This is a genomic window from Mobiluncus sp. (assembly GCF_985070215.1).
Map to the genome: position 1 here is coordinate 1 of NZ_CFKZQR010000007.1, position 57671 is coordinate 57671.

The window sequence follows — 57671 nt, forward strand, 5'->3', positions numbered from 1 at the left end:
CCCACGCCTGCGGCCTGTTCCAGTTCCAGAGACGCCAGCCCTCGGCGCAGCCGCCACAGTACGCTCAGCTCTTCCTTCGTGAACAGCACCTCTTCGTGGCGAGTACCCGAAGCATTGACGTCCACCGCCGGGTACAAACGCTTTTCGGCCAGTTCGCGGGACAGTCGCAACTCCATGTTGCCGGTGCCTTTGAATTCCTCAAAGATAACCTCGTCCATCTTGGAGCCGGTTTCGACCAAGGCAGTAGCGATAATCGTCAAGGAACCACCGTTTTCAACATTGCGGGCGGCACCAAAGAACCGCTTGGGCGGGTACAGTGCGGAGGCATCCACACCGCCGGAGAGAATCCGGCCCGAAGCCGGGGCAGCTAGGTTGTAAGCACGCCCCAACCGGGTGATGGAATCCAGCAACACCACGACATCGCCGCCCAGTTCCACCAGGCGCTTGGCCCGCTCAATGGCGAGTTCTGCCACCGTGGTGTGCTCTGAGGCAGGGCGGTCGAACGTCGAGGCAATAACCTCCCCCTTGACCGTACGCTGCATATCGGTGACTTCCTCCGGACGTTCATCCACCAGAACCACCATGATGTGAACTTCGGGGTTGTTTATAGAAATCGCGTTGGCAATTTGCTGCAAGATGATAGTCTTGCCAGCTTTCGGAGGAGACACAATCAGGCCGCGCTGGCCCTTGCCGATAGGAGCCATCAGGTCAATAATCCGCGGAGCTAATACCTTCGAAGATGTTTCCAAGCGTAGCTGTTCATCAGGATACAACGGGGTCAGCTTGGAAAACTCAATTCGTTGCGAGGCCTCCTCAATGCTCTGACCGTTGATGGACTCCAGATGCACCAGAGCATTGTGCTTGACGCGGCGTTCTTCACCTTCACGAGGCTTGCGCACGGCACCCACAATCGCATCGCCGGAACGCAGTCCCCACCGGCGCACCTGACCCAAAGTCACGTAAACATCGTTGGGTCCGGGAAGATAACCGGAGGTCCGGACAAAAGCGTGGTTTTCTTTCACCTCCAAGATGCCGGCAATGGGCAGTAACTCTTCAGGGCTGATTTCCTCGCTACCGTTATTGTCGCTGTCATCGCGATCGCGTCCACGATTACGGTTGCGGTTACGCCCGCGGCGATCATTGCGATTACGACGGTCATAGCGTTCGCCCCGGTCGTCTTGAGTCTGTTCGCGCCGCACGCTGGCTCCCTGGGCCACCGCTTCCAGCTGAGGATTGTTTTCCGTGGCAGACTCGGCATCATCATGGTTGCGTTGACGACGCGAAGGCTTAGCCCCCAGGTCATGCTCCAACGCCGCCTTTACGTCAAGGGGGGCAGCCGCGTTTTCGGAGTTTTCTTCGGCGGCAGGTTCGCCTGCCGGTGCGGAAGCGCGACGGTGACGACGCGCCGCACGCTCCTGACTCGCGGAAGATGCAGAGTCTTGCTCACCATCATGTTCAGACGCCCGAGACTGTTCCGGAGTCGCAGTTTTATGGGGTGCGGAGTCAGCAGATGCACCTCCAGACTTCTGTTTTTCAATAATCGCTTCAATAAGTTGCGGTTTTCGAGCCTGAGAAATGCCTTTAATGCCCAGCGACTTTGCCAGTTCGCGCAGTTCGGAAAGCTTCATAGCAGCCAGTTGATTGTCGTTCACAAGTGTCCTTATCTCAAAGGTTAATGGGTAAAAACTTGCGCAACGTTCCCAAATACGAAGGTTCGCAAGCAGACCGACTCAAGAATACGAATCGGGTTTGGCCCGGAAGATATCTACGGACCCGCGGCTGAGCCGTGTTGATAAAATCATACCTCCGCGCTAAGGTTTCAACAAAACGAGTATCAACTTCGTGAGCGTGACCCCGTCATGACCCGGACCACACAATGGTCTATCAGGAACGGAAGCTACAGCAGCAACGCAACTTCGGGGCACTAGGGAGTGGTTTCCGCCGCTTCATGCGTTATTTTCACATTCAATGCTTTTGCGGAACTGGATTTTTTATCTCCCCATCCGAAAAACTTCATTATTCAAAGAAAGGCACTCTAATGAAACGCATAATTGCAGCTGCTGCAATTTCAGCACTAACCTTGGTCGGCATGACGGCCTGCACTCAGCCCAGCTCAGGACCCGCCGGCGGCGGTAACACTGCCACCGGAGACACAATCAAAATCGGCGTGAACTACGAGCTTTCCGGTGCGGTAGCCACCTACGGTAAACAAAATGTTGACGGCATCCAACTGGCAGTTGATGAAATCAACGCCCAGGGAGGTGTCAACGGTAAAAAGATTGAAATTGTGAAATACGATTCCAAGTCAGAGCCGGCCGAAGCCACTACTCTGGCCACCAAGTTGATGAGCCAGGACAAGGTCCTCGCCATGATTGGTCCGGCGACCTCCGGTTCTTTCAAAGCAGTCATCCCCGCCGGTAACCAGAATAAAGTTCCGGTGATTTCCGGATCTGCCACCGCGGATGACGTCACCGTCACCGGCGGCAAGCTCCAAGAATTTGCTTTCCGCACCTGCTTCTCTGATTCCTACCAGGGCGGCGTGATGGCCCAATACGCCGCTGAAAAGTTAGGTGCCAAGACCGCGGTCATCATGGGAGACACCTCCTCTGACTATGCGAAAGGCCTGGCCAAGAACTTTAAGGAAAACTTCACCAAATCCGGCGGTTCGGTCGTGGCGGAAGAAGGCTACGTGGCTGGTGACACCGATTTCAAGGCGACCTTGACCAACATCAAGGGCAAGGATTTCGATGTGCTCTATATCCCCGGCTACTACCAGGAAGTCGGCCTCATCATCAAGCAAGCCCGCGAGCTGGGCATTGACGCCAAGATTCTGGGAGGCGACGGCTTTGACTCCCCCACCCTTCTGGAACTGGCCGGTGCCTCGGCGTTGAACAACGTGTACTTCACGTCGCACTACTCGGCTTTGGACACTTCCAACACGAAACTGCAAGACTTCATCAAGACCTACAAGGATAAGTTCGGCGAGGATCCGTCCTCGTTCAACGCCCTCGGCTACGACACGGCTTACTTCGTGGCCAAGGCGATTGGTGAAGCGAAAGAGTTGAACGGTCCGGCTATTGCCGAAGCGATGGCTAACGCTAAGGGCTTCGAGGGCGTGACCGGTTCTTTCGATATGGATCCCAAGACTCATGACCCGATTAAGACGGCGGTCGTGGTTTCCCTGAAGGACGGTGTCCAGGACTCCGCTGAGGCCTACGCCCTGAAGTAATCGAGTGTTTCCCAAGGGCGGGGCGGCCCCGTTGACCCGAGTCTTCACCAGGTTCGGGCTCCCCACCCTCGGGACCTCGAGAAAGAACGTTCCTCATGGATTTGATACTGCAACAGCTGATTAACGGCCTGTCGCTGGGTAGTATCTATGCGCTAATCGCGCTGGGATACACCATGGTCTACGGCATCATTCAGCTCATCAATTTCGCCCACGGCGACGTCCTGATGGTCGGGGCTTACGTTGGTTTCGCAGGAATGGTCCTGCTGCACCTCGACCCGTTCACATCTTTGCTGGCAGCAATGATTATCTGTGCGATTTTGGGGATGCTGATTGAGCGTTTGGCTTATAAGCCGCTGCGCCACTCGACCCGAATCGCCGTACTGATTACCGCTATTGGCATGTCCCTGCTGATTGAGTACGTGATGATGTACTTTGTCGGGGCTGAAGCCCGCGCCTATCCCGCCCAGACTGGCTGGCTGGGAGCAACTTACCGCTTCGGTGGGGTGAGCCTGTCCATGATTCAAATCATCATCGTGGTGGTTTCCGTGGTACTGATGATTGTCCTGCAGTTCATCATTAAGAAAACCCGCATTGGTAAAGCCATGCGCGCGGTCAGTCAGGATCAAGACGCCGCCAAACTCATGGGAATCAGCGTGGATAACACGATTTCCTTCACTTTTGCTCTCGGCTCCGCTTTGGCTGGCGCCGCCGGGGTGCTGTGGGGGCTGTATTACACTTCGATTACCCCACTCATGGGCATTATGCCTGGCTTGAAAGCCTTTGTGGCCGCTGTTTTGGGCGGTATCGGTTTGATTCCAGGAGCTTTGGTGGGCGGCTATCTGGTCGGCTTTTTAGAGACCATCGTGAACTCCTTGGGTCTGTCCACATTCCGTGACGCGGCCGTGTTCATGGTGCTGATTATCGTGCTCATCTTTAAGCCTGCCGGCATCCTCGGCAAGAACGTACAGGAGAAGGTCTGAGCCATGAAAACTGGAATAAAAAGTATCATTGCACAAGCCGTCATTCTCGCGGTTCTTTGGGGGCTGGGGTACGCCCTCATCACGGTGGGGGTCATCGACTCTTACATCTTTAACACCATGGTCACCATCTGCGTGAACATTATCCTGGCGGTGTCGTTGAACCTGGTCACCGGGTTTACCGGGCAATTCTCTCTGGGCCACGCCGGATTCATGGCAGTAGGGGCCTATTCCACCGGCCTCATCGTTACCGCGATTCCTACCTACGGTGGTTTCTTCCTGGGACTGGGCATAGGCGGACTTTTCGCCGCCGGTATCGGTTTCCTCATCGGTTTGCCGACCCTGCGTCTGAAAGGAGACTACCTGGCTATCGCCACCCTGGGACTGGCCGAGATTATCCGCGTGCTGCTGTTGAATCTGGAGTTCTCCGGCGGGGCTGCCGGACTGTTCATCCAACTGCAGTTCACGGACTGGAACATCCTGTTCATCCTCACGGCGGGCACCATCCTGCTGATTCGTAACTTCCTGAACTCCCGTCACGGGCACGCCTGCATCGCGGTCCGCGAGGATGAAATCGCCGCTGAATCCATCGGCGTTTACTCCACCCGGATTAAGACCCTGGCTTTCGTAGTCGGTTCTTTCTTCGGAGCCATCGGGGGCGGCCTGTACATCGGCAACTTCTTCTTTGTGAAACCGGACCTGTTCAACTTCATGATGTCCATCAACATCCTGGTGATAGTGGTTTTGGGCGGTTTGGGTTCGCTGACCGGCTCGATTATCGCCGCCATATTGCTGGCGGTAGTTTCGACCCTGCTCCAGCCCTTCCCTGAAATCCGAATGATTCTCTACGCCTTGGTTTTGGTTATCCTCATGGTGTTCCGTCCCCAGGGTCTGTTGGGCACCAAGGAGCTGACCTTTAAGGTCTTTGGTCGGTTGATGCGCAAGCCGACCGGGGAGGGCAAACCGGAAAGTGGCAGTGCGTTGCCAACTCCCCCAACCGCGGAGACACCCCCGGAGGCACTCCGCGCCGAGGCCAGTCCCGAAACTGGGAAAGAATCCGCATCCACCGAACCCCCGACAGAGGAGCAACGCGCCCACGCTATCTTGGACGTGCGCCGCCTGACACGGCACTTCGGCGGGCTCGCCGCCCTCACGGACGTGGATATGTATCTGCAACCCGGTGAACTAATCGGTCTGATTGGACCCAACGGAGCGGGGAAAACCACCGTTTTCAACCTGCTGACAGGGGTTTATCCCCCCTCATCGGGAACCATCGCTTTCCGCCCTGACCCGCAGGGCGGGGACGTCTCCATTGCCGGCAAGAAACCCTTTGTGATTTCTCGCTGCGGCATCGCCCGCACCTTCCAAAACATCCGTTTGTTCAAGGACCTCACGGTGTTGGACAACGTGGTTTTTGCCATGGAACAGCGCGAAAAGTATTCCCTCCTGGCGTCCTTTTTCCATCTGCCGTCCTGGTCCCAGTCGCGTCAACGCGTCCACGAAGAATCTATGCAGTTACTGCAGATGATGAATCTCGCTGAAAAAGCCGGTGAATCCGCTCGGAACCTGTCCTACGGTGAACAGCGTCACCTGGAGATTGCTCGTGCCCTGGCGACTAACCCGCAGCTCCTGCTGCTGGACGAGCCGGCGGCAGGAATGAACCCAGCCGAGACTGCCCAACTCACGGAGTTGATTGCGATGCTGCGTCAGCGTTATCACCTCACTATCCTGCTCATTGAGCACGACATGTCGCTGGTGATGACCATCTGCGAGCGCCTCTACGTGCTCGACCACGGCGTGGTTATCGCTTCCGGTACGCCTCAGGAAGTTCGTAACAATCCGAAGGTTATCGAAGCCTATCTGGGTCAGGAGGTGGAAAATGTTTGAGATTAAAGACCTCAAGGTTTCATTCGGCGGCATCCAGGCTCTCAAGGGCATTTCCCTGCGCGTGGAAGAAGGCGAAATCGTGACCCTGATTGGCGCCAACGGAGCGGGCAAAACCACGACGTTGCGCACCGCCTCCGGCCTGGAACGCCCTTTGGAAGGCTCAATCTGGCTTGATGGCAAGGAAATTACCAAATCCTCACCACGTTCGCGGGTACGCCACGGTTTGGTTCACGTCCCGGAGGGGCGTCGGGTGTTCCCCGGAATGACCGTGATGGAAAACCTCGATTTAGGTGCCTACATGCGCAAAGACCGCAGCGGTTGTGCCGCGGACCTGAAAATGGTGTTTGAAAGGTTTCCGGTCTTGGCTGACCGGAAAAATCAGCTGGCGGGGACCTTGAGCGGCGGCGAACAGCAGATGTTGGCTATGGGCCGCGGGCTGATGGCCAAACCGCGCGTCCTGCTGTTGGACGAACCTTCGATGGGCTTGGCCCCGCTGTTCGTCCAAGAAATCTTTGACATCATCGTCAAAATTCAAGAAATGGGAACTACGATTTTATTGGTAGAGCAAAACGCCAACATGGCTTTGCAGATTGCCTCACGCGCCTACGTGATGGAAACCGGCAAGATTGTGTTGCAAGACGATGCCGCAGAGTTGCTGACTAGCGACGAAGTTAAGCATGCCTACCTGGGAGGATAACCATGTTTGTAAAATGGAGAATGACAGCCAACCCTTTTACTATCGATTCGGGTGCCACCGTACCCGACGCTATCGAAATGATGCAGACTCACGGCATCACGAAGCTGCCAGTCTTGCGTGACGGCAAACTGTGCGGTGTAGTTTCTCAGTCGGACATCAACCGGGCTCTGCCCTCTGACGCAACTTCCCTGTCTTTTGGCGAAGTGGCCTACCTGTTGTCCAAACTGAAGATTTATAAAATTATGAAAAAGAATCCCCCCACCATCTCGGCCGATGCCATGCTGGAGGAAGCCGCCATCGTCATGCGTGACTCGAAAGTCGAGATTCTGCCAGTCATGGATGAGGGCAAGGTTATCGGGGTCATTACCGAATCTGATGTCCTCGATGCGTTTATCGACATTAACGGGGCTCGCGAGCCCGGAACCCGCCTGGTTATTGAGGCTGACGACCAGCCCGGGGTGATGAGCCGCCTGGCGAGGGTCACCGGGGAACTGGAGACCAACATCACCCATATTGCGGTGTACCGCACCGGGATGGAGAGTTCTTTCGTGCTTCTGGGTGTGAATACCGTGAATACCACCGACCTGGAGGAGGCGTTTACGAAAGCCGGATTCCAGGTCCGTTACGTCCTCAGACGCTAAAGCGTCGTTCATCTCCAAAAAATCTCCCTACCCCGTCATTGCCTTTCTTGGCGGGGTAGGGTCTTATTCACAAGTTTCGGGGGTGCCTGTATCCGTGACTGGATTGACGATGTGGTGGTTCCCTGTGGTTACCTGACAATGATTCCCTGTGGCGCCACCGGTAATTCTCGCGGCTTCCAGCCCAGATGTTCGAGATCTTGGCGCGTGGCGGGGTCCAGATGGTCAAAAACTATCACGGTAGGCCCAGCACCACTGATGGCGGCGGGAGCGCCAGCGGCTCGCAGCCGGTCTACTAATTCTAGGGACTGGGGCATGCCCTCACGGCGATACTCCTGATGCAGCCGATCCTCAGTAGCGAAAAACAGTAGTTCGGGGTATTTAGCCAAGGCCAAAGGCAGCAGCGCGGCGCGTCCGGCATTAAAGGCCGCGTCCCGATGCGGAACTGACTCGGGCAGCAACCCGCGTGCCTTGGAGGTGGCGAGTTCAAATTCCGGAATCAGCACGGTCAGTCGTACTTGCGGGGAAACCTCAAAATGTTGCGCATAGGCTCGCGGCGTCCCCCCATTCGCACTCGGTTCCATCCAGCCCACCACGGCACCCCCGTACACGGCAGGGGCGGCATTGTCGGGGTGGCCTTCCATCTGGACCGCGAGCTGAAAAATCGCCTCCGTGTCCAACACTCCCGGCTCCAGCAAAGCCCCAGCAGCGGCCAACCCGGAAACTAGGGCCGCGGAAGACGAACCCAGACCGCGGCCGTGCGGAACCCGGTTCACGCAATGCATTTCAATCCCAATCTGGGAAGCTCCTACAGATTCCAGCCCGGCTCGCAAAGCCTGCACCACCATGTTGGTTTCATCCTCAGGTACTTTGCCGGCGCCTTCGCCTTCCACCGTGACGTGGGTTGCTCCGGTGGTGGCCCGCACACTGACTTCATCGCGCAGTTCCAAGGCGAGGCCCAGAGCGTCAAATCCCGGCCCCAGGTTAGCCGAGGAGGCCGGAACGCTGACCGTTACTTCGTCACGCACAAAATTCATGGCAATTCCTTAGGTTCGGTGGTTTTGCGCTTGGTTCGGGCACAGCATCGGCCCGGTGGAGACACTGTTGTTACAGGCCGAGTTCCCGTACCGCCGCCTGCAGGCTGGGTTCGATTACGGGTGGGGTCACGTTGCCTTTCGCTTCCATTGCGGTGGCGGTGTCTTTCAAGCCGTTGCCGGTCAAGGTGCAGGCAATTCGCACTCCCCCGGGTACTTTGCCTTGCTCGGCCAACGCCAACAGACCCGCTATCGGGGCCGCGCTGGCCGGCTCGCAAAACACTCCGACTTCCGCGGCGATAATGGACTGGGCCTGCATAATGGCTGCATCGCTGACCGCGGTAATTAACCCGCCGGAGTCGTCGCGTGCCGCGGTGGCGTAGTCCCAAGACGCGGGGTTACCAATCCGGATTGCGGTGGCGATGGTTTCCGGGTTCTCGATAGGGTGTCCCGCCACGAAAGGTGCGGCTCCGGTGGCTTGAATCCCCCACATTCGAGGCAGCTTGGTGGTTTGTGGTTTCAGTTTCAGGGCTGAATCCTCGATTGAGGAGGCGACTTTCCGACCGAAGTACTCGTTATATCCCATCCAATAGGCACTGATGTTTCCGGCGTTGCCCACCGGCAGGCAGTGAATATCGGGTGCATCACCCAGGGCGTCACAAATTTCAAAAGCGGCGGTCTTTTGTCCCTGCAGCCGGTAGGGGTTAATTGAATTCACCAAACCCACCGGGTACTTTTCGGTCAGTTCCCGGGTAATTCGCAAGCAGTCGTCAAAGTTTCCGTCCACCGCAATGAGCTTGGCCCCGTGCATCACGGCTTGAGCCAGCTTGCCCAGAGCAATCTTTCCGGCGGGTAAAATGACCGCGCATCCCACCCCTGCCGCGACCGAATAAGCCGCCGCGGAAGCGGAGGTGTTGCCGGTGGAAGCGCAGGCCACCATCTGAGTGCCCGCCGCCTTCACTTTCGTCATGGCCATAGTCATGCCCCGGTCTTTGAACGAACCGGTGGGGTTAGCACCCTCAAACTTCACATAGACCTCTGTACCGGTGGTGTCTACGCCAGCTTTCTCGCTCAGGGTGCCAATGCGCTGTTCCACGCGGCGCGCCCGAATCAAGGGGGTATTGCCCTCAAACAGGGTCACGACGGGGTCGCCTGGTTCCAGGGGAAGTCGATCCCGGTATTCTTCCAGCAGACCGCTCCACATCTGTGCCATGTTTTGGTTGCTCCTTATTCGCGGTTTCGATAACCTCTACAGTTTTCGCTCTCGGCCATGCTTTAGTCGCGAAAAAACTGAGGCTCTCATTGGTCTTCCTCAATGGACATCTCTGAGGCGATTTTATGCACTAATGGTGATTTCGCCAAAGCGGCAGTAATTCCCTCATGCTTGGAATTCTGTGCCAGATGGGTCGAAATGACCAATGTCGCTTCGTCGGGTGCGGTCTCGGTCGGCGGTTGAGTCAAAGACGCAATGGAGACTTCCCCGGCGGCATAGATTTTGGCGATTTCCGCCAGCATCCCAATCCGGTCAGCAACCTGCAAACGTATCTGACGGCAGGTTTCCACTCGTCCCGGTTCGCAAATCGGCAGGTCTGCGTACACGCTTTCGCGGGGGGCATGCCCCCCGGAGACCAAGTGGTTGGCACCCGCCACGACGTCGGAAAGTACCGCGGAGGCGGTGGGAGCCCCACCTGCGCCCGCCCCGTAAAACATGAGCCGACCAGCAAACTCGGTTTCCAAAACTATGGCGTTGTAGGGTCCGCTGATGCCCGCCAGCGGATGACTCTTTGGCACCAGGGTCGGTTCCACACCGAGGGCAATCTGTTCCTGCCCGTCAACGGTGACCCTTTGGGCGCGAGCCAACAGTTTCACCGCGTACCCGGATTCTGTAGCCTGTTGAATATCCTGAGCGCTAACCTCGGTAATGCCCTTCACGGGGACATCCTCCAGGTTCACCCGGGTATGGAAAGCCAGGGAGGCTAGGATGGCGCACTTGGCTGCCGCATCGTGACCGCCTACGTCCGCGCTGGGATCCGCCTCGGCAAAGCCAAGCTCTTGGGCCTGGTGCAAAGCCCGTTCATAGGACCAACCCTGGGTGGTCATCTGATCGAGAATGTAGTTGGTGGTGCCGTTGACGATACCCAGAACTTTGTTGATTCGGTCTCCGGTCAAGGATTCCCGCAGTCCATAAACCACGGGAACCGCCCCGGCCACCGCGGCTTCAAAATACAAATTCGCATCTGTGCGGGCGGCGGCCTCATAGAGCTCCGGGCCGTATTGTGCGAGGACCGCTTTGTTGCCGGTCACCACCGTTTTGCCTGCCTCCAGGGCTTTTAACATGGCACTGCGAGCCGGTTCCAGGCCTCCCATCAGCTCGATGACCAGGTCGGCGGAGTCAATCACCGCATCAATATCGGTGGTCAACAGATTTCGGTCCAGGCCCTCCCGAGCCTTGCTGGTGTCGCGGACCGCAACGCCGCTAAGCACCAGGTTTGCTCCCGCCCGTGCCGCGAGTTCCTGCTGTTGGTCGTGCAAAATGCGCGCGACTTGCAGTCCTACCGTGCCAGCACCGAGCAGTCCAATTTTTACGTCTTGTTTTTGCGCCATCTCTGTTTTCCCTTTCGGTGTCCCTCTATACGTTCACTGTATCAGCAGGGCGGGTATCTAAAAATTCGCGGTACTGCGGGTCAAAATGAGCCAGCATCGCATCCACAGTTTCCGGCTCCAAAAGCCACTTTGTAATGACCGTTCCACTGTTGTCTTGATCTACCCCCAGCACTCCCGGGCGCGTAAACCAGTTATAGTTCGAGCTCATGGCCCACCCATAGGCTCCTGTAGCAGGTACCGCCAGCAGGTCTCCCTCGGTCAAGTCTGCGGGCAGGGCCACGTCTCTAACCACAATGTCACCCGATTCACAGTGAGAACCCACCACACGGCAGGGCGTCAGCGGGGCCGTCGAACGGCGGTTGGCCAAAGCAATCGTATAGTTGGCATCGTACAGCGCGGGACGAATGTTGTCGCTCATTCCACCGTCTATCGACACGTAGCGACGATAGCTGAGGCTGCCGTCTCGATGCTGGCCCACCGGCTGATCCTTGATATTGACCACTCGGTACAAAGTAATGGTGCTGGGACCAGCAATAGCTCGTCCCGGTTCTACGGAAACCCGCGGGAAGGGTTGTTCTAACTCATCACAGGCATTTTGTATCACTTGGTACAGTCCAGCGGCGAAGTCGGCGGCGCCTGGCGCGGGGGCATCGGCAGGGGTATAGGCGATGCCGTAACCGCCCCCCAGGTCGATTTCTGGAATGAGATAACCGGTCGTTTGTTTCACCAGACCCCGAAACTCCAGAATTTTCCGAGCCGCGGCACAAAAACCGTCAAGATTCACTATCTGAGAACCAATGTGAGAATGCAGACCGCTCAGCTCCAAGCGTTCATCGGCCAAAATGGACTGCACCACGCGCCAGGCGGGGGAATCAAAAGCCGGGGCTGCGCCGCGGGGAGAATTGGAGTCATCGATAGATTCAAAACCGTGAGCCCCAGGGGTGAGGGACAACCCAAACTTTTGGTCTTCGTGGGCGGTAGCAATAAATTCGTGACCGCCGGCGTGAACTCCCGTGGTGACACGCACCATCAGCGGCACCCGGCTTTGCGGCTCCAATTCATCTAAGACGCGCTGAATACGCCGGACTTCCGCGGGGGAATCAACGATAATCCTCCCCAGGTGAGCCTCAATTGCTTGTCGCAGCAGTTCGGGGGATTTCCCGTTCCCATGCAAACCAATCAAACTCGGTGGACAGCCCGAAGCTAGCGCCAAAGCCATCTCCCCAGCAGAAGCCGTATCTAACCCGAGTCCTGCCCCAGCCGCCAGCCGGGCTATTTCCACACATAAGAAGGCTTTTCCGGCATAGTGTACCTGCACCTCATGATCGCCAAACGCTGCGGCAAAAGCCTCGCGAAAAGCCTTGAGACGGTCTTGAAAATCCGCCATGTCCAGCACAAAAATCGGGGTTTGTCCGCCCCGACCGTCCACCTGCGGAGCCTGGCTCAAAAGCTCGCTCAGGCTTCGTCCGTGCAGAGTCAGTTCTCCCTGTGAATCGCGCTGAAGCCCACTGGGCCACAAGTCCGCGCGCACCTGCGGGTCCGGGGCAACCCAAGTTCTTAAGCCAGAATCCCCCGGGTGTAAACGTGCTGGGTCATCAGCCGCCAAATCCACCGCCCGTTCCTTCCTTACGTGGCGCGGCTTCCTCGAAAAACGGCGCCGCTCACATCCGCTCGGGTGCGGTCACACCCAACAGGTCCAAGCCGTTGCGCAGGACCTGACCAACAGCGTTGTTCAGCGCCAGCAGCGCCGCATGCTCGGCCGTCACCGGTTCATCACCAGCGGGGGTGACGCGGCGCTTGCCGTACCAGGTGTGGTAAGCCCCTGCCAAGTTCTCCAAGTAACGAGGCACCAGGTGCGTGGCGTTTTCAGCCGCGCCTGTCGCCACTACGGACGGGAACTGCGCCAGAACACCGATAAGGGCCGCATCTGCCGGATCGCTGAGTTCTTTCGGATCGAAACCATCCGCGCAAGAAACCCCATGTTCAGCAGCGTTCTTGGCTACGTTTGAGGTGCGGGCATGCGCATATTGGACATAGTAAACGGGATTTTCGTTGGTATGCGAAGCCAGCACATCAAGGTCAATCGCCAACTGGGTATCCATCGAAGAACGCACCAGGGCATAACGGGCCGCATCGACGCCTACAGCTTCGACGAAGTCCTCCAGCGTAACGATGTCTCCGGCACGCTTGCTCATACGTACCGGTTCACCGTTCTTAAACAGGTTCACCAGCTGCCCGATGATAATCTGCATATTCTCGCCCGGCTTATCGCCATAAGCGGCGCACATTGCCATCATGCGCCCAACGTAACCGTGGTGGTCAGCCCCGAATAGGAACACGGTGCGATCCGCCCCGCGCCGGCGTTTGTCCTGATAGTAGGCCACGTCAGAAGCGAAGTAGGAGGCGTTGCCATCGGACTTGATAACCACACGGTCCTTGTCGTCTCCATGCTTGGTTGTCAGCAGCCAGGTCGCGCCGTCTTTTTCGGCCACCTCGCCACGCTCACGCAAGTAATCCAGCGCCTTGGTGACTGCCCCGGTTTCATAGAGGGAATTTTCGTGGAAGAACACATCGAATTCGGTACGGAAACCGCGCAGTGATTCTTTAATTTCATCGAACATCATTTCGACGCCGTGAGAGCGGAAGTATTCTTGGGCGGCTGCATCGTCCAGAGTTACCGGGTCAGGGTCGCCCGCAGCTTTCGCTTCGGCTTGAACCTTGGACGCGATATCGGCGATGTACTGCCCGCCGTAACCGTCTTCGGGGGTTTCCTGGCCGCGAGCCGCTGCCAGCAAAGAAACCGCAAAGCGGTCAATCTGGGTGCCGTGATCGTTAAAGTAGTACTCGCGTGTGACCTTCGCGCCGCTGAACTTGTACAGACGCGCCAAAGAATCCCCCACTGCTGCCCAGCGCGCACCGCCGATGTGCAGCGGTCCGGTCGGGTTAGCGGAAACGTACTCCAGGTTGATATGGATTCCTTTGAGGTTTTCGCCGTGGCCGTAATCGTTGCCGGAGGCCAGAATCTCAGCTACCAAAGCACCGGCGGCTCCGGCCTCAAGCCGGATGTTGATGAACCCCGGACCGGCGACTTCCGCGGAGGACACCCCGTCAATTTGAGCGATGGCAGAAGCAAAGATTCCCGCCAGTTCTCGAGGGTTGCGGCCTACAGCCTTGCCCAACTGCAAGGCGATATTCGTCGCCCAATCTCCGTGGTCGCGATTCTTGGGACGCTCCACGCGCATTTTTTCGGCCAAGACGCCGTCTGCTATATCGATATTGTTTTCCGCCGCTGCGGTGCCAAGCTGCGCAATCATGCGCTGAGTTAATTCTTCAGGAGTCACCCCATAAGCCTAACGTTTTGCCCTGAGCACATCAAAATTACCTCGTTTAAAGGGGCGAAAAAACGAAAACGATGTGGTGTCCATTGAGTGCGTATATCGCACCTGATTCAGCGCCCCGGATGGGATTCGAACCCATGACCTTTTGCTCCGGAGGCAAACACTCTATCCACTGAGCTACCGGGGCTTGCTGCAACCAGCTTCAACAGTTTACCGCTTTGCTTCCAGAAGGTAAATTTTAGCCCCCTATGCCCAACACTAACAGCACTAAAAGTCCCAGATTCAGGGCAATAATCAGAGCAGCTACCAAGATGTTAATGGCCAGCAACCATTTGGGGTCAGCAAAAGGTCCCATAATGTCCTTTTTCGACGTATAGATAACCAGTGGCAGCAACGCAAAAGGAATTCCTAAGGACAGCAGAGCCTGGCTGAGTACCAGCGCCCAGGTAGGGTCGAAGCCGAGTGCCAAGATGGCCAATCCCGGTATCAAGGTCACCACGCGCCGAGCCAGCAGCGGAACGCGAATATGCAGCAAACCGGCCATAATCTCTGAACCCGCATAAGCTCCTACCGAAGTGGAAGCTAGCCCCGAAGCCAGCAGCCCGATTGCGAACACCGTAGCTACCCCACCACCGAGAGCCAGGGAGATAACGTGATAAGCACCTTCGATTGTGTCCGTATCTTCCTGCCCAGCTCCGGGTCCGCGCAACGCAGCGGCAGCCAGCAGCACCAGGGCAATGTTAACCGAACCAGCCACCAGCAAGGCCCAGAACACATCCAGTTTCGTCGCTCGGAGGAGTCTGCGCTTGCGGTCGTCAGGATGCTCCGAACCGTGGCGGTCTTTCGTCAGGGAGGAATGCAGATAAATCGCGTGGGGCATCACGGTGGCTCCCAGCATCGAGGCAGCCACTAAAACCGAGTCAGCATTGGGGAATGTCGGACGTAGCCCGGCCACGGCAGCCTGCCAGGAGGGCGGTGCCACTACCAGTCCACCCACGAATCCCAGGGTGATGACCAGAAGCAGGGCAATGATGACCCGTTCAAATACAATCTGACCGGAGGTATTTTGTAAAAACAGCATGCCCAAAGACACCACACCGATTATCAAGCCGCCAACCAGCAACGGAGTCCCAAATAACAGGTTGAGGGCGATGGCTCCACCAATGACTTCGGCCAAGTCGGTGGCACCTGCCACGATTTCGGCTTGGATCCAAAAGGCGAGCCGCGCTGGCCGGCGCAAACGATTGCCTAGGACTTGCGGCAGGGATTGGCCGGTGACAATCCCAAACTTTGCGCTCTCATATTGGACCAGCATAGCCATCAGGTTAGCCAGCACCAGCACCCACACTAACGTGTAACCGTAGCGAGCTCCGGCAGTAATATTGGCGGCTACGTTGCCCGGATCCACGTAGGCGACAGCAGCCACGAAAGCCGGCCCCATCAGGGCAACCAGAGACTTTTGAGAGGCTTTCGGGTCATCGGTGAAATGAGACATGAATACACCCTACGCAAAACCGGCAGGCAGTAAAACCCCGACGCGAAACGCGGAGGTAGAGACGGGAAATTTAGGCTTCGGTATCCAAGGCCCGCCCCACCGAGCCGTTACCCAGCATGGCGCGCATAGAAGTGAAGGTGGCCAGGCGATCGTGTTGGCTCAGAGGCTGCGGACGACGCATCAGCAGCTGTTGATTTTGGGTATGCGCAGAGGAAACAGAAGCCTGGTTTATCCGCGATTCAGCCAAAGTCAAAGCAAACAGAGAGGCAGAATCGGCACCGGGTTCAATGACTTCACCGGTGACGGATTCAATCAGGTCACGATCGCCGCGAGAAAGGTGTGACAGCACCCACTGGGTGTGTTCATCGACAACAGTCTGCGCTCCGCGCAACACATCGCTGTTTTGGCGCTGCTTAGCTACTACGGCTGCTAAACGAACTGCCGAGCGCTGCTGTTCCATTGCCTAACCTTTCATTGAAAGTATGTCGATGTCAGTAATCTACCAGTTACCTTCGTCAGTTCCAAGGCTATTCTTAGATTTCTCTGATATTTCATTCAGATTACGTTAAGTATTCCTTGATATTTCAACAGTTTTTCACCGATTAGCTGGAAGATTCCTCAATGTCAGTTTGGGCTAATGTACTGACAATATCGGTATAAATCCCATCAACGCCAAGGGAAACTAGACGTTGATATGAGGAAGTGTCATTCACCGTCCACACATAAACCGGACAGCCTAGGGTGTGCGCGGCCGCCACAAACCGTGGGGTCACGATTTTCACCCCCCGGATACTTTCCGGTACCGCCAGCGCACAGTGAAAATCCCTGAATAGACGCGGCACAATACCGAAGCGGTAGAGCCGTTCCAAATGGCGTTTTTCCGCTAGCCCCGCCATCACGCGGTGAGCGTTGGCTTCGATTTGAGCCATTGCCGCGGTTCCCCGCTCTACTAGGGAAAAGAATGCGTCAGGGGAAATGTCTGTGCTACGAATCTCCGGGCGGGTTCGCCTCACCAAACCGGAGGAAGCTCCCCCCCAGATTCGCGCAACGTCTCGCGCTCCCGGTAAATATCCACACACCGGTCCCAGGTGCCGGGCCATTCGCCAGACTCGGCGGGCTGAAAAGGACGCCAGAGCGAGACGCTCCAAGTCACGGCGCCCCTGTAAGACGCGTAGCATACCGGGGACAACCGCATCGGTTTTAGCATCAATATTCAAGTAAATGTCGGGGTATCGGTCCAGAAACTCTTCCAGGTTCAAAGGCCGCTCGCCGTTAGGCAGTTGATGACGGCACAGCTGCGCCCACGTGACTTCGGCAATTGCCACTTCCCCATCGACCGCGTGCCACATCGGGTCATGGCTGATGACAGGAACCCCATCGCTGGTGGCATGAATATCAGTTTCCAGCCCAGCTACTGACCCGCAAGAAACAGCCCAGTCAAAGGCAGCCCGCGAATTTTCCGGAACCGAACACCCCACAGCCGCGCTGGCAGACACTGCTGACCCACGGTGAGCCAACAGCACCGGCCGATGGTGCGAAACAGGGAAAACAGGAGCGGGTCGCAAAATCAGGCGTGAATCTAGGAGCAAATCTGATTGACGAACCGAGCACCATGACGCTTCATCCAGCCCATCGGATCGACAGATTCCTTGTCTGAATTGCGAATTTCAAAGTGCAAGTGTGGTCCGGTAGAGCGACCGGTCGAACCCACCCCGGCAATAACATCTCCGGCTTTCACCTCAGCACCCTCACGCACGTAAATGCCGTCTCCATACATGTGCAGGTAGCGAGAGTAAAAGACCTCACCATCCTGAACATGCTTGATAGTAATCATGCCGGTGGATCCCTGCATTCCTGATTCTGTGACAATCCCGTCCGCTACTGCATGGATATTCGTACCGGTAGGAGCCGACAAATCAACCCCCTCGTGCAGCAATCGAGTTCCTGTCACCGGATTGACTCGCATCCCCCACGGGGAAGTAAACGTGTAACTCCCCGATGATAGCGGCCACAGCAAGAGGTTTTTTTCCGGAGCGGCAGAAGCGTCGCCGTTAGCGGAGCCCTGCGCGGCGCACTGGCCCAATGCGGTGGCTTCCACCACTCGGGAACGCGAACTGGCGGGAACCGCGTTTAAGTCGGAGTCATAATCGGTAGCGCCGCTGGCCCGAGCCACAACTGAGAGCAAAGTTTGATTGGTACTGAATTCAAAATTCGGAGAGGCAATGGATAAATTGGGTGAAACCATCCCAGATAGAGGGGCAACCACGGTGATGGCCGAAACCACACCCAACAACACCAGACGCGGAGCATTGAAAACTTGCGCTTCTTTACGGATGCGCGCGGACTGGGCTCTATTGCGCAATTCGCGTGCTTCCCGACGAGTGCGAGGCCTTTCGCTTACCACGGGTTACCTTCCGACTATGGATAACAACTCGAACTCAAGTTTATAACAAGTAGATAACGATTTGCAATTAAATGCGTGTATCAATTTTCACTTCAGTAACATTTGTTAACACCAAACGCCTTTCCCCGACAATTTCCTGAAAAAATCGTGGAGTTTTAGTGTCAAATGGTGCCGTGTATAGCTTCACCTGTTCAGAGCAAATCTCGAACCTCACCAACCAGTTCCTCCAGGATATCCTCCAGGAAAATCACGCCAATCACCACTCCGGGCTTTTCTGAATCGACCACCCCAGCCAGGTGAGTACCTTGCTTTTGCATCACCCGCAGAGCATCTTCCACTTCCATTTGCGGAGTCACAGTAATTAACGAGCGAATCCGCCAGGATTCCAACGATTTTTCACGAGATGCTTTCTCGACGGCAATGACATCTTTAATGTGCAGGTATCCGGTAATGCTCCCAGTTTCATCGACAACCGGAAAACGCGAGAAACCTGTACGCGCCACAGTCTTTTCTGCTTCTACAGGAGTCACGTCGGCTGGCAAAGTCACCAAGTTCTCCAAACCGACCATCACTCCCGACACAACTTCCGCAGAAAACTCCAATGTCCCGGAAAGCAACCCCAAGTCGTCCTCCAAAACCCCTTGCTCACGGGATTTCTCAACGATTGACGACATTTCTTCGACTGTAAAACTCACCCCAACTTCATGTTGCGGTTCCAAACCAAACAACCTCACCACCGAGTTCGCAAAGCGATTCATGGCGCTGATAACGGGACGCAGCGACCTTTCAATCGCCACCATCGGGGGTGAGTAAATCAAAATGAGCCGGGTGTGGGCCGAAACCGAGGTATATTTCGGAATCATCTCACCGACCACTACATGCAGATACAAAACAATCAACAAAGCGAGAACAATAGCTATGGAATGGGCGCTGACTGGCGGTAGACCCAACCGCAGCACCAGCGGTAGCAGTAAGTGCGCGATAGCCGGTTCCGCCACTACCCCCAATCCGGTAGACGCCAACGTAATTCCCAACTGACAAACGGCGAGCATCTCGGAAACATTTTCTACCGCGATGAGCGCGGAGGCCGCCCCGCGTTTCCCGTCTTTCACCAGGGGTTCAATCTCAGCTTTGCGCGAAGCCGTAAACGAGAATTCTGCCCCGACAAAGAAAGCATTGATGGCCAGGAGTACCACCATTAAAACCAAGGCAACCCAATCACTCATGCGTCGCCTCCGGGGAATTCAGCGGCTCGTCGGAATCCGGGTTGCGGGTGATGCGAACCCGGTCGATACGCCGACCGTCCATCTGTTCGACACGCAAAAGGTATCCGTTGACCAGGACTGTCTCACCTTGCGAGGGAATGTGGCCCAGTTCGTTCATAATCAGACCCCCCAAGGTTTCATAGGGGCCCTCGTCAGGCAGTTCCACTTTGGTTTGAATCAACAGTTCATCGGGACGGATCAGCCCCGGAACCAGCCATTCACCTTCCACGGGATGATTAATCCCGGCGGCGTGTTGATCGTGTTCATCCGCGACCTCGCCCACGATTTCCTCGACCGCGTCCTCCAAAGTGACGATTCCCGAAGTGCCTCCGTACTCATCGACCACCACCGCCGTTTGGCTGCCGGCATCACGCAGCAGCACCATCAAATCCGCCAGTCCCATCGTTTCAGGAACCCTAGGGACTTCATACATCAGCGAGGACGAAGTGACCACGACTTCACTGCGGCGTTCATAGGGGACGGATACGGCCCGGCGCAGGTTGGCGAATCCCAGGATGTCGTCCAAACCGTCCGGTCCAATCACCGGGAAACGGGAATGCCCAGTTTCCCGCGCTTTCGCAATGAGGTCATCCGCGGTGTCATCCTGGGTCAGGTAGTGTACCCGCCCACGGTCAGTCATCACGTCTTTTGCCGCCAACCCGGAAATATGTACCGAACGGGTAAACAGGGAAGCAGTCGATAAATCCAGCAGCCCTTCCTCGGCGCTTTGGCGCACCATCGCCACGAGTTCCTGAGCTGAATGAGCCCCGGACAGTTCTTCCACAACTTCCACGCCCATCCGGTCCAACACGAAGTTCGCCGAAGCCTTCAGCACCACAATGAGGGGCTTGAAAATAAAGGTGAATGCCCGCTGCGGACGCACCACAAAAGCGGCCGCTTTCATGGGGTCAGCCAGCGCTAGGTTCTTGGGAATGAGCTCACCAAAGACCATGGAATACAGATTCGTGATGACCAGGGCGACCACCGCACCCAGGGCCGTGGCCGCGGCTAGAGCCATCCCGGTGTGTCCCAAACCACGTGTCACCAGGTTTGCGATGGCTGTTTGGGTGGTGTAACCCACCATGATTGTGGACAAGGTGATGCCTACCTGAGTACCAGACAGCTGGGTAGACAGATTAGAAATAGAGTCTTTCACGAGGGCAGCCCGCTTGTCGCCGTTAGCCGCGCGCCCCGCAACTCTGGCGGAGTCGACAGCTAGGAAGGCAAACTCAGTGGCTACAAAAAAAGCTGTGACCAAAGTTAGAACCAGCCCCACCGCCACCAACAGCCAGTCAGCCACGACGGGACTCAACCGACCCACCGTCCTTGTGCAACCTCAACAAAAACCAGGCAGGAATAACCGAAGCAATAACGGTGCACTTGACCAGGACAAGGGCAAGAAGATAATCGCGGGTTGTCTTGCAGTTTAACCACCGTATTTATTTGCCAGCTGTGGCGGCACGGATGATTTCGCGGCGAACCCGCAGAGACGGCTGGCCGTTACCATCAGCCAGCACCATCCCTAAGCCTCCCGCTAAAGAACCTCCCGCTACCAGGCCGCGGGTGTATTCTTTGCGTTCCTCTGTGGAATTCGCTGCCCAAACCGGATTGTTTACCACGCTGATAGGAAGATTCACCACCGCCAGAATGAGAGCGCAAATCCGGGGGGATTTCCCCAGGGCCAACCCCATCGCGGTCACCGCTGTAGCCGCTCCGGACAGGCGCGACAACAATTTCGCGTCCGAAGTCAGCATGGGAGGCAGGCCAATCTTTTCCAGTGTCGGCTCCATCTTGCGGAAACGTTCCACGTGGTCTGCGGGGTTACGCAAAGCGTCGAGACCATCATGAATGAAAACCGCTGCCAGCAGCGGGCGTGAAATAATACGCAGCAAAGTCCTCATAACACTATTGTCCCCATTTTTCGACCAGTTAGCACCTTTTCGAAACGTTTTTAGGCAGCACGGAATAAAAACCACCTTATATGGTTAGAACAGGTGTGAGACAAACTTTGGAAAAACCTCTCGCAAAGCCCGCTCGTGCCAGGAGCGCGACATACCGGACGCAATCTGTCCCGCCCGTGCCCTGCACAGGTTTAGACTGGGCAACGATGAGCGAAACAGTAAACTCCGCACCCCCAGGGACACCGAATGAAACGGAGCAACGTTTTGAAACGGAAGTCATGCCGTTTTTGAATCAGCTCTATTCCGGCGCGCTGCGTCTGACCAGGAATCCACACGACGCCGAAGACCTGGTTCAAGAAACCTTTTTGAAAGCCTTTCGAAGTTTCGATTCTTTTCAGGAGGGAACGAACCTCTTGGCGTGGCTTTATCGCATCATGACCAACACTTTCATTAATTCTTATCGCAAGAATCAGCGTCGACCGCGCACGGAAACGATGGCTGAGATTACGGATTATCAGCTGGCTCAAGATAATTCCAATCGAGAAGCCCGTTCGGCGGAGTCTCTAGCTTTGGATCGTCTGGGGACCCAAGATATCCTCGATGCCCTCGATTCCCTACCCGATGAATACCGCGAAGCGGTGTATCTAGCCGATGTGGAAGGTCTGGCTTACAAAGAAATCGCGGAAATCCTCGATATTCCCTCCGGGACAGTCATGTCCCGTTTGCACCGGGGACGGACGAAGCTGCGGAAAATGTTGAGTGAGCGTGTGGAAACTGAGGTGATGGTGCCATGAGCGAAGAAAACCTTGATTCACAGACGCCCCCCGCGTCTGAGTTCGACTGCGACTGCGATACCGTGACGCAAAATATGCGTGAAATCATGAACGGGGAAATGAACTTGCTCACCGCCCAACATTTCCACGAGCATCTGCGCCACTGCCCGAACTGCCACGAGGAATCCCTGCGGGTGGAGCGTTACATCACGTTGCTGCGGCAATCCTGCCGCTGTGAAGCTCCGATTGAGCTGCGAGAACGCATCATGATAGAGATTCGTAAAATCGGTTAGCCGCACGGATTTTTCGAAGCACTACAACGCCTCCGGGTTTGCGGGAAGGCCGGGAATGTGTGAAAATAGGCAGGTTGATTACGAACTTCAGAAGGAGGCTGTTATGTCGAAACGCGGTCGCAAGCGTCGGGCGCGGTCCAAGAGTGCCGCTAATCACGGCAAACGCCCCAATGCTTAAAGCTTGAACGGCGGGTGCGGGATAGTGAAAACTTCCCGCACCCGCAGTGTTTTTAGACTGAAGGACCCGAAACGCAGTTTTCCCCGGAAGAAACGATATCTTCCGGGGAAAACTATGACTGCTCTTAGCGGGCGAAAGCGCGCGACACTAGGTCAGCGGCCTGCTGCTTGTGTACGGAAGCCAAACCGGTAGAGGGAGCGGCCATCGCCGGGCGAGACACCACGCGAATCGGGCGGTCGCCGATGAAGGCATCCTGGTGTATCTTCAGGAAGCTCCAGACCCCCTGATTTTCCGGTTCGTCCTGCGCCCACACCAGTTCAGCGTTGGGGTACTGTGCCAAGATCGGCTTCAGATCCTCGTGTAGCGGGTAGTACTGTTCCAATCTCACGATTGCTGTGGTTTTGTCACCTGTCTTGGCGCGTTCGGACGCCAAGTCGTAATACAACCGGCCGGTGCAAATCAGCACGCGAGTCACCGCATTGGGATCCAGATTTCCCTGGTCGCCAATGACCCGTTGGAACTGACCGGAAGTGAAATCTTCCACCGAAGACACCGCCGCTTTCAAACGCAGCAGCTGCTTGGGAGTAAAGACGACCAGCGGGGTCCGCGGCCGACGATAGGCCTGCTCACGCAACATATGGAAGTGGTTAGCCGGAGTGGAAGGCTGGACAATCCACATATTGTCCTGAGCGGCCAAACTCAACCAACGTTCAATACGCGCCGAGGAGTGGTCGGGCCCCTGGCCTTCAAAGCCGTGGGGCAGCAACAGCACCAGAGAGGAGTGCTGATGCCACTTCTGTTGAGCCGAACAGATGAACTCGTCAATCATGGTCTGGCCGCCGAACGAGAAGTCTCCGAACTGGGCCTCCCAAATAGTGAGAGCTTCCGGGCGTTCCACCGAATAGCCGTACTCGAATCCCATGGGCGCGTACTCAGACAGGGACGAGTCGTAAATCATGAACTTGCCCTGTTTGTCGCTTAAGAATTCCAGCGGGGTCCATTCCTCACCAGTCTTGAAGTCGTGAGCGACCGCATGACGCTGCACGAAAGTCGCGCGACGAGCATCTTCACCGGACATCCGAATGGGAGCGCCCTCCATCAGGATTGACCCGAACGCTAACAGCTCACCGAATCCCCAGTCGATATTGCCTTCACGAGACATCTGTTGACGCTTTTCGTAGAGCTTTTCAATCTTGGGGTGCATGGTGAAGCCTTCGGGGTAATCCACGTGCGCATCGCCGATAGCTTCCACTACATCCCGCGGAATGGCTGAAGTCCAAGCAATCATATCGTCGGACTCGTCGGTCTGAGCGGCGGGCAGGGTCCAATCCCAGTCGTTGCCGCCCTGTTCGCCTTGCCGCGTCGGGGTGTAGCCCTTTTCCTTGGTTTCCTCAAAAATCTTTTCCAGTTTCTGGTGGTAATCCTCTACCGCCGCTTGCGCTTCCTCATCCGAGAGATCGCCACGGCCAATCAGGTTATTCATGTAAACCGTGCGGGTGGTTGGATGGGTGTCAATGAGGTGGTACATCACCGGCTGAGTCATCGACGGATCATCGCCTTCGTTGTGCCCGCGGCGACGGTAACAAATCAGGTCAATGATGACGTCCTTGTGGAACTTTTGCTGGAAACGGTAAGCCAGACCAGCTACCCGCGTGACCATCTCAGGATCGTCAGCGTTCACGTGGAAAATCGGCACCTGCAAGCCTTTAGCCAGATCAGTGCAGTAGTTTGTGGAACGGGCATTGGTCGGAGAAGTCGTGAAACCAATCTGGTTATTCACGATGATGTGCACCGTCCCGCCGGTGGCGTAGGCCTTGAGCTGGCTCATGTTGAGCGTCTCATAGACGACGCCCTGACCGATGAAAGCTGCGTCGCCGTGAATCAGCACGGGAAGGTAACCGTAGTCGCCCTCGATACCGACTTTATCCTGTTGAGCTCGGACAATACCTTCAACCACCGGGTTCACAGCTTCCAAGTGAGAGGGATTAGCCGCGATATAGACGCTGGTGGTCTTGCCCTCGTACGACTCGTAGATGGACTCGGTGCCCATGTGATACTTCACGTCCCCGGAGCCCTGAACTGAACCGGGATCCATGTTGCCTTCAAATTCGGCAAAGATCTGGTTGTTAGTTTTACCGGCCACGTTCACCAGCATGTTCAACCGGCCACGGTGAGCCATCCCAATGGTCACCCCAGCCAAGCCATCATGAGCGGCATCGTCCATAATCCGCAACATCAGAGGAATTAGCGATTCGCCGCCCTCCAAGCTAAAGCGCTTTTGACCGACATACTTGGTCTGCAAGAAGTCCTCGAAGGCCTGCGCCGCATTCAAACGGTTCATAATGGCGTGACGGACTTCTTTGCTCGGCGGCTCGTAGGGACGCTCAATTTCCTCCTGCATCCAGGTGCGCTGTTCGGGGTCTTGAATATGCATGTATTCGATGCCCGCAGTACGAGTGTAGGTATCACGCAGCTGGGTCATGATGTCGCGCAGCTTCATGTCAACATTGTGTTTGTCGCCCAGTCGTCCCACCGGGAAATACCGATCCAAATCCCAGATAGAAAGCCCGTAGGCCCCGAGTTTCAAGTCTGGATGGCGACGCACCCGATAATCCAGGGGATCCACATCCGCAATCAAGTGTCCACGGGAACGGTAAGCGTGGATGAACCGCGTAATTCGCGCGTCTTTGGACAGCTCCCCGGGCCCGCTGTAATCGTTGTTACGCGCCCAGCTGAAAGGCGCGTAGGGAACCTTCATGGAATCAAAGACACGTTCGTAGAATCCGTCTTCGCCCTTGAGTTTCTTTTCGATTAGCCCCAGGAAAGAGCCGGACAGGGCCCCTTGAATGACCCGATGGTCATAGGTCGAAGACATGTGCATAATCTTGCCGATACCGGCCTGAGCCAGCTGTTCTTCCGAAGCACCGGCCCATTCTGCCGGGTAATTCGTCGCCCCGACCCCGATGATGCAGCCCTGGCCCTGCACCAGGCGAGGCGACGACATGAGGGTACCCAAGGTTCCCGGATTGGTCAGGGTCACCGTGCAGCCGGAATAGTCTTCCATTCCCAGCTTGCCGTCACGAGCCTTTTTCACGAGTTCTTCGTATGCGCGGACGAATTCTTCAAAAGACAGGGTGTCGGCTTTGTGGACGACCGGCGTGACCAGCAGACGCGAACCATCGTCCTTGGGCAAGTCAATCGCCAGTCCAAAACCAACGTGCGCGAAATGGTCAATATGCGGTTTACCGTCCTCCAGGCGGTAGCGCACGTTGACGTCAGGAGTTTCCACCAAGGCTTCCACGATGGCGTAGCCAATCAAGTGGGTAAAGGATACTTTGCCGCCGCGAGTCCGCTTCAGGTGGTCATTAATCTGGGTACGATTCTCAATCAAAACTTTCGCCGGAATCTGGCGGTAAGACGTCGCGGTCGGCACTGATAGCGAAGCATCCATATTTTTCGCAATCGCGGCGGGAACACCCTTCAGCCGTTCGGAACGATCCTCCCCTTTGACGGTGGCCTTTGCCGCATCATAATGCTGCTTTGCCACCATTGCAGCGTAGGGCGAAGTCGGAGCGTGAACGACCGAACGTGGCAGTGGCGGGCGATCGGAGTGTTGGGCATCAAGACCGGTGGGGCGGGATTCCTCACCAGATTCAGCTGTTTCACCGGCTTCTGTGAGTTCGGAAGCGGTGCCAGCGGTGGCACCCGGCAGCAATCCCAGGCTTTCCATCTGTTGGAAATACGACTGCCATTCGGGGGGAACTGAACTTTTATCCGCGAGGTATTGGGCGTGAAGCTGTGCAATAACTTCTTCGGAGGCTGAATTATTCGACGACTGTGTCTCGGCCACTGTATTTTCCCTTTCAAGGTCATTGGAAATTTTTTCCGTTGTGCTCCTAATTTAGGACTTTTAGCCTAGGAATTTCACCTTATTTCTCAGCCCTTGACAAAGATTTACTATAGTTCGAGTTATCCTTGGGGATTTGCGGACTTTCCCTTTTCAGTAGGCTGACGGAATCTCGGTCAAGAGGCTTCGGAAGGACGCCAAACGCAACGCTAGTTCCGGGTGTCCATCCAATAGGCAATCCGGGGAGTCCGCACCGTGAGTGCAGCCTCGCGGACAGTCCCGGGCTATCGCGTAAAGTTCCGGGAATCCGCGCAGCAATCCCGCCGCATCAACATGTGCCAAACCAAAAGAGCGCACTCCGGGAGTGTCGATAAGCCACCCTTGTGCAGCCACCGGAAGGGCGACCGCCGAGGTCGAAGTGTGCCGGCCTTTACCGGTTACTTCGTTGACTGTCCCAGTCGCCCGATTTGCGCCCGGCACCAGCGCGTTCACCAGGGTAGATTTGCCGACCCCCGAGTGGCCTAGCATTACCGTGATTTCACCGGTCAGCTGTTTCTGGAGCGCCACCAGTCCCCGGGCGACAGTGGGGGCCGGTGCGGTCTGGGGGCATGTCTCGGCTAGTGCTAGCGCCGGAACAGCGGGTTCGTAGAGGTCTCTGTTCAGGGCAAACACTGTTATTCCGATAGCTTCGTAGTCCGCGATAAGTTCCTGGGCGGAATCCAAGTCCGTTTTCGTCACCGCCAGCAATGGGGTGACTTTCGCGTCCAGAGCCGCCACTATCGCCCGGTCAATCATGCCGCGTTTCGGTTCTGGGTCACGCGCTGCGACCACGATTAGCATCTGAGTGGCATTGGCGACGATGAGTTTTTCGCGCGCTCCGGCCTCGGATTCGTCAAAGCTGCGGCGCAGGACGGTTTGGCGATCTCCCAGGGTGACGATGCGAGCCAAAGTGTCGGGAGTGCCGGAAGTGTCTCCTTCCACGCCCACCCGGTCCCCTACGATGACGCCCTTTCGCCCCAGCGCCCGGGCTTTAACAGCTTGCACCATGCGGTTTGCGCCAAGCGCTACCGTAAAACGACCCCGATCCACGGCGATGACCATACCGGGCTCAGCGTGCGCAAAACTGGGACGTTTCTTAGTGCGGGGGCGGCTGCCTTTCCCCGGACGTACGTGTACTCGCGGATCATCCGTGCCAATGTCGCGGCGACTCAAGAGGCTGCTCCCAACAGGTGTTCCCACATTTTTGTGAAATCTGGCAGAGTTTTGGAGGTGGCGCCGATATCATCGATTTGTACCGGGTAGTACAATCCTAGGAGCGCCGCAAAGGTCGCCAGCCGATGATCCCCGTAACTGTGCAGCAGCAGCGGGGGAGATTCCGAGTCTTTGTCCCGAAGCCGGGAGGGACTGACACCGGTAATCACGAGGTCGTCCTCCGGGGTGATTTCGCAAGGAATACCGATGGTCGTGAGTTCGGTGCGCAGCGCTTCGAGACGGTCCGTCTCGTGACCCCGCAGGTGGTGCAAACCGCGCAATCGGGAGGTTCCGGGGGCGAAGGCGGCCAAAGCCGCCACGGTGGGAACCAGCTCGCCCACCGCGGTGAAATCGGCGTCTATCGGCCATAGCGGACCTCGACTGGAAACCGTCAACACTCCGTAGTTCCACTCCACGTGCAGGCCCATTCTCGGCAAAATCTCCAGCCAGGCTGCTCCTGCCTGCGTGGTGTTCGCGGGCCAAGTGGGGATAGAAATCCGCCCCCCGGCAATACCTGCCAGAGCCAAGAACGGTCCCGCGTTCGAGAGATCCGGTTCGATGAGAACGTCCTGACCCAAAACCGGCTCTGGGGCCACATGCCAGAAAGGCTTGCCCTCCTCGGACAGACCCTGCGCAACGGTAACTCCGTGTTGAGACAGGCATTCTAAAGTCATCTCGATGTGTGGCAGCGAAGGTAGCGCCGCAGTTTTGGAACGAACGGTACAGCCATCGGGCAGCAGCGGCGCAGCCAGCAACAGAGCTGAAATAAACTGCGAGGAAGCTGTAGCATCTATGGTGACTTCCGCGGCGGGGCGCCCCACGGGAGGATAAATCGTGCAGGGGAATACCCTCCCATCCGGGGATTCGTACTCGACATGGGCTCCCCACTGAGTCAGAGCATCCAACAAAGGCCGCATCGGGCGCGTATTTGCTTGTGTATCGGCGACCAACCGCACGGCGCGCCCCAATGCCACCGCCACAGCGGGGATAAAACGCATGACAGTTCCAGCCAAACCGCAATCCACCGTAACGGGAACATTATCCCGCAAACCACCCGGAGAAACTGCGGAAGTTGACTGCGACCACAGTTGGGTCAGAGGGGTAATCTGTACCGGTTGGTCCACAACTGGGGGCCACGGCTCGATAACCGCCCCCAACGAGCGCAGCGCTTGCACCATGAGGTCCGTGTCGCGGGCGTACAGAACCCCCGTGAGAGAGGCCTCAGTATCGCTGATGGCACCGAGCAACAATTCCCTGGCACTCAAAGACTTTGAACCCGGCAGCGTCACCGCACCGAAAACGGGACCTTTCGCGTGGGGAGCCCGCCAAACTGTTGCTTGCATAGGTTCAGCTTAATGGAAAAATCGCGCCGTTGACCGTTTTACAGCCCTTCAAGGGATAGGTTTAGAACATGAGTAGTCGCTGGGAGGAAGATTTACAGTTAGCCCTGATTATGGCAGACCAGGTAGACGCCCTGACCACCAAGCGTTTCTTGGCTCCCGATTTGGAAGTCAGCGATAAACCGGATTTGACGCCGGTAACCGATGCGGATAAAGCTGCTGAAAAACTCATCCGGCGGCATCTGTCACATTCGCGAACTCGAGATGCCATCGTGGGCGAGGAAGAAGGCAGTACCGGTTTGGCAGCCCGAAAATGGGTCATCGACCCGATTGACGGTACTGCGAACTTTCTCCGCGGGGTTCCGGTGTGGGCTACTCTCATTGGGCTGATGGAGGACGGCAAGATGGTGATGGGGGTGGTTAGTGCGCCCGCCCTAGGGTTTCGGTGGTGGGCTGCCGCAGGCAGCGGGGCGTGGACTGGGCGGTCGCGTTCCTCGGCGCGTCAGTTGCAGGTTTCACGTATTTCTAACCTGAATCAGGCTTCCTTCTCCTACGCGCTCATCGGCGAATGGGCCGAGGCTCATCGTTTGCGGGGCTTCATGAATCTCTCTCAGCAGGTATGGAGGACTCGTGCCTACGGCGATTTTTGGTCCTATATGCTGCTGGCAGAAGGCGCGGTGGACGTTGCGGCGGAACCGGACTTGAACCTGTGGGACATGGGGGCGCTCTACCCCATCGTGACCGAAGCTGGCGGTAAGTTCACGTCCCTCACCGGTGAGGATGGCGTGAACGGGCCGGGGGCAGTAGTTACCAACGGCCGTCTGCATTCCCAAGTTTTGCAGTATATCGGCTCAGAAACAGACTAATTTGTGAGGTTTGCAAAACTCTTAAATTTTCGCCTTCGGGGTTGCTCTTATGCTTGAGTCATGAAGTTTTTACACACCTCTGATTGGCATCTCGGCCGGGACTTTATGAACTATGACCTAGCCCCCTACCAGGATTACTTCCTGGAGCAAATCCTGACGCAAATTGAAGCGCACCGTCCCGATGCTTTGCTGATTTCGGGCGACGTATTGGACAAACCCAATCCGAGTGATGCGGATTTGGACAAATTGTCCGGTTTTTTGAATGAGGCACGACAAATGACTCGAATCATCCTCATTGCCGGTAACCACGATGGAGCCTCCCGGCTCGGTTTTGCCAAGGGATTCACTCTGCCGGAAGTCAATATCGTGACGAAAGCTGCCCAGGTTGGTACCGCTATCGAGGTCCCGGGACCCGACGGTGAACTCGGTGCGCTGGTCTACCCCATCCCCTACCTGTCTCCCTACCAGGATCGCGCGGAGCTATCCACGTGGGTTGATGAGGACGGATTTCGTCAGGTTGAGGACATGGCACCGTTCCTCCCGGGGAACCCGGCCGTGCTGTTTGCCGAGCTACTGCGTGGCATGGGGGAAGACCTGCGACAACTCAATACCGCGATGAAAGCTGCCCAGGACGGCACGTTTCCTGATCCCGACAGTGAACTCGGAGCACGGGTCTACTCCTTCCCCGAACTACCTCTGCATCTGGAACGGACGGAGCTACCTCCGTGGATCGGTGCTGACGGGATTTGTCATTTCGATGAGCCGGCACCGTTGCTCCCAGCAAAACCGGAAGTGCTGTTTGCGGCAGCGCTGCTTCGCATCGGGAGGGACCTGAAACGGAGGAACACGGACGTGCCGGTCCTCGCGATGGCTCATGACTATCTAACACAGGTCGATCCGAATAAAGAAGTGGAACCGCTGGGAAATCTCTCTCCGATCCCGGTTTCTATGTTGGATTATTTCGCCGGAGGCCCGGAAGGATACAACGGCATTGATTATCTAGCACTGGGACACATTCACGGGGCGTATCCGGTAGATGGCACTGAAGCCACGGCCTGGTACGCGGGGTCTCCTCTGCCTTATCGGGTTAGTGAGAGCAACGAGAAATGCACCCTTTTGGTCGAGGTTCACCCCGATCACCAGGTGGAGGTCGAGAAGCTACCCTTGATAGTGCCTTATAAAGTCACACGACTACAGGGCAGTATTGAGGACCTCACGAACCCGGACGACTCCCGCTACCAGTCCTGGCATCAGGCCTTTTGCAGCATTAACCTGACTGAAACGACCTTGCCGCCAAACGCTTATAACCGACTGAAAGCGGTTTTCCCGCGAATGTTGAAGCTCACCCATTCCCAGGGCACTCTGAACGGGACGCTGCAATCTGGCGCAGAGTTTCGGGAGCTTTCTGAGTTAGAGATTGCCACCGAATTCTTACGTACCTGTGGCATTGACACAGAGGAAGACCTTGCTTTGCTAAACGAAATATATGAAGACACTGTTGGGGGGACAGAGAAATGAAATTCCATAAACTTACTCTTGAAGGGGTGGGAAGTTTTTACGAGCGCACCACCTTGGACCTGGATGCGCTGGCCGAGTCGGGACTGTTCTTAATTACGGGCAATACCGGATCGGGTAAGTCCACTATCCTGGACGGAATTGTCTACGCTCTGTATGGGGACGTAGCCGGTGAGAGAGATTCCACAACAGATCGTATTCTCTCCTACTACTGGGACAAGGACTACCCTCCTGAGGTCGTACTGGTGTTCTCAGCCCACGACAAGTTCTATGAGCTGCGTCGCACGGTGACCTTTACGAAGCCAGGGCGTAAGTCTTTCACTCAATCCATAGCCCAGCTCAAGGTGTCAGATACCCCGGATTTTGACAACGTTACCGAACCCATTGCGATAGGTAGAGACGTAACGAAAGAGGTAGTGAGTATCCTCGGCCTGGAGAAATCACATTTTCTGCAGACGGTGATACTTCCCCAAGGCCAGATTCAGCAGTTCCTGACCGCAGGGGCTGCCGAACGGCATGAGGTTTTATCCAATCTTTTCGGGGCGGAATGCTTTATTGCCATGGAAAAAGCCGCTAAGGAACGTGCCTCTCAAGGCAAGGAAACCACCAAAGAGTACACCAGACGTCTAGGTGAGCTTCTCACAACTGTGTATGCGGATCTTTCCAACATTGAGATTACTGGTGAAAATGAAACCGCTTGGAGCAAAGCATTGGAGGAATTTGCAGTGGCAAAAGACGGGGCGGCGCAGTCGATTTCCGCCTTGGAGCAAGCCGGAGAGCCCCTCTTTGCTAGCGCCGCCAAAATTTTGCGCGAAGAAGCCACTAAGGTTACAGACGCCGCCGAGCAAGCTCAGAAAAAATACCAAGCAGCTCAGACAAAACTCACTACAGCGGAAACCGAGCAGAGCGTCATCTCAGAGGCACGACGGATGACTGAAAGACTTGCCGAACTTTCCGAAAAGACAACCGAAATTGAACAACTGGACCAACGCAACCAGAAAGCCGTGCATGCCAACGCCGTCATGGACAGCGAGAAGGCAGAGCAGAAACCTTACCGGTCAGCCGAGCACCAGCGTGCCAGTATTCTTGGTTCTTTGACACAGCTGGTCGATAACGATACGGATTTAGCCGAATTTAGGGACCGAGTATCCAAGCTGTCGGACACAAAATTGCAAACCTGGTTAGAAGGGGAGGAACCCAGCACCAATTTGTCTGACCTGCGCGATGAGATGAGCGAAAAGATTAATGACAACCAAAAGAGGCTGGAGGCCATCAAAGCCAATCTCTCCCTTCAGAGTCAAAAAACTACCGCTGCCAACAGTAAGGAAGAACAGCTGAAGTCTCTGCGCAGTCAGATTCGCCAGCTCAGCGACACCGCTAAAAAAAACACAGAAACGCTGGACAAACAGCGCCAGATACTGCGAGAACAGAAGCAGCTTGCGGACGGGTTGCCCAGCCGGCAGACAGAGTTGAAAAATGCTCAGGAGCACCACGATTGGGCAAAATCGGCTGAAAAGTTAGCCAAGGATTTGAAAGCTGCCACGAAAAATGCTGCCCGGCTGCAAGAAAGCTACGACCGGGCACAGGAAAACGCCGAGTCCGTTTTGCGAAAATGGTCTGATACCGCGGCGTCTCGCTTGGCGGCACAGTTGCAGGACGGGGAGTCATGTCCGGTCTGCGGTTCTCTGGATCATCCGCATCCCGCAGCCGAAACGGCTGACAAAACAACCTTTCAGGACTATGAAGCAGCTGCGAGCGAAGCCAAAAAAGCTCACGACAAGCTGTCTGACGCAAACAATAAGGAAACTGAGATTAGCGCCAGATTGCAAACAGTTACGGATCAGCTCCAGGGCCGGGATATAAAGTCCTTGGCTGCTGCCCTCGCTGACGCTGAGAAGGCCGTCAGTGAATCCGCCGTAGCTAGCAAGCAAGTACCCAAGTTGGAAAAGACAATTTCCGAACTGGAAGAATCAGACAAACAAAACCAAACCGAGCGTGAAAAACTCATCAAACAGGAAGCAGGATTAAGCTCGGAGGTTGAAAATCTCCACGAGGATATTCAGGCGCTTGCTGACAAAATTCGAGCGGAGTTGGCGGATTTTGGTTCCAATTCTGACCCGCAAGACTTGTTAGATACGAACCAGCACAGTCTGGACGCGGTCAAACAGCTCGCCAAGTTTTATGATTCCTGGCTGCCAATCCGCCAAGAGTGGATTAGCGCTCATGAAACGTTGCGCAAGTCATTGACAGACCACGGTTTCAAGTCAGTAGCCGAAGCCCAGACCTATGCCAAACCTCGCCAGCTTCTGGAGACTGACCAAGAAACAGTTTCTTCTCACCGCAACGAAGTAGCCGAACTGCGCGCGAAACTGGATACCGACGTGTACCGAGACAAAGCTGCAGTCAAGCCCCCCGACCTGGAGAGCCTTCGAGCAGCTACCGAAGCCAGCAAGCAGGAGTATCACTCTCTCACCCAACAGTCGGCGTCTTTGGATAGTTCCCACCAAAATTTGTGCACCCACAAGGAAAGGTACGAACAGACCAAACAGGAATGGGACGCAAAAGCGTCAAAGATTGCCGGCTATGAACGTTTATCTCAAGTACTCAATGGGGAGAACACGATGAAAACTACTTTGAGTGCTTACTACTTGAGCAAGCGTCTGGGACAGGTGACTTTTGTAGCTAACCAGTTGATTTCTGATGTGTCCGGGGGATACTACGAAATCAGGCATAACGAAAACTATGAGTCGGACCGCAATCAGAAATATCACGGACTGGGCATCGAAATGTACAACGGCGCTCAGGACAAGGTGGTACCGCCAAAGTCGCTGTCCGGGGGCGAAAAATTTTACTGTTCACTCGCTATTGCCTTGGCGCTTTCCGAAGTCGTGCAACGAGAAAGGGGCGGCATCACCCTGGAAAACATTTTCATCGATGAAGGTTTCGGCACCTTGGACAATGACACCAGAGAGGCAGTCATGTACACGCTGCATAGTCTGCAGAAGGAGGGAGGACGTTGTGTAGGAATCATCTCACACGTCAGTGAACTGCAAGAGGAAATTCCCCTCCAGGTTCAGGTGCGAAACTACCACAGCGGCAACACCACGGAACTGAAACCAGGCGGGAAACGCAAGATTGGCTCCTACCTACAAATCAACGGTTTGGATACGGTCTAGCTCAAGCCCAGGAATTCTCGCAGGACCTCGAGTTCGGAGCCGTCGAACCACAACAGTTCCGGAAACTCTAAGTCCTGGGTGGACTCCCCCGCCCCTGCCGCACGGGCGGCCTGCCCCGCGCGTAGCTGCGCTAGTTTTGCCACTTCTGCGCCAGCCGCCGGCTCGTCTACATGGTAGGAAACCACTTCAGAATACTGAATCGGTCTGGTCAGGATGTATCCTCCAGCCAATTCCGGGTGGCAGGGTTGCAGGTCCGTGTCCGCGACTTCCGCCACCGCCACCACCCGGAGCGGCTGGGAGCTTTCGGTTTGCGCGTCTAAAGATTTCAAAGCGGCGGCGTGTAAAGCCTCATCTTCCGCCACCTCTCGATCCTCCCCGTGCAGCTTACTGGGAGCAGGAAAACCGGCAGCGGCGCACCAGGCCCCGTCCACGACCGTGACCGGCGCACCCTCCCAGGTCTTGTCCTGTAGGGATTGGGGACACAGCGCAATGTAGGCACGAATCGTTTTCGTCCGTTGGAGGGCTTCACTCATTTTCTGGTTCCTTCTGTTCGCCACGTTTGAACTTCAAAAGTTTGCTCTCCCGAGTCCTGCTCCGTCCCGAGCCGCGCCGAGGAAGCAAACCGAGTTGTTTAAAAATTTCATTCTGCAGCCCTTCCAGGTCCTCCAGAACCGCAGCGTGAGGATTCGCCGTCATCACATCACAAGCAGCCACCAGAGCACGGTCAAAATCTTCTCCAGCTTCTCGCACCACCGTCACCGGCAGGTTTGAAACCGAAGCGGACACCACACGAACTATGGAATTGCGCCAGTTCGCCCCTCCCACGGAAGCCCTCCCGCGATTCACTACCGCCAACGTCGGGCAGCTCCAAAGTTCCTGTTCACGAGCCCAATTGTGGTTGACCAGCAGCCGGCGAATCCCCACCGGGTCAGCCAGACCAACTTCCACCACCAAGTCGGCAACGTCAAACGCTCCTAAGGCAGCCCCGTAACGAGTCGGCCCCATAGCCGCCAGCAAATCCGACTGGTCGTCTGCACCACTCGCCAAATCCACCAGAATCCAGCGGTAGTTAATCCGAGCCATCTCTAAAAGAGCTGACAACGCGTGCTGGCCGACCTCACGCCACCGCTCCGCCTTGGTCAGTCCGGTCAACAAATCAACTCCGAAGCCCACCCGCGTCACCAGCTGCGGAAAACTTTCTGGCTTTAGCTTTCCTTGTTCCGCTAAACGACAACCGGTCACCACCCCGGAAGTGTCTAAAGCAATCCCCAGCATCTGTACCAGAGACGACTCGACCGTATCGGCATCGACCAGCAGAACCCGACCAAAGTTACGTAAACGCGAGGCTATGTTCAAAGCTAGCGTAGACTTTCCCGGTGCGCCCACCGGACCCCAAAAAGCGACAATCTGACCTATTGAACCGGCCAATTCAGCATTATCGTTACCGAATTCCTCACGAGGGTTGGGAGGCGGCGGAGGCATCAGGGTGGACATCATCTGTTCCAGCAGACGGGCTGCCTCACTCTGTTCAGGCTCTTCCACTCGGGGATCCGCTTTGGCTAAAACCGAAATCCCCCCGTGGCTGTTCAACTGATCCACGTCCTCCAGAGGGGCAAAGGCAATGATAGCAACATTTTCAGCGGCTAGTTCCTGGACGGTGGCTCCCTCCAGTTCCAGCATCTCGGTATCCACCGCTACCAGCTGCACCAGGTGCGCCTTGGCTATCGATAATAGCTCCGTGGCGTCACGGCAGCGCCGGATGACTTGCAGGGGCAGAGAATCTGACTCAATGGTCCTGATGATGTCCGCTTCCAAATCTGGATGCAGGCAAGTCGCCACCCCGATAAAACTCATGATGCCACCGGTATCGCCATCAGCGGGGTTTTTGTACCGATAGCGGCCAAGATAGGAGACAAGTCCTCTTCCGGTACGCTGATTTCTACATTCGTTTTGTTCTTCGACCCGAGCGCCGTTTCCGAGTTTTTTTCCGCCAGGAACACGGCTTTATCTGCCAGCTTTTGAGCATTTTTCAACGGGAGATTCTTGTCAAAGACACTGGCTGATTTTTCGTCAGGGAGTTGCCAAATTTCGAGGTAATCTCCCTTTTTTACACTGCTTGGCAGGGGTGCTGCTAGCTCAAGGACAATCCGTTTGTTGTAGGGTTCGGTTTGGCTCAGCGAGGTTTTGGGGAGCAGCTGTCCGCCGGCAATAGTTTGCACGACCACGCTGCCTTCCTTTAGCTCGCCTTCACGCAGGTACAGACCCGCTGCCCGCCCCGGGTTTGCCGAAATAACTTCAACATCACTGGATTGCACGGTATGTCCCGCAACGAGGGTTGTTTTTGCCACCAAGTAACCTTCCAGGTGGCTGGCCAGCCGCACCGTAACTATGACCAGGATTACAGCCAGTACCATCAGGACGATTCCCAGTGCGGTACGCCGATTCAAGTACCGAGATTTGCTTGATATTTCCGAACCAATGGGCATACAGGCCTCCCTGAATTCTCCTTAATAGGCTTTATATCATTAAATTATCGAAGCATAGGAACGTTTTTGTTGTGGTTTTGTGTCATTTGATGTACCATAAACTCATGGGATATAATTTTTACACTATTGCTGATGTTGCTGACATGCTGAAGGTTTCTCACGGCGCAGTGCGTAACCTCATCAATAACGGAGAGCTCAAAGCTATCCAGATTGGCGGGCGCGGCCTCTGGCGCATCGAGGAATCTGCAATGGAGGAATATATCAAGGGACAATACGCCCAAAGCGAGGAAAAAATCGCTTCCGGGGCAGCCTTGGTGGACTAGCCCTTTCTTTCACAGCCCCCGCTTGATTAACCGCTCCTGGTTACACACCTGGCGGGGGTTGACGTTTTTTATTCCCAGTAGTGCTCCTCAACGCGGGCAAGAGACATAGAGAAGTCCAGACAGTGCAATGGCTTCATGGCGACCGTGATCGACAATATCCACAAAGTCCGCACCAACTCTCTCAATGTAGCCTTTCAAAGTCTGGTTGTGAGTGGTGAATTGGACTTCGCGGCGGGTGGCGGCAAACTCGCGCAGCTTCACTGTGCCTGGAATTCTCGCTTCAACCAAAGTGGGCCATTGCGGTACGGTCCCCAGGCCGGAAACTACTTCGATGGCCGAGTACCTTATGAAGATATCCATACGCAGCAAGCGCAGTATCAGCCAACTCGCTGCAGCATCAGCGACTTCACCACGCAGCGATTCCCCGTTGATGAGCCGAATCTCGACCGCAGTGCCCTTACTGGCTAATAAACGACCGGAGAGAGTCACCTCCGCCGCATCCGCCGCCGACAACTCAGTCGCTTCGGCTTGTCGCTGTGCGCGCAGCTTCGCCGCGAAATCAGCCGAGAGATCATCAAGATAATCGTCATGCTCCACGTCCTGTAGTCTAACTCACCCGCCGCAGCGGGAGAAGCAAAACATATTACTGGCTACCAAGAATGCTGTAAACAGCCTTAAAAAGCCGAATATTGACAAAGAAACGAAAAAAATCTTAGGATAAGGAATCAAACGCTATCAAACGTGCAATAACTAAATAAAACTTGCTAACAAAGGGAAATACTATGGAAACCGCACTTCTTGAACCCAATACTGCCGAAACCAATGACTCTGCCGAAGCGACTCGCCCTGCGCTCAGCACCTCTCCCGCGTCCTCAATATCCCTCCCTTCTGAGGTGAGCTCGCAGCCGATGACCACCGAAGTTACCGAAAATCTACTGATGGAGACCGAACGGGGATTCCAGCAGGAGGTCAAGCATCACGAGTCTGGCCAAAATGATCTGAAGCACGCCGCCGCACTCGTGACGAACCAGCCACTCCAGCCAGTAGTCGGTCCTGCCTTGAAACGCCGTCAGGTCGCCAAGCCGTCCTTGCGGAGTTTAGTCAAGGCAACTTATGCCCAAAGGGGCCAGACATGGCAATCGACAGCTCCGCAGCACCAAACGGAAAAATCCGGAAACATCGGGACGGACCCAGCCCCCGTAAGGCCCCAAGGGAAATCATTCATCGAGGATGTTCAACATTCCCCTCGAGTTTGGGCCGCTCAGATGGCTCGGTGCGGGCTAGAAATCATTGAGGGCATGCGCCCTTTGTCCCAAATGACTCGCTGGGCCTCGCCGCAGGCTTATCGCTACCTCGAACAGCACCGAAACGCTATTGGCTCCAAGCAAAAGCCACAACCGGGACTCATCGGAGGCAAGACACGCCGGGTGTCACCAGTGAGGGTGCTCAGCGCCCACAGCCGGGCTACCTCCGCGACCACTCACGAAGCGGTTGTCGTACTCAACGACGGCCAGCGGACTCGTGCCGCCGCGCTAACCTTAGAAAATCATGGCAATCAATGGATGATTGCCGCGATTCGCCTGGGCTAAACTGAGACCCTCAACCCCGCCGTTTTGCCGCACGACGCTGCGCTCTGTTGCCCTGCGGAGCTTGTTCAGTGGAGCCATCGCTGGAATAAGAGATTTGTGAGTTCATAGCCTGATGTCCGGTATCGCCCATAACCGTGCGATTAGCAGATACCGATTTCAGACCGGCCCTGCGCCCGGATTTCTTAAAGTTGCGGGCTTTCTTTTTTGCCGCGCTCTTAGAGAGAGGCGCTTTACTGTCCGGCGTCGGCTCTTCCGTTACTTCCGCCTGGCCTTCGCCAGCCTCCCCAGCTTCCTGAGCTGCGGCTTCAGCGCGCTCCAGGGCATCGACAAAGGCCTTGACGTACCCAAACACATTCTGGACAGTCTCTTCCTTAATACGTCCCATCATGGCGCTGAACATGAGGTAACCCTCAGTCTTATATTCCACCAGGGGGTTGCGCTGGCCCATCGCCCGCAGCCCGATGCCTTCCTTCAGGTAATCCATCTCGTACAGATGCTCACGCCACAGCCGATCCACCACCGAAAGCAGAACTCGCCGTTCCAACTCCTTCATCGGTTCATCGCCCAGCTGGGCTTGCGCAATGGGATTTTCCGCCAAAGACTTACCAGCTAGCTCATACTGCAACTTGGCGTCATCGACCAACTGTTCGGTGATGAAATCCGTGGTCAAAGCCGATTTACCGCCCACCGCGTTTTCCAAATCCTCCACCGAAAGCGACACCGGGTAGAGATTCTTTAGCCCCGCCCACAAGGTCTTCAAATCCCATTCGCTAGTATCGGGAAGGTCCGTGGCCTGCGCAACCGCATCCGCAATTGTGCCCTCGATGAAGGAGTCAACCGTGGCCGAGAGGTCCTCCCCACGCAGCACTCGTCCCCGTTCCCCGTAGACAGTTTCGCGCTGCTCAGTCATCACATCGTCGTACTTCAAAACATTCTTACGGATTTCCGCGTTACGCCCCTCCACCTGGGTTTGCGCCGAACGAATCGCGCCGGAAACCATCTTAAACTCCATGGGAATGTCCTCGGGCAGACTCGAACGCATCACGTTGCCGAGCCAGCCTTGGTTGGCAAAACGCATCAGCTCGTCTTCCATCGACAGGTAAAAGCGGGAGCGACCGGGGTCTCCTTGACGTCCCGCACGACCGCGCAGCTGGTTGTCGATACGGCGCGACTCGTGGCGTTCCGTGCCCAAGACGTAGAGTCCACCAAGTTCCACAACCTCGTCGTGTTCCTGAGCCACCTTGGCTTTGGCATCCTTCAAGGCTTGAGGCCAAGCAGCCTCGTATTCTTCAGAGTTTTCCTCCGGATCCAGCCCGCGGTCTTTCAAATCCTGTACCGCCAAGAATTCGGCGTTGCCGCCCAGCATAATATCGGTACCGCGCCCGGCCATGTTGGTCGCGACTGTGACCTGGCCCTTTCGGCCAGCCATCGCCACAACTGCAGCTTCACGTTCGTGCTGTTTCGCGTTCAACACCTGGTGGGGAATCTTCCGCTGGTTCAGCAAGTGCGAGAGGTATTCGGATTTCTCCACCGAGGTGGTGCCGACCAGGACAGGCTGACCGCGATGATAGTTTTCTTCGATGTCCTCAACGACCGCGTTGAATTTCGCTTCGGCGGTTTTGTACACCACGTCGTCTTTGTCCTCGCGAATCATGGGTTTGTGCGTGGGAATCGGCACCACGCCCATCTTGTAAACATCGTTAAATTCGGCGGCCTCAGTCTCAGCGGTACCGGTCATGCCGGCACGTGAACCCTTCGGGTAGAGACGCACGTAGTTCTGCAGAGTAATCGTGGCTAAAGTCTGGTTTTCAGCCTTAATTTCTACGCCTTCTTTAGCTTCAATCGCCTGGTGCATCCCTTCGTTGTAGCGCCTTCCGGGCAGGACACGCCCAGTGTGCTCATCAACAATCAGCACTTCCCCTTCCGGGGTGACAATGTAGTCTTTATCCAGCTTAAACAGCTCTTTAGCCTTGATGGCGTTATTCAAAAACCCAATCAGGGGCGTGTTGGCGACCTCATAGAGATTGTCGATACCCAGGTAGTCCTCAACTTTGTCAATGCCGGGTTCCAAGACCCCCACGGTGCGTTTCTTTTGGTCCACCTCGTAGTCTTCGCCAGGATGCAAATCCTGGACAATCTTGGCGAAGTCCGTGTACCAGTGGTTGACATCACCCTGGGCGGGACCGGAGATAATCAGGGGGGTACGGGCTTCGTCAATGAGGATGGAGTCCACCTCATCGACGATGATGTAGTTGTGTTCCCGCTGCACCAGGTCTTCGACTCGTTGCGCCATATTGTCGCGCAGGTAATCGAAACCGAACTCGTTGTTGGTGCCGTAAGTGATGTCGCAGTTGTACTGTTTGCGGCGTTCCTCGGGATCCATCTGAGCCATGATGATGCCGGTGCTCAGACCCAAGTAACGGTATACGCGTCCCATCAATTCGCCCTGGTAAGACGCCAGGTAATCGTTCACGGTGACGACGTGTACGCCTTTGCCGCTCAGCGCCCGCAGGTAGCAGGGCAGCGTGGCTACCAAAGTCTTGCCTTCACCGGTTTTCATTTCGGCAATGTTGCCCCAGTGCAAGGCCGCCCCGCCCATAATCTGTTCCCGGAAGTGACGCAGTCCGAGCACCCGATCGGAGGCTTCACGAACAGTTGCGAAAGCCTCAATCATAAGGTCGTCAAGTTTCTCGCCCTCTTCCAGGCGCTGCTTGAACTCGTCAGTCTTTGCTTTCAGTTCGCTATCGCTCAGCTCGCGGTATTCGTCTTCAAGCAGGTCCACCGCATCAGCTACTTTCACCAGCTTCTTGAGGACTTTACCTTCACCGATGCGCATGAACTTATCAAGTAAGGACACGTTTTGCCTTCCTTTTCAGGTCTATGGGATGGCCTTATGGGGCTATCCATTGAGGTCAAACAGCCTTTTATCTACGATTGTCAGGGGTTTGGCCCGACCGTGATGACTCAGCCTCGACCATTTTAGTTGAAAGCGCCTAGCTTCGCGAAAGCGAGGCGCGAAGCTCCGGTTCTTGGGGGCAGTTGCTTTGGCTCACCGGAGATAAATAAAGAGGGACCCTGGGACTGCGTCCCAGGGTCCGGCCTTAAACTTAGTCGTTCAGCTTGCAGGTTGCGTCTAGGCGAATCACGCCATAGGTCCAGCCTTTCCGGTGGTAAACCACCGCCGGCTGCGCGGTCTCGGAGTCAATGAACAGGTAGAACGGGTGGCCCACCAATTCCATCTCATCCAGGGCATCCTCAACACTCATAGCCCGGCTTTCGTGCAGTTTTTCACGCACAATAACGGGAGAATCACCCAACTGCTCCTCACGAGACTCACCCAGTTTCAAGGGCGGCTTAGCGACGGGAGCCTCAGCCGTTTCCGGAATCTGCACATCCAATTCCACGTCCGGTGGAATCTCGTATTTGCGGTGGTCCTTAGCCCGATCCCGAGCTCGGCGCAAACGCTCAAAAAGTTTTCCGGCGGCAATATCCACAGCGGCGTAGCGGTCTGACGAAGACGCCTCCGCCCGCACCACCGGCCCTTTGCCGAGAACAGTCAGTTCGATACGTTCCGCAGTATCAGCTTGTCGCGGATTCTTTTCATGCGTCAGTTCCACATCGACACGTTGCGTACGGGGAGCCAGCTGCTCCACTTTGGCCATTTTTTCCTCGATGTATTCCCGAAAATTCGGGTGGATTTCAGCATTACGTGCTTTCACGGTGATTTCCATGAGGGCCTCCTTAGGTTAGGAATTGGGTTCCAACTATCATTTGCTGGGACGGAGTGTTCGGTTCTCACCTCTTTCTCACACAGGTGCACTCCGGTGTGTCACCTGCGATTTTTGCATGTGCTTTATATTTTAGAGCACACCGCAAAGCCGTGCAGGACTTCCACTTACTTTTCGGAATTCTCCGGGGAAGATACTGGCATTTCGCGCCGTGATGAAGCGAAAACCAGCCCCGCGAGGACAGCTGCGTCTAAACCGGACAAAACGCGAATCATTTCTCTCAAAGTCGCCCCGGTGGCACTGACATCATCGATTATCAGCAGGCTCTTGCCGGCAAGTTCGCGTTTTGCCACCGCTGTACTGCCACGAACCTGCATTTTGCCGTGCCGATTCAAGTTGCGAGATTCCCACCCCAGGCCAGCTTGAGTCGTGGAGCCTGCCGCGAGTTCCAGGATTTCCAGCACTGACGCCTGACGACACAGTCCCGCTCGCACCAATCCCCGCGCCGCGCCCTGAGCGAATGCGGCAGCGACTTCAGAAGGATCACGGGGATGGGTGGAAGGGGCTGGGACTACGAAAACCTCCCGCCGGATTGTACCGTCAGTTCCAAATTTGTCCCTAGCTAGCAGGCCTTCTGACACCAAGCCCTGCACTGCCGATTGACCCGCCGCTGTGAAATACCGGCGTAGATCCCGCCGTTTATCATGCTTACCAGTCAAAACTACGCGCCGCATCGGGCCGTCATATTTGGCGATGGCAAATACTGGAACGTCTGTTACATTATCCTCGTCCTCAGCAATCTGCAGCGGGAACGGTCGTCCCAGCATCTGCGCCAGACAGGTGTCACAGATTTCTTCATCCCAAGCCCCGCAGCCAACGCATTCCGTGGGCAGCAATACCTTTCCCAGTTCACCTGCCGCGTCCCAGAAACCCGAGAAAACCACCATAGCGCGTTCCTTATCTGGCTATCCGGGGTAACTGGGATCGGCGACCCCGTTGAGGACTTGCTGCCAGTTCCTACCGGAACGCTTGTATAAATCGCCACCCGTAGTAATCAAATAAATCTGGTTTTCCTCCTCGCCGGCAGCCAAATCTACGGCGTTCTTAACCCCCGGCAAAGTTGATACCGGTCCAAAAAGCGGAGCAATCCGAACGGTAGTGCTATCTCCTGAACCGGTCAGCAGCACCAGGGAATCTCCTTGTAGCCATGCAATTGCGGGAACAACCTCGTTCCCAGCCTGCAACGTCACCGGAGCGGAAAAAGATTTCGGAGTGCCCGAGCCGTCCCGAATGACGACCGCGACACTCACAATGTCTGCCTGACCTACGTGACGTACGAAGGCAACCCGTGTTCCGTCCGGGCTAACGGTAAAAGCATGGACCGGGTCTCCGGTCTCCCACGGCACTTCCAAATTCGCCCTGGTTCCATCGGGACGCAACGCAATCACTTGGCGCGGATTAGCTGTATCCAGAGTCCAAATCCAACCGTTTCTATCGATGGAAGCAGCCAACAGCTCTCGACCGTTATACAGCTGCGTCACCGCACCGTGCCCCCACACATAAAGCCGGCGATAACTGGAATCTGTAAAAACGATTTCGTTGCCAGCGGTAGAAATAGCCGGATTCGTGATAACACCGGAAGCCACCACCCCAGCAGGCACCAGGACCTCGGTGGCTCCGGAGTTCAGACGCACCACGTTGCCGTCTTTGACCATAATGGGGAATTGCGGCGTGGTACTTTGCGTGATTGGATTCGTGTTCTCCAAAGGCACTTTACCGATGCTCAAACTGACGGTAGAGATTCCCGAAACATCGCGCAGTGTCGATTCTATCTGCCAATACGCCAAGTTAATCGTGGTGGGATCGCTGAAAGCATCCGGGATATTTAAAGACACGTTAGCGACACCGTCAAAAACATCTACCGCTCCCCCTGCCAAAGTGCTGCCGGCGGGGAAAGCAGAACGAACCGCCCCTTTAAAGCCAGCTTGCGGCCCTGCCAAGAGCGCATTAACCAGGTAGGTAGGCAGCCGTCGACGCGGATACCAGCGCAGATCCGGGACCAAAGCTCCCGCATCGTTGGTGAGGAAGTACACGGGAGCCGAAGCGTAAATCGAGCTGAAAGCCGATTGGGAAAGCATCACTCCGTCCTCCAAAGCGGCGATACGCCACTGATTGTCGGCGGGCTTCACCAGGGAAAACACGGTACGAACTCTCTCGGAGGGACCTGCCACGGTATAGTTTCCATGCTCGTCGACGCTTCCGAGCGCGCGAGCGGTCACTTCAACAGAGCCATCTCCCAGTTGACGAGTCTCCAGCGCGGAATCCGTATCGAAAATTTCGACTTGGACATCGGGGCGCCAGTCTATCGCCGCTTTGGGAGCGAGGAAGGAACGTGCCACGGTGAAGTCATCGGAATATCCCGCCGAACAGGCACGAATAAAACCGGTCACAATCTGTTCCACAGTTGCGTTCGGGACGGGCCCGGGGGCGCTCAAGCCTAGCAGCGGCTGATTCATGCCGACCCGTACTTCGGAATCATTGACGGGACCGGCAGTTGGCAACGCGGCACAACCGACCAGGCTGAGAGCAGAAATGCCCCCGAGGACAGCGCCCCACCACCGAGTTCGATTTTTGTTTAACATGGCTACACCTCCCCATTTTTCCCCAGAGCGTCCGACACGTTCGCTGGTGTTATTGCTTTTTCCGGCGCAGGCTGAGGAGGAACGTAACTATCCAAGGTAGGTTCCACATAGTCAGTAATATCCAGAGGCGAAGGGCCAATCTCCATATCGTGACGCCGTGGCAGGGTCAGCAAGAAAGACGAGCCATAGCCGGTTTTGCCCCATGCCTGCAGAGTGCCCCCAGACAGGCGAGCATCCTCCAAAGAGATGGCTAAGCCCAACCCGGTACCGCCCGTGGTCCGCGCTCGTGCCGGGTCAGCACGATAGAAACGATCAAACACTCGGCTGGTCACTTCCGGTGACATCCCCACCCCGTGATCAGAAACCCGCAGAGCCACGGCGGTTTCGCTGGAATCGGTAGTAATTACTACGGGATTTCCTTCGGAGTGCTCAATGGCGTTAACCAGCAAATTTCGCACGATACGGGTCACTCGGCGGGTATCAAGCTCCGCTGCGCAGGGGTACTTTGGCGGGTTAAAAATGACCCGGCACCCCACCTGTTCAGCCAAAGTGGCGTTATCCTCCACAACTTGCTCAACGAGCTTGTTCAGGTTCACCATCTCAAAATCAAGCCGGGCGGATCCGGAGTCAATACGCGAAATTTCAAGCAAATCCGCCAGCATGGCGTCGAATCGATCAATCTGGTCATGCAGCAGTTCCGCGCTTCGCAGCGCGGCAGGGTCGAGTTCTTCGCGGGCATCATAGATGACGTCATCGGCAATCCGCATCGTGGTCAGCGGAGTGCGCAGCTCGTGGGACACATCGGAGACAAAACGCTGCTGCAGCCGGGACATCTGACCCAAAGTATCAATCTTGGACTGCAAGGAATCCGCCATTTTATTGAAGGAATCAGCCAGTTGCGCGGTTTCATCCTGGCCTTGTGAGAGTACGCGTGCGTTCAAATCCCCAGCTGCCAAACGTTCCGCCGTGCGCACCGTGCGGCGCACCGGCACCAGCACGGAATAAACCACTACCCAGGTCATGCCCGCCACCAGCACCAGCACAGCGAGGCCGCCGCCGCCTAAAACCCCCATCACCAGGTTTATTGCCGCCTGTTCGTCAGCCAGGGAGTACACCAGGTAAAGTTCGTGAGCCCCCGCTAAGGGCAGGCTCACAGCAGTCCCTACCGCAATACCGGGATGCCGCTTGCCTTGTGCGTCCGTAATCTCAATAGACTGCCAATGCTGGCCGGTCTTTTGCTGTACCGCCTCACGCAGTTGGGAAGTAATGACTTCCCGCATGTTTTGGGTAGCGATTTCGTTAATCACAAAGGAGGAGGTTTCGCTGGGGTTGCGCAAAATCAGCACGGCGGGGGCGCTAGAACCGGAAGTGAGGGTGGAGATTGAGGTGACTACGTCCTGAGCGAGGGACTGTACCTGTTCCACAGTCGAGGCCGGAGCCTGGTCGAAACGATTTTGCGCCGTCCTCGCTTGGGTGGCAGCCTCCTCCAACACCTGATTCAGCCGCTCTTGAAAGATGCCGTTTTTGATGGCTGTGGAAGCATAAATCCCTACCGCGAACAGAATCACGAACGTTGCGACCAGCATGATACTAGCCATTCGCAGAGCCAACGAACGCCGAAGCCGTTTTGGAACCCAGGTAGCTTGCGTAACGCCAACTAAATAGCGGGTGGCGCTACCGAAGAATTGCGAGATTCTTCGCTGCCGGCGAGTCCGGCGAAACACCGTGTATTGCGAGGAACTCACTGAGGTTCAGTCCCGATTCGATAGCCCACCCCACGGACTGTAAGAACCACAGTAGGATTATCCGGGTCAAGTTCTACCTTGGCGCGCAACCGCTGGACATGCACGTTGACCAGACGGGTGTCGGAAGCGTGGCGCAGCCCCCAGACCTGCTCCAGCAATTCTTCGCGGGAAAACACCCGCCCGGGCTTTGTGGCTAGGGCAACCAAGAGGTCATACTCTAGCGGGGTGAGGTTTAAAGGCTTTCCGTCCCGGCTCACCTCGTGAGATGCCAGATTAATTTCCACCCCCGCAGCTTTCAGAATGTCATGTTCGGCCGCTTCTAGGTTGCGCAGCCGCGCGGCGACTCGCGCCAGCAGTTCTTTGGGTTTGAAAGGCTTAGGAATGTAGTCGTCAGCACCGGCTTCCAACCCCGCGACCACATCAGTGGTGTCGGATTTTGCGGTCAACATGATGATGGGCACATTTGAGAATTCACGGATTCTACGGCAAATTTCGATACCATCCATTCCTGGCAGCATCAGGTCGAGCAGCAGCAAGTCTGGTTCAACTTCCCGGAACTTATCCACGGCTTTTGCGCCGTCGGCACAAAAACTTGGTTCATAGGCGGATGATTCCAGAATAATGCCAATCATCTCGCTTAGGGCTTGGTCATCATCTACTACCAGGATTTTTGCACTCATACTCCTATTTTGTCACGATTTCACAATTTGCGGGAAGACCCGCAGAGGAGCTTGGCATTGCTATAGAGTTTTTCGGTTTAAACGAGCGCATCTGCGCGGTGTCGTGGCAATATTAAGTGAACCAGTTATTGGAAAGGCATTATGAGCGACAACTCTTACCTCAATCAGAGTACCCCCCCGGAGAACAGCCGTGGTAATGTTCCCCAGACGCCGGGTCAGGGCAGCCCGGTGCCGCCGGAACCTTCATTTACGCCTCCCCCCACGCCCGCCCCAGGCAGTTTCAACACGGGCTCGTGGACACTGACCCCGGAGGACAGCACCGGTAAGCCGGAGTCCCTCCCGAATCCTCTTCCGTCCGGATACCCCGCCGCGGCCGCCCCGCAAGCCTCCGCCCCCAACTTTGGAACGAGCAGTACAAACAGTTTCAACGGCACACACACGGCAAACAGTACCGGATTCGACCCTTATGGTTTGAACTATCAGCAGGTCCAGCCCGGAATTATTCCGCTGCGTCCGCTGAAACTTGGGGATATTTACAATGGAGCATTCTCCGCGATTCGCCAGGCTCCTTCTGTCATGTTCGGTCTGGTTTTGGCTCTCTGGGCAGGACTTGGCGGGTTGATGGGAGTGCTGCTTTATTTCCTCGCTCCTGACCTCAATACCTACCTGGCTAACGACTTCGATTTTGACGGCACGGAAGCCACGGTGGACAGTTTTCTGGAATTTACCGAATCAACGATACTCATTGGTGTCATCACCGGTCTGCTCCAACTATTTATCGTCTTTCTGACTTTGGCAATTTGTGTGGCCGGATTGGGACCCTTGATTCTGGGACGCCGCCCCACGGTAGCCGATGCGTGGCAAACTTTGAAAAGCCACCTCTGGGGCATCATCGGCTATTCTTTGTTGCTCATCTTAGGGTCAGCCCTGTTGCTAGGGCTGGGCCTGCTTCCGCTGGGCGGGCTTATCCTGATCAACATCAAAGATTTCGGGGCCTCTCTGGGCTTGTTGGGTCTTACTTTCCTCACCCTCATTGCCGTTGCCGTATTTTCCACCTGGATCTACGTAAAACTTGTTTTTGCTATCCCCACTGCCATCATGGAAGATATCGGCATCGTCCCCGCTTTGAAACGCTCCTGGACGCTGACCAAAGGCAGCTTCTGGAAGATTTTTGGCGTCGTCTTACTAACTTCCCTCATAGTTTCGTTCCTGGCCAACGGATTGAACACAGTGATTGGCTTGATTCTCTCCGCAGTGCTACTGATAAACCAGAATGTAACGATAGTAATGACTATCTCCGCCTTTTTGGGCACCATCATTACCGGACTGACCATGCCGTTCTACGGGGCAGTTTTAGGTCTGCTCTATATCGATACGCGGATGCGCCGTGAAGGTCTGGCGGTAAGTCTGCTCCAGGCGGTCCAGCAGGGCTGACGAACGGTACCACAGAAGGGATTCTCGGGTAGGTATGCTGAACATTTCGACGCAATTGGAGGGCTTGCGGCTCCATCACGTTGATTTGTGCTGCCTAGTGTTCTCTGACGTGTCGGACCGGGAGGGGCGCGACACACTCGAAGAGGAACTGTCCAAACCGATTTACCAGGAACGACCCTCCCTGCTGAAAAAAATCGTGGAGTGGTTTGCCGACACTTTTTCGTCCGCAAACGTCAATCCCGTCTTGCCTTCTTGGCTGTGGCTCATTGCCGCCTTAGTCGTAGCTATGCTGGTCATCATCATCATGATTTTGTTTTCGGGTAACTGGAAGTTCCGGGAACAGGTCAAGCCGACTCTCACTGATGATGCTGCGGTTTTCGAGGATAACCGCAGCGCGGTGCAATATCTGGCAGCAGCCAAAAATGCCCTCTCCCGCGGGGACTACTCCACGGCTTTCTTGGAACAATTTCGCCATCTGCTGCGTCTTTGTGAAGCCAACGAACTGTTGGTAATCACCCCCGGACTCACCGCTGGGGAAGGCAGTGCTGCCTTGAGCCGCGTGATTCCTTCAGAATCAGAGGAATTAGCTTGGGCGGCCGGCGTGTTTAACGCACTGCGGTATGGGCGACGGCAGTCGGACAACACCCAGGTGCAAAGATTGATTGCCCTGGATTCCCGCCTAGAATCTTTCGTTTCGCACTCCCGCACCCGTGTTAACCCCACAGATTCACCACGGGACGCGCTGATACAGGCGGGAGGTGCGCTCCAGTGAGCAGTACGACTCCACCTACAGCCACACCGCGCATCTCGGAAGCAATTCTTCGGGGCCGCTGGGTCATCGGCGGTCTGGTGTTGCTGGCAGTTTTTTCTTTCCTCAGCGCCGTGCTGCGTACCCCCACCGACGAAATCAGTCTTTCTATCCGCAACCCAAAAAGCAGCGGGGCGATGGCTCTGGCCGAAGTGCTTCGCCACGAGGGCGTGCTGGTCGGTGAGGCATATTCCGTACGTGACCTGGAGTCCTATAGTTCCAAGGACACTGTTGTCATCACCAATACCAATGAAATCGACGATGCCACCCTGCGAGAAATCCTGCACACACCCACAAACCTTTTGGTTATAGGGACTTTGGCACAAGGGAAACGTTTCGACCCCTATGTGGAATCCGCGCCAACGGGTTCTCCCAAGGAAATCAGTGCTCAGTGCGATTTTCCTGGTGCGAAAGCAGCCCGAACGATTTCTTCAACTCGTGGTTCACTCCGCCCTTTGCGGCAGCCCGAAACCGCGTGTTTTCCGATTGAGGATAACGCTTTCGCGTACGTATCGTTCAAACGTCCTGAAGGCTTCCGCTTAGCCTTGCTTTCCGAGGACAGCCTGGCGCGCAACGACACTATCACCGAGGCCGGCAATGCTGCTTTGCTGTTGAATCTGTTGGGTTCCAGCCCCCGGGTCGGTTGGGTCAACGGCACCACGTTCCAGCAGGGTTTTGACGAAAACGGTGAGGCTCAGCCTCTGTTACCCGATTTCTTCCTCATTGCCCTAGTGTATTTATTCGTGGCAGCTTTCGTGTTTACGTTGGCACAAGGGCGTCGCTTGGGTCGTGTGGTTCCCGAAGAGTTACCGGTCGTGGTGCATGGCGCCGAGGCAGTTTACGGTCGCGGGCGCCTCTACGAAAAATCCGGGGCCGTCTCGGTAGCCGCCCACAAGGCTCGGGAGTACACGGCTCGACGTTTAGGTGCCGCTTTGCATATTCCGACCCCGACGACCCCAACTGTCATGGTGCGAGAAGTGTCGCGATACACCGGGGTTGGCGAATCTCAGGTCTATGACCTCCTCTACGGTGAGGTGTCCGCCACCGCTCGCGGGTTGGGAAACCTATTGCACGACTTATACCTTCTGACCAAAACAAATCCGCGAAAGGAAAGCTAAATGGATATGCAAGATCCGACTTTGCGCAAGCTCATCGCGTTGCGTACCGAAATCAACAAGGTGGTGAAAGGCCAAGATGCGGTGGTAACCGGGCTGGTAATCGCGTTGTTGGCGGAAGGGCACGTGCTCCTGGAAGGCGTTCCCGGAGTCGCCAAGACCCTGCTGGTGCGGACTTTGGCAAAGTCGCTGGACCTGAGCCACAAGCGGGTGCAGTTCACCCCGGATTTGATGCCCGGCGACTTGACCGGTTCGCTGATTTTTAATGCTCAAGAGTCTTCGTTTACTTTCCGAGAAGGTCCCGTTTTCACAAACTTACTGCTGGCGGATGAAATTAACCGCACCCCTCCGAAAACTCAAGCTGCCTTGCTGGAAGCCATGGAGGAACACCAAGTCACTACCGATGGGGTGAGCCGCGCTTTGCCGGAACCGTTTACGGTCATCGCAACCCAGAACCCGGTGGAATACGAAGGCACCTATCCCCTGCCCGAAGCTCAGCTGGACCGGTTTTTGCTGAAACTAGACGTGCCTCTCCCGACACGGGAAACGGAGTTGGAGGTTTTGCAGCTGCATTTGAGTGGCTTCAACACTCACGACCTCGACGCCGCGGGAGTGAACGTGGCTGCCAACGCGGCAGACATAGCGGCGGCTCGCCAGGCCGTCAAGGAAGTCAAGGCCAGCAGTGAGGTGTTGGGCTACATAGTCGACCTTGTGCGAGCCACTCGCGCGTTACCGCAAGTGGAGTTGGGAGTGTCGCCCCGTGGCGCGACGGCCCTGCTGTCGACTTCCCAGGCTTGGGCATGGCTGTCCGGACGCGACTACGTCACCCCAGACGATGTCAAGTCCCTGGTCCTGCCCACATTCCGCCACCGTCTCCGGCTGCGTCCCGAAGCCGAAATGGAAGGCGTCAACGCCAAGACCGTCCTGGACAGCGTCCTGGCTACCACTCCGGTACCGCGCTAAACGCAGCATAACCCGGTTTCCACCATCGAAGAGTTATAGAGGGGAGGCGAAATGGCAGTTTCCAAACGCCTGGCGTTCTTGATCGCGCTGGGTATTCCGCTGGTGCTGCTGACTCACTGGAACTCTGGCGCCTTTTTCTGGCTGCTGGTGTGCCTGCTGGTGTGGCTGTTTGACGTCATCGCCGCGCCCAGTCCCCGCCACCTCGCGATAACGCGCTCCCTGCCCCACACACTGCGTCAACGCACCGAAACGCCCTACACCGTGAGCGTGAAAAATCCCACCAAACGTAAATTCCGCGCTCAGATACGCGACGCGTGGCCGCCTTCGCTCCAAGCCCTGCCACGCCAGCAGCGTCTAACACTGGACGCACAAAGCTCGACCACTTTGCAGGCCAGTTTTACTCCGCAACGCAAAGGCACTCTGCGTAGCGATGCCGTTACCGTACGCTCTTATGGGCCCCTGGGGCTGGGAGCCCGCCAGTTTTCTGCCCCCATCGTGCAGGAAGTGAAAGTGCTGCCGGAGTTTCGCAGCGCCAAGTACCTGCCCTCGCGCCTGAAAACGTTACGCCGTTTGGAGGGCAACTCCCTGGTCATGCAACGCGGGCAAGGCTCGGAGTTCGATTCCCTGCGGGAATACGTCCCCGGCGACGACGTGCGCGATATCGAGTGGCATTCTTCCGCAAGGTTGCGCACTCCGGTGGTAAAGACTTGGCGCCCCGAGCGCGACCGCAACGTCATCATCTGCTTGGATTCCTCGCGCAGCGCTGCGGTGCGGCTCGATAAATACCCCCGGCTGGATGCCTCTATGGAGGCGGCCCTGCTGCTCGGAGCATTGGCTGGCAGCGCCGGGGATCGGGTACACCTTATCGCGTTCGACAATCAGATTCGTTTCCATATTCAACCGGATCGAGGTGTCGGACTCATCACCGAGATGGCGCAGGCCTTGGCCGATTTGCAGGTTTCACTCACCGAAGCGAACTGGTCTGGACTGAGCCACACTTTGCTCTCCGGATTGCGGCAACGTTCTCTGGTTGTGATTTTGACAGGTTTGGAAGGCGGGGCGGAACGGTCCGGCTTGATGCCGATGGTAGAAGCGCTGTCCTCCCGACATCACGTGCTGGTGGCGAACTCTTTGGATCCCGAGTTGACCCGTTTGGCTCAACTGCCTGGCCAATGGAATCTCCATGATGCCAAGCAGTCGCTGAGTCGGTTCAATCCCGCGGACGCTTTCCTGGCGGCAGCGGCGATGGCGGAGTTGAACGAACACGAGGAAGCGGGGAATCTGCTGCCTCTGTTGGGGGGACATTTGTTGAACGCCACCCCTGAAAAGCTGCCTCCCAACTTGGCAGATGCCTACATTTCGTTAAAACGCCGCGGGCAGATTTGAGACGCGGTTTACCAGTATGGGTCGATATCTTCGGGATGTTTGCCGATGAGCTGGGAAGATTCCTCCAGCACCACTCCGTGAATGAGAGAACGCAGATCATCCGTGGAGCGAGCACGCTGCTCCAGGGGACGGCGATACACCACTACCTGGGCGGGCAAACTTTTGCCTGGGTCAGCGCCGAAACCTCTGCCCAAGACCACTGACTCGCTCTCCCAAGGTGCCGGGTCCGAAGGCGGAACGTCCTCCACCCCGTACTGAATAGCAGCTAGTTCTGGACAAGCCGCCACTAGGGAGCGAACTTCCTGAATGACCAGTTCATCAAAGGTTTCTCGACGAGTTCGGTAACGCGGCAGCATCGCTGGAACCAATACTCCACGATTGCCCCGGCCATGTCGATCGCGGCAAACATAGGCACGCCGCAGCCGCGGCCCGCTGCTGACATCCCAGCAAATCTCGCCGCCCAAATCCAAGACACGAACCCGGTTGGTTCCAGTTTTTTCACTCATTGCTCCTAGCTTATCCCGCGGCGGCACTCGGGTCGAGGATGTCCCGTACAAATCGCCGCGAACGCCCAAGTCAAGCTCTCAATCCTGGCTCTTTCCCGGCTCGGAATCGGCGTTAACAAGCGAGCCTGACTGCATCTGGCACTGGTCGGCAGTATGCTGAGAAAGTGACTTATACGCGCCGTTGTTCCAAACCGAGCTGCCCTAATCCGGCGGTGGCGACGATGACTTTTGACTATCGGGAGCGCAGCGCAATCGTTGGCCCACTCTCTGCCCATCGGAATCCTGGAGCATACGATTTTTGCCGTGAACACGCCGAAAAACTAACGGCGCCACGGGGATGGGAGGTCGTCCATTTGACGAATTCCTTTACACCCCCGCCGCCCAACGATGAGGAACTGATGGCTTTGGCCAACGCGGTGAAAGCAGCGGCGCAAAATCCCACCCCCCGCCAAACTGTGCATCCCGAAGGCTATCGCGGCCCCTTGGGAAGGGAACCTCAGCCCGGGTGGGGGGATAGCGCGCCCGGAACGCCCGATACCGCCGGGAAACGCCACGGTCACCTGACTTTAGTGCCGCCCCCGAAACAAGTCAGCTAAAACATTAGACCGGCCAACTTAGCTGTTGACCGGTCTAATTGTGATTCGTTCACAAGTGAATGTAGGTGTGCGCGTCAGGGCCTTCTTTGTCCCGGAAACGCTTCCACGAGGCGTGAATTTCTTTCTCCGCTTCAATTCGACCAACCCAGTTAGCGCCTTCCACCGACTTGCCAGGTTCCAGGTCTTTGTAAACTTCAAAGAAGTGCTGAATTTCGAGGCGATGGAACTCCGAAACATCCTCGAGCTCGGTACGCCACGCGGCTCGCTGGTCAGTAGCGGGGACGCACAAGACTTTGTCGTCGCCACCGTGTTCGTCAGTCATGCGGAACATTCCCAGCGCCCGGCACTTGATGACACATCCGGGGAACGTTGGTTCTTCCAAAAGGACCAAGGCATCGAGCGGGTCTCCATCCATCCCTAAAGAGTCATCAATGAAACCGTAGTCATCAGGGTAGCGTGTAGAGGTGAACAGCATTCGATCCAAAACAATCCGACCTGTCTCGTGATCGACTTCGTACTTATTGCGATTCCCCTTTGGAATCTCAATGGTCACATTGAACGTCAAAAAATCTTCAGCCATTATTTTCTTCGGCATCCTTACTTTTGTGCCACCGGTGTCTCCGGATTGGCATTGCTTTGCATCGATGTCACCTGCTTTGGCGAGCATCTCTGTAAAACCATTGTGCCACACCCGCCCCCCAGAGCGACATCTTCTATACTAGATGGGGTTGTTTCCGAACAGAAAACCGTTTGACAAGGGGGGTCGGTGCGCGCCAAAGGACGACTAAACGCAACAATAATCGTAGGCGCCCTGATTCTCGGCGGCGCTTACGTCGGTGCTGACGGAGCGGACTTAGTGCCAGGTATTTTGACCTTCAAACCACCTCTCCCCCGAGTGGTTCCATTCCCTGATTCCCCCGCAGTCAACCCCGAGCCTACCGAGATCCCGCTCTTTGCCAAATCCACCGATTTCGATGCCAATACTTATAAAACCTTAGTGCGCCAATTCGCCACAGATTACCGCCTCACCAACGCGAAACTCTCCTTCTGGGTAGGCGACCGGGATGGTGTGGAACTGGCCTCTTATGAGCCCCAAAGCGCGCTTACTGCTGCTTCTACGACAAAACTACTCACCGCGGTGGCGGCACTGCACGAATTCGGCCCGGAGGCGCGAGCTCGCACGGTAGTGGCCTGGGATAACGATAAGCGCAAGCTGTTTTTAATCGGCGGCGGCGATGCGCTGCTGGGGTTGGGAGCGGACGCTCCGCGTTCCATAAAAGGCTACGCCGGCCTAGACACTCTCGCGACTGACACGATTGTGGCACTTTCCTCCCAAACTCCAGGGAAATCTGAACATCACGAGGCCTCCCCCACCAACAAATCGGTGGCCTCGAGCACGAACGCACCGGCCTCTGAGAACAATTCCCCCACGGGCAGCCTGTTGAATGGAAAGCCCTACACGTTGGTGTTGGACACCTCCTGGTTTGGCTCTGAAACAGCCTCTCCATTTTGGCGTGAGGGAGATAACCGCTGGGTCGGCCCTATTCAAGGCATGGCCATCAATACCGGTCTGGTCGACCCGAACTCTGACAATGGATATCACCCGGATGCTGCACAGGTTGTAGGTCAGGCATTTGCCGAGGCCTTGAATCGTTTAGGCGGGGCAGGACCAGCCAAAATCGAGGTAGGAAAATCTGGTTTGGCCTCGAATAAGCTCCTGGACCCGCTCTCCGAGCTACCGCAAATCGCTGCTGAGGTTTCCACCAGTCACGGTCCGACCCCGATTGCCTACGCACAAGGGGCCCCGCTCGCTCAGGTGGAACGGCAAATGTTAAAGATTTCGGATAATACTTTGGCTGAAAGCCTTGGGCGGCTGGTAGCGCTGCACCGTAAGGCAAAACCGACATTCGCTGCCTCCGGGGCGGCGGTCATGGATTCGCTGCGGGAATTGGGCTTGGACTTGGGTGAAACTGAGCTGAAAGGCTGCTCGGGGCTGGCTTATGACACCCGGATATCTGCCCGAGTTTTAGCGGATGCGGTGCGGTTATCAATGAGTAAAGACCATCCCGAACTGCATTCTGTTACTGCCAATGTCCCAGTAGCCGGGGCAGACGGTACTCTGGAACACGTTTACCAGGGCACTTTTGCCGCGGGAGTGGTTCGCGGCAAAACCGGCACGTTGGGAATTACGAATTCTCTGGCAGGGACATTCGTGCGCAATAACCAGGAGTTCGTCTATGCCCTGGTCATCTCCGGTTACCCGGAATCTCAGGGCGGACCCAGTATTCAAGCTAAACAGATGTTCATCAACGGTTTGCTCGGCGCGACAACCTCTTTCTCTAACGTCGACCCGAAGAGCCGGCCGTCCACCCCTGCTCCAAATGCCCCCGCGCCGGCGAATCCCGCTGCTCCCGTCGACTAAAACAGCCGCATCCCACATTCTGAAATACTGGTTTCGCTTTTTGGCTGCGAGATTGCTACAATCGCAACATGACTAAACGAATGCCTCGCTGACGTGCACGTCAGCCTCTAAACGTCCAGCGCCGCGTCCGGTGCTGAGCATTCGTATCTCCATGTTCCTGCGTGCCCGTCAGAGTCAAAATCTTTGGGACAAGTTTGTACAGCCATAACTCACGCAAAGGAAACTACGATGTCTAAAACCACTATTGGACCCAACTGGGTCGACCACCCCGAATGGGGTTTCGATACTCTGCAAATTCATGCCGGCTACACCGGCGATCCGACCACCGGCACGCAAACAGTGCCGATTTATGCCACGAACGCGTTTCACTTCCCCAGCGTGGAATCGGCGGCTGCCCGTTTTGCTTTGCAGGAGCTGGGACCGATTTATTCCCGCCTGGGTAATCCCACCAACGATGCTTTAGAAGCTCGGATTGCTGCGCTGGAAGGCGGGGTCGGGGCGATTGCCACCGGGTCGGGTCAAGCTGCCATCACGCTAACT

At 56.1% G+C, this 57671-nt stretch carries 49 protein-coding genes and 1 tRNA gene (1 of these 50 running past the window's edge); 21 read left to right on the top strand and 29 right to left on the bottom strand.

The window, feature by feature from the left end; all coding sequences use genetic code 11:
* On the bottom strand, window positions 1-1628 hold a 1628-nt coding region (rho, locus tag AC5LBQ_RS02495), incomplete at its 3' end, for a transcription termination factor Rho (protein WP_493264564.1).
* A 410-nt stretch (window positions 1629-2038) separates the two neighbouring features.
* Here rho and AC5LBQ_RS02500 point away from each other — a divergent pair.
* The 5 genes from AC5LBQ_RS02500 to AC5LBQ_RS02520 all read left to right on the top strand — a co-directional run bounded on the left by AC5LBQ_RS02500 (window position 2039) and on the right by AC5LBQ_RS02520 (window position 7431).
* The gene (locus AC5LBQ_RS02500; protein WP_297345633.1) at window positions 2039-3229 is read left to right on the top strand and encodes an ABC transporter substrate-binding protein; all 1191 of its coding nucleotides are present in this window, start codon (window positions 2039-2041) and stop codon (window positions 3227-3229) included.
* A gap of 95 nt (window positions 3230-3324) precedes the next feature.
* Window positions 3325-4209, top strand: coding sequence for a branched-chain amino acid ABC transporter permease (locus tag AC5LBQ_RS02505; protein WP_282922130.1), 885 nt, complete (start codon window positions 3325-3327; stop codon window positions 4207-4209).
* 3 nt (window positions 4210-4212) lie between these two features.
* Entirely contained in the window at window positions 4213-6093 is a 1881-nt protein-coding gene (locus AC5LBQ_RS02510; RefSeq protein WP_297345632.1) for a branched-chain amino acid ABC transporter ATP-binding protein/permease, read from the top strand.
* A complete protein-coding gene (locus tag AC5LBQ_RS02515; RefSeq protein ID WP_297345631.1) occupies window positions 6086-6790 on the top strand; it encodes an ABC transporter ATP-binding protein in 705 nt (234 codons plus the stop codon). The genes AC5LBQ_RS02510 and AC5LBQ_RS02515 overlap by 8 nt, the downstream gene beginning before the upstream one ends.
* Before the next feature lie 20 nt (window positions 6791-6810).
* Window positions 6811-7431, top strand: a complete 621-nt coding sequence (locus AC5LBQ_RS02520; RefSeq protein ID WP_296179406.1) for a CBS and ACT domain-containing protein — start codon at window positions 6811-6813, stop codon at window positions 7429-7431.
* Between the two features lie 128 nt (window positions 7432-7559).
* On the opposite strand, the gene thrB is transcribed toward AC5LBQ_RS02520, so the two are convergent.
* The 13 genes from thrB to AC5LBQ_RS02585 form a co-directional block, all read right to left on the bottom strand.
* Window positions 7560-8465, bottom strand: a complete 906-nt coding sequence (thrB, locus tag AC5LBQ_RS02525; RefSeq protein ID WP_297345630.1) for a homoserine kinase — start codon at window positions 8463-8465, stop codon at window positions 7560-7562.
* Between the two features lie 70 nt (window positions 8466-8535).
* Window positions 8536-9675, bottom strand: a complete 1140-nt coding sequence (thrC, locus tag AC5LBQ_RS02530) for a threonine synthase (protein ID WP_493264535.1) — start codon at window positions 9673-9675, stop codon at window positions 8536-8538.
* A gap of 86 nt (window positions 9676-9761) precedes the next feature.
* Complete coding sequence (locus tag AC5LBQ_RS02535) at window positions 9762-11066, bottom strand: homoserine dehydrogenase (RefSeq protein ID WP_493264536.1); 1305 nt, start codon at window positions 11064-11066, stop codon at window positions 9762-9764.
* Between the two features lie 25 nt (window positions 11067-11091).
* Window positions 11092-12678 carry a diaminopimelate decarboxylase family protein gene (locus AC5LBQ_RS02540; protein ID WP_297345628.1) on the bottom strand — a complete coding sequence of 529 codons (1587 nt, stop codon included), beginning with the start codon at window positions 12676-12678 and terminating at the stop codon, window positions 11092-11094.
* Window positions 12679-12727: 49 nt separating this feature from the next.
* Entirely contained in the window at window positions 12728-14407 is a 1680-nt protein-coding gene (gene argS / locus AC5LBQ_RS02545) for an arginine--tRNA ligase (RefSeq protein ID WP_307741849.1), read from the bottom strand.
* Window positions 14408-14518: 111 nt separating this feature from the next.
* Window positions 14519-14591 (bottom strand) — tRNA-Arg (locus AC5LBQ_RS02550).
* Between the two features lie 51 nt (window positions 14592-14642).
* Complete coding sequence (locus AC5LBQ_RS02555; RefSeq protein ID WP_307741850.1) at window positions 14643-15899, bottom strand: Nramp family divalent metal transporter; 1257 nt, start codon at window positions 15897-15899, stop codon at window positions 14643-14645.
* 70 nt (window positions 15900-15969) lie between these two features.
* The gene (locus AC5LBQ_RS02560) at window positions 15970-16359 is read right to left on the bottom strand and encodes a hypothetical protein (protein WP_282922140.1); all 390 of its coding nucleotides are present in this window, start codon (window positions 16357-16359) and stop codon (window positions 15970-15972) included.
* A gap of 142 nt (window positions 16360-16501) precedes the next feature.
* The gene (locus AC5LBQ_RS02565) at window positions 16502-17422 is read right to left on the bottom strand and encodes a glycerophosphodiester phosphodiesterase family protein (RefSeq protein ID WP_493264537.1); all 921 of its coding nucleotides are present in this window, start codon (window positions 17420-17422) and stop codon (window positions 16502-16504) included.
* A 56-nt stretch (window positions 17423-17478) separates the two neighbouring features.
* On the bottom strand, window positions 17479-18261 hold the full coding sequence (locus AC5LBQ_RS02570; protein ID WP_307741852.1) for a M23 family metallopeptidase: 783 nt from the start codon (window positions 18259-18261) through the stop codon (window positions 17479-17481).
* 233 nt (window positions 18262-18494) lie between these two features.
* The gene (locus AC5LBQ_RS02575; protein WP_282922143.1) at window positions 18495-19529 is read right to left on the bottom strand and encodes a hemolysin family protein; all 1035 of its coding nucleotides are present in this window, start codon (window positions 19527-19529) and stop codon (window positions 18495-18497) included.
* A complete protein-coding gene (locus tag AC5LBQ_RS02580) occupies window positions 19522-20889 on the bottom strand; it encodes a hemolysin family protein (RefSeq protein ID WP_491680769.1) in 1368 nt (455 codons plus the stop codon). The genes AC5LBQ_RS02575 and AC5LBQ_RS02580 overlap by 8 nt, the downstream gene beginning before the upstream one ends.
* A 118-nt stretch (window positions 20890-21007) precedes the next feature.
* A complete protein-coding gene (locus AC5LBQ_RS02585) occupies window positions 21008-21469 on the bottom strand; it encodes a DoxX family protein (protein WP_493264538.1) in 462 nt (153 codons plus the stop codon).
* Between the two features lie 206 nt (window positions 21470-21675).
* Here AC5LBQ_RS02585 and AC5LBQ_RS02590 point away from each other — a divergent pair, with 206 nt between their 5' ends.
* The 3 genes from AC5LBQ_RS02590 (at window position 21676) to AC5LBQ_RS02600 (ending at window position 22713) form a co-directional block, all read left to right on the top strand.
* The gene (locus AC5LBQ_RS02590; protein ID WP_493264539.1) at window positions 21676-22263 is read left to right on the top strand and encodes a sigma-70 family RNA polymerase sigma factor; all 588 of its coding nucleotides are present in this window, start codon (window positions 21676-21678) and stop codon (window positions 22261-22263) included.
* A complete protein-coding gene (locus AC5LBQ_RS02595) occupies window positions 22260-22535 on the top strand; it encodes a zf-HC2 domain-containing protein (RefSeq protein ID WP_493264540.1) in 276 nt (91 codons plus the stop codon). Before AC5LBQ_RS02590 ends, AC5LBQ_RS02595 begins: the two co-directional genes overlap by 4 nt.
* A gap of 103 nt (window positions 22536-22638) precedes the next feature.
* Window positions 22639-22713, top strand: a complete 75-nt coding sequence (locus tag AC5LBQ_RS02600) for a 50S ribosomal protein bL37 (RefSeq protein WP_370446369.1) — start codon at window positions 22639-22641, stop codon at window positions 22711-22713.
* A 124-nt stretch (window positions 22714-22837) separates the two neighbouring features.
* On the opposite strand, the gene AC5LBQ_RS02605 is transcribed toward AC5LBQ_RS02600, so the two are convergent.
* From AC5LBQ_RS02605 to aroA, 3 genes are all read right to left on the bottom strand, one after another.
* A complete protein-coding gene (locus AC5LBQ_RS02605; RefSeq protein WP_493264541.1) occupies window positions 22838-26563 on the bottom strand; it encodes a multifunctional oxoglutarate decarboxylase/oxoglutarate dehydrogenase thiamine pyrophosphate-binding subunit/dihydrolipoyllysine-residue succinyltransferase subunit in 3726 nt (1241 codons plus the stop codon).
* Window positions 26564-26713: 150 nt separating this feature from the next.
* Window positions 26714-27772, bottom strand: coding sequence for a ribosome small subunit-dependent GTPase A (gene rsgA, locus AC5LBQ_RS02610; protein ID WP_307741857.1), 1059 nt, complete (start codon window positions 27770-27772; stop codon window positions 26714-26716).
* Complete coding sequence (gene aroA, locus AC5LBQ_RS02615; protein WP_493264542.1) at window positions 27769-29154, bottom strand: 3-phosphoshikimate 1-carboxyvinyltransferase; 1386 nt, start codon at window positions 29152-29154, stop codon at window positions 27769-27771. Before aroA ends, rsgA begins: the two co-directional genes overlap by 4 nt.
* 68 nt (window positions 29155-29222) lie before the next feature.
* Here aroA and AC5LBQ_RS02620 point away from each other — a divergent pair, with 68 nt between their 5' ends.
* Genes AC5LBQ_RS02620 through AC5LBQ_RS02630 form a run of 3 tightly spaced genes read left to right on the top strand, consistent with a single transcriptional unit; the run spans window position 29223 to window position 34708 of the window.
* Window positions 29223-30017, top strand: coding sequence for an inositol monophosphatase family protein (locus AC5LBQ_RS02620; protein WP_297346141.1), 795 nt, complete (start codon window positions 29223-29225; stop codon window positions 30015-30017).
* A gap of 60 nt (window positions 30018-30077) precedes the next feature.
* On the top strand, window positions 30078-31535 hold the full coding sequence (locus AC5LBQ_RS02625; protein WP_493264543.1) for an exonuclease SbcCD subunit D: 1458 nt from the start codon (window positions 30078-30080) through the stop codon (window positions 31533-31535).
* On the top strand, window positions 31532-34708 hold the full coding sequence (locus AC5LBQ_RS02630) for an AAA family ATPase (protein WP_493264544.1): 3177 nt from the start codon (window positions 31532-31534) through the stop codon (window positions 34706-34708). Before AC5LBQ_RS02625 ends, AC5LBQ_RS02630 begins: the two co-directional genes overlap by 4 nt.
* On the opposite strand, the gene AC5LBQ_RS02635 is transcribed toward AC5LBQ_RS02630, so the two are convergent.
* From AC5LBQ_RS02635 to AC5LBQ_RS02645, 3 genes are read right to left on the bottom strand one after another with little or no spacing between them, the layout of a single operon-like run.
* Window positions 34705-35241: a DUF6912 family protein gene (locus AC5LBQ_RS02635; protein ID WP_493264545.1), complete on the bottom strand. Its 537-nt coding sequence runs from the start codon at window positions 35239-35241 to the stop codon at window positions 34705-34707. The genes AC5LBQ_RS02630 and AC5LBQ_RS02635 overlap by 4 nt on opposite strands.
* Window positions 35234-36562 (bottom strand): CpaE/TadZ family protein, encoded by a 1329-nt coding sequence (locus AC5LBQ_RS02640; RefSeq protein WP_493264546.1) that lies wholly within the window; start codon window positions 36560-36562, stop codon window positions 35234-35236. The genes AC5LBQ_RS02635 and AC5LBQ_RS02640 overlap by 8 nt, the downstream gene beginning before the upstream one ends.
* The gene (locus AC5LBQ_RS02645) at window positions 36559-37194 is read right to left on the bottom strand and encodes an SAF domain-containing protein (RefSeq protein ID WP_307741863.1); all 636 of its coding nucleotides are present in this window, start codon (window positions 37192-37194) and stop codon (window positions 36559-36561) included. Before AC5LBQ_RS02645 ends, AC5LBQ_RS02640 begins: the two co-directional genes overlap by 4 nt.
* Window positions 37195-37298: 104 nt before the next feature.
* On the opposite strand from AC5LBQ_RS02645, the gene AC5LBQ_RS02650 reads away from it, so the two are divergent.
* Complete coding sequence (locus AC5LBQ_RS02650; protein WP_282922157.1) at window positions 37299-37517, top strand: helix-turn-helix domain-containing protein; 219 nt, start codon at window positions 37299-37301, stop codon at window positions 37515-37517.
* An 87-nt stretch (window positions 37518-37604) separates the two neighbouring features.
* Here AC5LBQ_RS02650 and AC5LBQ_RS02655 read toward each other — a convergent pair whose 3' ends face one another.
* Complete coding sequence (locus tag AC5LBQ_RS02655; RefSeq protein WP_493264547.1) at window positions 37605-38114, bottom strand: hypothetical protein; 510 nt, start codon at window positions 38112-38114, stop codon at window positions 37605-37607.
* A gap of 185 nt (window positions 38115-38299) precedes the next feature.
* Between AC5LBQ_RS02655 and AC5LBQ_RS02660 the strand changes: the two genes are divergently transcribed.
* Window positions 38300-39106 carry an Rv3235 family protein gene (locus tag AC5LBQ_RS02660; RefSeq protein WP_493264548.1) on the top strand — a complete coding sequence of 269 codons (807 nt, stop codon included), beginning with the start codon at window positions 38300-38302 and terminating at the stop codon, window positions 39104-39106.
* Window positions 39107-39116: 10 nt separating this feature from the next.
* On the opposite strand, the gene secA is transcribed toward AC5LBQ_RS02660, so the two are convergent.
* The 6 genes from secA to mtrA form a co-directional block, all read right to left on the bottom strand.
* Window positions 39117-41963: a preprotein translocase subunit SecA gene (secA, locus tag AC5LBQ_RS02665; RefSeq protein WP_491680933.1), complete on the bottom strand. Its 2847-nt coding sequence runs from the start codon at window positions 41961-41963 to the stop codon at window positions 39117-39119.
* Window positions 41964-42213: 250 nt separating this feature from the next.
* Entirely contained in the window at window positions 42214-42837 is a 624-nt protein-coding gene (gene hpf, locus AC5LBQ_RS02670) for a ribosome hibernation-promoting factor, HPF/YfiA family (protein WP_282922161.1), read from the bottom strand.
* A gap of 164 nt (window positions 42838-43001) precedes the next feature.
* The gene (locus AC5LBQ_RS02675) at window positions 43002-43781 is read right to left on the bottom strand and encodes a ComF family protein (RefSeq protein ID WP_295026447.1); all 780 of its coding nucleotides are present in this window, start codon (window positions 43779-43781) and stop codon (window positions 43002-43004) included.
* Window positions 43782-43799: 18 nt separating this feature from the next.
* Complete coding sequence (locus tag AC5LBQ_RS02680; RefSeq protein ID WP_307741866.1) at window positions 43800-45476, bottom strand: LpqB family beta-propeller domain-containing protein; 1677 nt, start codon at window positions 45474-45476, stop codon at window positions 43800-43802.
* Window positions 45477-45478: 2 nt separating this feature from the next.
* Entirely contained in the window at window positions 45479-47170 is a 1692-nt protein-coding gene (mtrB, locus tag AC5LBQ_RS02685) for an MtrAB system histidine kinase MtrB (protein ID WP_374043454.1), read from the bottom strand.
* Window positions 47171-47217: 47 nt separating this feature from the next.
* Window positions 47218-47901 (bottom strand): MtrAB system response regulator MtrA, encoded by a 684-nt coding sequence (gene mtrA, locus AC5LBQ_RS02690; RefSeq protein WP_282922165.1) that lies wholly within the window; start codon window positions 47899-47901, stop codon window positions 47218-47220.
* Between the two features lie 141 nt (window positions 47902-48042).
* On the opposite strand from mtrA, the gene AC5LBQ_RS02695 reads away from it, so the two are divergent.
* Genes AC5LBQ_RS02695 through AC5LBQ_RS02715 form a run of 5 tightly spaced genes read left to right on the top strand, consistent with a single transcriptional unit; the run spans window position 48043 to window position 53607 of the window.
* Window positions 48043-49335 (top strand): hypothetical protein, encoded by a 1293-nt coding sequence (locus tag AC5LBQ_RS02695; RefSeq protein WP_493264549.1) that lies wholly within the window; start codon window positions 48043-48045, stop codon window positions 49333-49335.
* Between the two features lie 34 nt (window positions 49336-49369).
* Window positions 49370-50107 (top strand): DUF4129 domain-containing protein, encoded by a 738-nt coding sequence (locus AC5LBQ_RS02700; RefSeq protein WP_493264550.1) that lies wholly within the window; start codon window positions 49370-49372, stop codon window positions 50105-50107.
* Complete coding sequence (locus tag AC5LBQ_RS02705) at window positions 50104-51261, top strand: DUF4350 domain-containing protein (RefSeq protein WP_493264551.1); 1158 nt, start codon at window positions 50104-50106, stop codon at window positions 51259-51261. The genes AC5LBQ_RS02700 and AC5LBQ_RS02705 overlap by 4 nt, the downstream gene beginning before the upstream one ends.
* The gene (locus tag AC5LBQ_RS02710) at window positions 51262-52221 is read left to right on the top strand and encodes an AAA family ATPase (RefSeq protein ID WP_493264552.1); all 960 of its coding nucleotides are present in this window, start codon (window positions 51262-51264) and stop codon (window positions 52219-52221) included.
* A 51-nt stretch (window positions 52222-52272) separates the two neighbouring features.
* The gene (locus tag AC5LBQ_RS02715) at window positions 52273-53607 is read left to right on the top strand and encodes a DUF58 domain-containing protein (protein ID WP_295026434.1); all 1335 of its coding nucleotides are present in this window, start codon (window positions 52273-52275) and stop codon (window positions 53605-53607) included.
* Window positions 53608-53615: 8 nt separating this feature from the next.
* Here AC5LBQ_RS02715 and AC5LBQ_RS02720 read toward each other — a convergent pair whose 3' ends face one another.
* The gene (locus tag AC5LBQ_RS02720) at window positions 53616-54113 is read right to left on the bottom strand and encodes a metallopeptidase family protein (protein WP_297346100.1); all 498 of its coding nucleotides are present in this window, start codon (window positions 54111-54113) and stop codon (window positions 53616-53618) included.
* Window positions 54114-54277: 164 nt separating this feature from the next.
* On the opposite strand from AC5LBQ_RS02720, the gene AC5LBQ_RS02725 reads away from it, so the two are divergent.
* Window positions 54278-54709 (top strand): DUF3499 domain-containing protein, encoded by a 432-nt coding sequence (locus tag AC5LBQ_RS02725; protein ID WP_295026431.1) that lies wholly within the window; start codon window positions 54278-54280, stop codon window positions 54707-54709.
* 49 nt (window positions 54710-54758) lie between these two features.
* On the opposite strand, the gene AC5LBQ_RS02730 is transcribed toward AC5LBQ_RS02725, so the two are convergent.
* Complete coding sequence (locus AC5LBQ_RS02730; RefSeq protein ID WP_295026601.1) at window positions 54759-55274, bottom strand: inorganic diphosphatase; 516 nt, start codon at window positions 55272-55274, stop codon at window positions 54759-54761.
* A 201-nt stretch (window positions 55275-55475) separates the two neighbouring features.
* Between AC5LBQ_RS02730 and AC5LBQ_RS02735 the strand changes: the two genes are divergently transcribed.
* Window positions 55476-57131 (top strand): D-alanyl-D-alanine carboxypeptidase, encoded by a 1656-nt coding sequence (locus tag AC5LBQ_RS02735; RefSeq protein WP_493264553.1) that lies wholly within the window; start codon window positions 55476-55478, stop codon window positions 57129-57131.
* A gap of 228 nt (window positions 57132-57359) precedes the next feature.
* On the top strand, window positions 57360-57671 hold the beginning of the coding sequence (locus AC5LBQ_RS02740; RefSeq protein ID WP_493264554.1) for an O-acetylhomoserine aminocarboxypropyltransferase/cysteine synthase family protein. The gene runs 1062 nt beyond the window's last position; only the first 312 of its 1374 coding nucleotides appear in the window; its start codon is at window positions 57360-57362; its stop codon lies off the right edge, out of view.

Coding starts and splice junctions, on each gene's coding strand:
- AC5LBQ_RS02500 (WP_297345633.1), top strand. CDS start 2,039: ATGAAACGCATAATTGCAGCTGCTGCAATTTCAGCACTAACCTTGGTC.
- AC5LBQ_RS02505 (WP_282922130.1), top strand. CDS start 3,325: ATGGATTTGATACTGCAACAGCTGATTAACGGCCTGTCGCTGGGTAGT.
- AC5LBQ_RS02510 (WP_297345632.1), top strand. CDS start 4,213: ATGAAAACTGGAATAAAAAGTATCATTGCACAAGCCGTCATTCTCGCG.
- AC5LBQ_RS02515 (WP_297345631.1), top strand. CDS start 6,086: ATGTTTGAGATTAAAGACCTCAAGGTTTCATTCGGCGGCATCCAGGCT.
- AC5LBQ_RS02520 (WP_296179406.1), top strand. CDS start 6,811: ATGACAGCCAACCCTTTTACTATCGATTCGGGTGCCACCGTACCCGAC.
- thrB (WP_297345630.1), bottom strand. CDS start 8,465: ATGAATTTTGTGCGTGACGAAGTAACGGTCAGCGTTCCGGCCTCCTCG.
- thrC (WP_493264535.1), bottom strand. CDS start 9,675: ATGGCACAGATGTGGAGCGGTCTGCTGGAAGAATACCGGGATCGACTT.
- AC5LBQ_RS02535 (WP_493264536.1), bottom strand. CDS start 11,066: ATGGCGCAAAAACAAGACGTAAAAATTGGACTGCTCGGTGCTGGCACG.
- AC5LBQ_RS02555 (WP_307741850.1), bottom strand. CDS start 15,899: ATGTCTCATTTCACCGATGACCCGAAAGCCTCTCAAAAGTCTCTGGTT.
- AC5LBQ_RS02560 (WP_282922140.1), bottom strand. CDS start 16,359: ATGGAACAGCAGCGCTCGGCAGTTCGTTTAGCAGCCGTAGTAGCTAAG.
- AC5LBQ_RS02575 (WP_282922143.1), bottom strand. CDS start 19,529: ATGAGTGATTGGGTTGCCTTGGTTTTAATGGTGGTACTCCTGGCCATC.
- AC5LBQ_RS02585 (WP_493264538.1), bottom strand. CDS start 21,469: ATGAGGACTTTGCTGCGTATTATTTCACGCCCGCTGCTGGCAGCGGTT.
- AC5LBQ_RS02590 (WP_493264539.1), top strand. CDS start 21,676: ATGAGCGAAACAGTAAACTCCGCACCCCCAGGGACACCGAATGAAACG.
- AC5LBQ_RS02595 (WP_493264540.1), top strand. CDS start 22,260: ATGAGCGAAGAAAACCTTGATTCACAGACGCCCCCCGCGTCTGAGTTC.
- aroA (WP_493264542.1), bottom strand. CDS start 29,154: ATGCAAGCAACAGTTTGGCGGGCTCCCCACGCGAAAGGTCCCGTTTTC.
- AC5LBQ_RS02620 (WP_297346141.1), top strand. CDS start 29,223: ATGAGTAGTCGCTGGGAGGAAGATTTACAGTTAGCCCTGATTATGGCA.
- AC5LBQ_RS02625 (WP_493264543.1), top strand. CDS start 30,078: ATGAAGTTTTTACACACCTCTGATTGGCATCTCGGCCGGGACTTTATG.
- AC5LBQ_RS02630 (WP_493264544.1), top strand. CDS start 31,532: ATGAAATTCCATAAACTTACTCTTGAAGGGGTGGGAAGTTTTTACGAG.
- AC5LBQ_RS02635 (WP_493264545.1), bottom strand. CDS start 35,241: ATGAGTGAAGCCCTCCAACGGACGAAAACGATTCGTGCCTACATTGCG.
- AC5LBQ_RS02640 (WP_493264546.1), bottom strand. CDS start 36,562: ATGAGTTTTATCGGGGTGGCGACTTGCCTGCATCCAGATTTGGAAGCG.
- AC5LBQ_RS02645 (WP_307741863.1), bottom strand. CDS start 37,194: ATGCCCATTGGTTCGGAAATATCAAGCAAATCTCGGTACTTGAATCGG.
- AC5LBQ_RS02650 (WP_282922157.1), top strand. CDS start 37,299: ATGGGATATAATTTTTACACTATTGCTGATGTTGCTGACATGCTGAAG.
- AC5LBQ_RS02660 (WP_493264548.1), top strand. CDS start 38,300: ATGGAAACCGCACTTCTTGAACCCAATACTGCCGAAACCAATGACTCT.
- hpf (WP_282922161.1), bottom strand. CDS start 42,837: ATGGAAATCACCGTGAAAGCACGTAATGCTGAAATCCACCCGAATTTT.
- AC5LBQ_RS02675 (WP_295026447.1), bottom strand. CDS start 43,781: ATGGTGGTTTTCTCGGGTTTCTGGGACGCGGCAGGTGAACTGGGAAAG.
- AC5LBQ_RS02680 (WP_307741866.1), bottom strand. CDS start 45,476: ATGTTAAACAAAAATCGAACTCGGTGGTGGGGCGCTGTCCTCGGGGGC.
- mtrA (WP_282922165.1), bottom strand. CDS start 47,901: ATGAGTGCAAAAATCCTGGTAGTAGATGATGACCAAGCCCTAAGCGAG.
- AC5LBQ_RS02695 (WP_493264549.1), top strand. CDS start 48,043: ATGAGCGACAACTCTTACCTCAATCAGAGTACCCCCCCGGAGAACAGC.
- AC5LBQ_RS02700 (WP_493264550.1), top strand. CDS start 49,370: ATGCTGAACATTTCGACGCAATTGGAGGGCTTGCGGCTCCATCACGTT.
- AC5LBQ_RS02710 (WP_493264552.1), top strand. CDS start 51,262: ATGGATATGCAAGATCCGACTTTGCGCAAGCTCATCGCGTTGCGTACC.
- AC5LBQ_RS02715 (WP_295026434.1), top strand. CDS start 52,273: ATGGCAGTTTCCAAACGCCTGGCGTTCTTGATCGCGCTGGGTATTCCG.
- AC5LBQ_RS02720 (WP_297346100.1), bottom strand. CDS start 54,113: ATGAGTGAAAAAACTGGAACCAACCGGGTTCGTGTCTTGGATTTGGGC.